This is a genomic window from Glaciimonas immobilis, assembly GCF_011947285.1.
In the GTDB taxonomy this organism is placed as follows: Bacteria; Pseudomonadota; Gammaproteobacteria; order Burkholderiales; family Burkholderiaceae_D; genus Glaciimonas; species Glaciimonas immobilis.
The window spans coordinates 1-57,502 of the sequence record NZ_JAAOZT010000018.1; the positions used below are offsets into that span (position 1 = coordinate 1).

55 protein-coding genes, 3 tRNA genes and 2 pseudogenes (1 of these 60 cut by a window edge) are annotated in these 57,502 nt (G+C 52.5%); 31 read left to right on the forward strand and 29 right to left on the reverse strand.

The genetic code is table 11. The annotated features are described in order from the left end of the window. The 5 genes and pseudogenes from HAV38_RS21730 to HAV38_RS20840 form a co-directional block, all read right to left on the reverse strand. Positions 1–75, reverse strand: a pseudogene (locus HAV38_RS21730) (GTP-binding protein); the annotation flags it as partial. Positions 76–218: 143 nt separating this feature from the next. After that, positions 219–293, reverse strand: a tRNA-Thr gene (locus HAV38_RS20825). 113 nt (positions 294–406) lie between these two features. Beyond that, positions 407–480: transfer RNA gene (locus tag HAV38_RS20830), tRNA-Gly, on the reverse strand. Positions 481–550: 70 nt separating this feature from the next. After that, positions 551–636, reverse strand: a tRNA-Tyr gene (locus HAV38_RS20835). Between the two features lie 190 nt (positions 637–826). After that, positions 827–1,978 (reverse strand): type 1 glutamine amidotransferase, encoded by a 1,152-nt coding sequence (locus tag HAV38_RS20840; protein WP_168057330.1) that lies wholly within the window; start codon positions 1,976–1,978, stop codon positions 827–829. 550 nt (positions 1,979–2,528) lie between these two features. Here HAV38_RS20840 and kefC point away from each other — a divergent pair. Both kefC and HAV38_RS20850 read left to right on the forward strand, forming a co-directional pair. Beyond that, positions 2,529–4,427 (forward strand): glutathione-regulated potassium-efflux system protein KefC, encoded by a 1,899-nt coding sequence (gene kefC / locus HAV38_RS20845; protein ID WP_168057331.1) that lies wholly within the window; start codon positions 2,529–2,531, stop codon positions 4,425–4,427. Positions 4,428–4,571: 144 nt separating this feature from the next. After that, on the forward strand, positions 4,572–4,940 hold the full coding sequence (locus tag HAV38_RS20850; protein ID WP_168057332.1) for an ArsC/Spx/MgsR family protein: 369 nt from the start codon (positions 4,572–4,574) through the stop codon (positions 4,938–4,940). Between the two features lie 80 nt (positions 4,941–5,020). On the opposite strand, the gene HAV38_RS20855 is transcribed toward HAV38_RS20850, so the two are convergent. Together HAV38_RS20855 and HAV38_RS20860 are read right to left on the reverse strand one after the other, a co-directional pair. After that, positions 5,021–5,215 (reverse strand): DUF2905 domain-containing protein, encoded by a 195-nt coding sequence (locus tag HAV38_RS20855; RefSeq protein WP_168057333.1) that lies wholly within the window; start codon positions 5,213–5,215, stop codon positions 5,021–5,023. Positions 5,216–5,259: 44 nt separating this feature from the next. Further along, on the reverse strand, positions 5,260–6,474 hold the full coding sequence (locus tag HAV38_RS20860) for a class I SAM-dependent methyltransferase (RefSeq protein WP_184013483.1): 1,215 nt from the start codon (positions 6,472–6,474) through the stop codon (positions 5,260–5,262). Positions 6,475–6,723: 249 nt separating this feature from the next. On the opposite strand from HAV38_RS20860, the gene HAV38_RS20865 reads away from it, so the two are divergent. The 5 genes from HAV38_RS20865 (at position 6,724) to glmU (ending at position 11,374) form a co-directional block, all read left to right on the forward strand. Then, the gene (locus tag HAV38_RS20865; RefSeq protein ID WP_168057334.1) at positions 6,724–7,614 is read left to right on the forward strand and encodes an SDR family oxidoreductase; all 891 of its coding nucleotides are present in this window, start codon (positions 6,724–6,726) and stop codon (positions 7,612–7,614) included. A 31-nt stretch (positions 7,615–7,645) separates the two neighbouring features. Then, a complete protein-coding gene (locus tag HAV38_RS20870) occupies positions 7,646–8,062 on the forward strand; it encodes a dihydroneopterin aldolase (RefSeq protein ID WP_168057335.1) in 417 nt (138 codons plus the stop codon). Beyond that, positions 8,059–9,054: a tRNA 2-thiocytidine(32) synthetase TtcA gene (gene ttcA / locus HAV38_RS20875; RefSeq protein WP_245182499.1), complete on the forward strand. Its 996-nt coding sequence runs from the start codon at positions 8,059–8,061 to the stop codon at positions 9,052–9,054. Before HAV38_RS20870 ends, ttcA begins: the two co-directional genes overlap by 4 nt. A 375-nt stretch (positions 9,055–9,429) precedes the next feature. Next, a complete protein-coding gene (locus tag HAV38_RS20880; RefSeq protein ID WP_168057336.1) occupies positions 9,430–9,762 on the forward strand; it encodes a YegP family protein in 333 nt (110 codons plus the stop codon). A 253-nt stretch (positions 9,763–10,015) separates the two neighbouring features. After that, a complete protein-coding gene (gene glmU, locus HAV38_RS20885; protein WP_168057337.1) occupies positions 10,016–11,374 on the forward strand; it encodes a bifunctional UDP-N-acetylglucosamine diphosphorylase/glucosamine-1-phosphate N-acetyltransferase GlmU in 1,359 nt (452 codons plus the stop codon). Between the two features lie 233 nt (positions 11,375–11,607). Here the strand turns inward: glmU and HAV38_RS20890 are convergent, their stop codons facing one another. Beyond that, positions 11,608–12,072 (reverse strand): Lrp/AsnC family transcriptional regulator, encoded by a 465-nt coding sequence (locus tag HAV38_RS20890; protein WP_168057338.1) that lies wholly within the window; start codon positions 12,070–12,072, stop codon positions 11,608–11,610. A gap of 162 nt (positions 12,073–12,234) precedes the next feature. On the opposite strand from HAV38_RS20890, the gene glmS reads away from it, so the two are divergent. From glmS to HAV38_RS20975, 17 genes are all read left to right on the forward strand, one after another. Next, a complete protein-coding gene (gene glmS / locus HAV38_RS20895) occupies positions 12,235–14,052 on the forward strand; it encodes a glutamine--fructose-6-phosphate transaminase (isomerizing) (protein WP_168057339.1) in 1,818 nt (605 codons plus the stop codon). Between the two features lie 342 nt (positions 14,053–14,394). After that, a complete protein-coding gene (locus HAV38_RS20900; RefSeq protein ID WP_168057340.1) occupies positions 14,395–14,775 on the forward strand; it encodes a hypothetical protein in 381 nt (126 codons plus the stop codon). Positions 14,776–15,041: 266 nt separating this feature from the next. Beyond that, positions 15,042–15,185, forward strand: a complete 144-nt coding sequence (locus tag HAV38_RS20905; RefSeq protein WP_168057341.1) for a hypothetical protein — start codon at positions 15,042–15,044, stop codon at positions 15,183–15,185. A gap of 291 nt (positions 15,186–15,476) precedes the next feature. Further along, the gene (locus tag HAV38_RS20910) at positions 15,477–15,872 is read left to right on the forward strand and encodes a hypothetical protein (RefSeq protein WP_168057342.1); all 396 of its coding nucleotides are present in this window, start codon (positions 15,477–15,479) and stop codon (positions 15,870–15,872) included. Between the two features lie 9 nt (positions 15,873–15,881). Next, complete coding sequence (locus HAV38_RS20915; RefSeq protein ID WP_168057343.1) at positions 15,882–17,291, forward strand: TolC family protein; 1,410 nt, start codon at positions 15,882–15,884, stop codon at positions 17,289–17,291. A 26-nt stretch (positions 17,292–17,317) separates the two neighbouring features. Next, positions 17,318–18,709: a multicopper oxidase family protein gene (locus HAV38_RS20920; RefSeq protein WP_168057344.1), complete on the forward strand. Its 1,392-nt coding sequence runs from the start codon at positions 17,318–17,320 to the stop codon at positions 18,707–18,709. A 60-nt stretch (positions 18,710–18,769) separates the two neighbouring features. Continuing rightward, the gene (locus HAV38_RS20925; RefSeq protein ID WP_168057345.1) at positions 18,770–19,252 is read left to right on the forward strand and encodes a cupredoxin domain-containing protein; all 483 of its coding nucleotides are present in this window, start codon (positions 18,770–18,772) and stop codon (positions 19,250–19,252) included. Between the two features lie 32 nt (positions 19,253–19,284). Further along, on the forward strand, positions 19,285–19,641 hold the full coding sequence (locus HAV38_RS20930; RefSeq protein ID WP_168057346.1) for a copper-binding protein: 357 nt from the start codon (positions 19,285–19,287) through the stop codon (positions 19,639–19,641). A gap of 89 nt (positions 19,642–19,730) precedes the next feature. After that, entirely contained in the window at positions 19,731–20,732 is a 1,002-nt protein-coding gene (locus HAV38_RS20935) for a chromate resistance protein ChrB domain-containing protein (protein ID WP_168057347.1), read from the forward strand. 37 nt (positions 20,733–20,769) lie between these two features. Next, entirely contained in the window at positions 20,770–21,900 is a 1,131-nt protein-coding gene (locus HAV38_RS20940) for a chromate transporter (protein ID WP_168057388.1), read from the forward strand. Between the two features lie 186 nt (positions 21,901–22,086). Further along, the gene (locus tag HAV38_RS20945) at positions 22,087–22,422 is read left to right on the forward strand and encodes an ArsR/SmtB family transcription factor (RefSeq protein ID WP_168057348.1); all 336 of its coding nucleotides are present in this window, start codon (positions 22,087–22,089) and stop codon (positions 22,420–22,422) included. Positions 22,423–22,512: 90 nt separating this feature from the next. Beyond that, positions 22,513–23,580 (forward strand): ACR3 family arsenite efflux transporter, encoded by a 1,068-nt coding sequence (gene arsB, locus HAV38_RS20950; RefSeq protein ID WP_168057349.1) that lies wholly within the window; start codon positions 22,513–22,515, stop codon positions 23,578–23,580. Between the two features lie 106 nt (positions 23,581–23,686). After that, positions 23,687–24,085, forward strand: a complete 399-nt coding sequence (locus HAV38_RS20955) for a hypothetical protein (protein WP_168057350.1) — start codon at positions 23,687–23,689, stop codon at positions 24,083–24,085. Between the two features lie 75 nt (positions 24,086–24,160). Beyond that, positions 24,161–25,486 (forward strand): TolC family protein, encoded by a 1,326-nt coding sequence (locus HAV38_RS20960; RefSeq protein WP_245182500.1) that lies wholly within the window; start codon positions 24,161–24,163, stop codon positions 25,484–25,486. After that, positions 25,483–27,048: an efflux RND transporter periplasmic adaptor subunit gene (locus HAV38_RS20965; RefSeq protein WP_168057351.1), complete on the forward strand. Its 1,566-nt coding sequence runs from the start codon at positions 25,483–25,485 to the stop codon at positions 27,046–27,048. Before HAV38_RS20960 ends, HAV38_RS20965 begins: the two co-directional genes overlap by 4 nt. Next, the gene (locus HAV38_RS20970) at positions 27,045–30,236 is read left to right on the forward strand and encodes an efflux RND transporter permease subunit (RefSeq protein WP_168057352.1); all 3,192 of its coding nucleotides are present in this window, start codon (positions 27,045–27,047) and stop codon (positions 30,234–30,236) included. The genes HAV38_RS20965 and HAV38_RS20970 overlap by 4 nt, the downstream gene beginning before the upstream one ends. Before the next feature lie 115 nt (positions 30,237–30,351). After that, positions 30,352–30,726 carry a copper-binding protein gene (locus HAV38_RS20975; RefSeq protein WP_168057353.1) on the forward strand — a complete coding sequence of 125 codons (375 nt, stop codon included), beginning with the start codon at positions 30,352–30,354 and terminating at the stop codon, positions 30,724–30,726. Positions 30,727–31,051: 325 nt separating this feature from the next. On the opposite strand, the gene HAV38_RS20980 is transcribed toward HAV38_RS20975, so the two are convergent. The 4 genes from HAV38_RS20980 to HAV38_RS20995 are packed head-to-tail and all read right to left on the reverse strand — an operon-like array spanning position 31,052 to position 34,553. Then, the gene (locus HAV38_RS20980; protein ID WP_168057354.1) at positions 31,052–31,843 is read right to left on the reverse strand and encodes an SDR family NAD(P)-dependent oxidoreductase; all 792 of its coding nucleotides are present in this window, start codon (positions 31,841–31,843) and stop codon (positions 31,052–31,054) included. Between the two features lie 7 nt (positions 31,844–31,850). Beyond that, positions 31,851–32,636 (reverse strand): NAD(P)-dependent oxidoreductase, encoded by a 786-nt coding sequence (locus tag HAV38_RS20985; protein WP_245182501.1) that lies wholly within the window; start codon positions 32,634–32,636, stop codon positions 31,851–31,853. A gap of 10 nt (positions 32,637–32,646) precedes the next feature. Beyond that, positions 32,647–33,645 carry a transketolase family protein gene (locus HAV38_RS20990; RefSeq protein ID WP_168057355.1) on the reverse strand — a complete coding sequence of 333 codons (999 nt, stop codon included), beginning with the start codon at positions 33,643–33,645 and terminating at the stop codon, positions 32,647–32,649. After that, positions 33,642–34,553, reverse strand: coding sequence for a transketolase (locus HAV38_RS20995; RefSeq protein WP_168057356.1), 912 nt, complete (start codon positions 34,551–34,553; stop codon positions 33,642–33,644). Before HAV38_RS20995 ends, HAV38_RS20990 begins: the two co-directional genes overlap by 4 nt. A gap of 174 nt (positions 34,554–34,727) precedes the next feature. Between HAV38_RS20995 and HAV38_RS21000 the strand changes: the two genes are divergently transcribed. Then, a complete protein-coding gene (locus tag HAV38_RS21000) occupies positions 34,728–35,636 on the forward strand; it encodes a LysR substrate-binding domain-containing protein (RefSeq protein ID WP_168057357.1) in 909 nt (302 codons plus the stop codon). 150 nt (positions 35,637–35,786) lie between these two features. On the opposite strand, the gene HAV38_RS21005 is transcribed toward HAV38_RS21000, so the two are convergent. The 12 genes and pseudogenes from HAV38_RS21005 to HAV38_RS21060 all read right to left on the reverse strand — a co-directional run bounded on the left by HAV38_RS21005 (position 35,787) and on the right by HAV38_RS21060 (position 47,435). Continuing rightward, the gene (locus HAV38_RS21005) at positions 35,787–36,632 is read right to left on the reverse strand and encodes a hypothetical protein (RefSeq protein ID WP_168057358.1); all 846 of its coding nucleotides are present in this window, start codon (positions 36,630–36,632) and stop codon (positions 35,787–35,789) included. A gap of 491 nt (positions 36,633–37,123) precedes the next feature. Further along, positions 37,124–38,236 (reverse strand): Fic family protein, encoded by a 1,113-nt coding sequence (locus tag HAV38_RS21010; protein WP_168057359.1) that lies wholly within the window; start codon positions 38,234–38,236, stop codon positions 37,124–37,126. Positions 38,237–38,238: 2 nt separating this feature from the next. After that, positions 38,239–38,478, reverse strand: coding sequence for a hypothetical protein (locus tag HAV38_RS21015; protein ID WP_168057360.1), 240 nt, complete (start codon positions 38,476–38,478; stop codon positions 38,239–38,241). Positions 38,479–38,933: 455 nt separating this feature from the next. Beyond that, positions 38,934–40,514, reverse strand: a complete 1,581-nt coding sequence (locus tag HAV38_RS21020) for an isocitrate lyase (RefSeq protein WP_168057361.1) — start codon at positions 40,512–40,514, stop codon at positions 38,934–38,936. 636 nt (positions 40,515–41,150) lie between these two features. Further along, complete coding sequence (locus HAV38_RS21025; RefSeq protein WP_168057362.1) at positions 41,151–41,687, reverse strand: DUF2058 domain-containing protein; 537 nt, start codon at positions 41,685–41,687, stop codon at positions 41,151–41,153. A 128-nt stretch (positions 41,688–41,815) separates the two neighbouring features. Next, positions 41,816–42,943 (reverse strand): alkene reductase, encoded by a 1,128-nt coding sequence (locus tag HAV38_RS21030; RefSeq protein WP_168057363.1) that lies wholly within the window; start codon positions 42,941–42,943, stop codon positions 41,816–41,818. A 200-nt stretch (positions 42,944–43,143) separates the two neighbouring features. Continuing rightward, positions 43,144–43,245, reverse strand: a pseudogene (locus tag HAV38_RS21035) (DUF6537 domain-containing protein); the annotation flags it as partial. An 81-nt stretch (positions 43,246–43,326) separates the two neighbouring features. Beyond that, positions 43,327–43,467, reverse strand: coding sequence for an AbrB/MazE/SpoVT family DNA-binding domain-containing protein (locus tag HAV38_RS22375; protein WP_168057365.1), 141 nt, complete (start codon positions 43,465–43,467; stop codon positions 43,327–43,329). A 150-nt stretch (positions 43,468–43,617) separates the two neighbouring features. Next, positions 43,618–44,292, reverse strand: a complete 675-nt coding sequence (locus tag HAV38_RS21045) for an RES family NAD+ phosphorylase (RefSeq protein WP_168057366.1) — start codon at positions 44,290–44,292, stop codon at positions 43,618–43,620. Next, the gene (locus tag HAV38_RS21050; RefSeq protein ID WP_168057367.1) at positions 44,292–44,699 is read right to left on the reverse strand and encodes an MbcA/ParS/Xre antitoxin family protein; all 408 of its coding nucleotides are present in this window, start codon (positions 44,697–44,699) and stop codon (positions 44,292–44,294) included. The genes HAV38_RS21045 and HAV38_RS21050 overlap by 1 nt, the downstream gene beginning before the upstream one ends. Positions 44,700–44,839: 140 nt before the next feature. Then, positions 44,840–46,030: a nicotinate phosphoribosyltransferase gene (pncB, locus tag HAV38_RS21055; protein WP_168057368.1), complete on the reverse strand. Its 1,191-nt coding sequence runs from the start codon at positions 46,028–46,030 to the stop codon at positions 44,840–44,842. A gap of 118 nt (positions 46,031–46,148) precedes the next feature. Further along, on the reverse strand, positions 46,149–47,435 hold the full coding sequence (locus HAV38_RS21060; protein ID WP_168057369.1) for a D-amino acid dehydrogenase: 1,287 nt from the start codon (positions 47,433–47,435) through the stop codon (positions 46,149–46,151). Positions 47,436–47,748: 313 nt separating this feature from the next. On the opposite strand from HAV38_RS21060, the gene HAV38_RS21065 reads away from it, so the two are divergent. Continuing rightward, complete coding sequence (locus tag HAV38_RS21065; RefSeq protein ID WP_168057370.1) at positions 47,749–48,237, forward strand: Lrp/AsnC ligand binding domain-containing protein; 489 nt, start codon at positions 47,749–47,751, stop codon at positions 48,235–48,237. A gap of 134 nt (positions 48,238–48,371) precedes the next feature. Beyond that, positions 48,372–49,652, forward strand: a complete 1,281-nt coding sequence (locus HAV38_RS21070) for a voltage-gated chloride channel family protein (RefSeq protein WP_168057391.1) — start codon at positions 48,372–48,374, stop codon at positions 49,650–49,652. 115 nt (positions 49,653–49,767) lie between these two features. Here HAV38_RS21070 and HAV38_RS21075 read toward each other — a convergent pair whose 3' ends face one another. Further along, entirely contained in the window at positions 49,768–51,018 is a 1,251-nt protein-coding gene (locus HAV38_RS21075; protein WP_168057371.1) for an Hsp70 family protein, read from the reverse strand. A 321-nt stretch (positions 51,019–51,339) separates the two neighbouring features. On the opposite strand from HAV38_RS21075, the gene HAV38_RS21080 reads away from it, so the two are divergent. The 3 genes from HAV38_RS21080 (at position 51,340) to HAV38_RS21090 (ending at position 53,817) form a co-directional block, all read left to right on the forward strand. Beyond that, positions 51,340–52,191, forward strand: coding sequence for a PA4780 family RIO1-like protein kinase (locus HAV38_RS21080; protein WP_168057372.1), 852 nt, complete (start codon positions 51,340–51,342; stop codon positions 52,189–52,191). An 11-nt stretch (positions 52,192–52,202) separates the two neighbouring features. Further along, positions 52,203–52,799, forward strand: coding sequence for a 2OG-Fe(II) oxygenase (locus tag HAV38_RS21085; RefSeq protein ID WP_168057373.1), 597 nt, complete (start codon positions 52,203–52,205; stop codon positions 52,797–52,799). A 121-nt stretch (positions 52,800–52,920) separates the two neighbouring features. After that, the gene (locus tag HAV38_RS21090) at positions 52,921–53,817 is read left to right on the forward strand and encodes a TIGR01777 family oxidoreductase (RefSeq protein ID WP_168057374.1); all 897 of its coding nucleotides are present in this window, start codon (positions 52,921–52,923) and stop codon (positions 53,815–53,817) included. Positions 53,818–54,118: 301 nt separating this feature from the next. Here the strand turns inward: HAV38_RS21090 and HAV38_RS21095 are convergent, their stop codons facing one another. The 3 genes from HAV38_RS21095 to HAV38_RS21105 form a co-directional block, all read right to left on the reverse strand. Continuing rightward, the gene (locus HAV38_RS21095) at positions 54,119–54,544 is read right to left on the reverse strand and encodes a BLUF domain-containing protein (protein ID WP_168057375.1); all 426 of its coding nucleotides are present in this window, start codon (positions 54,542–54,544) and stop codon (positions 54,119–54,121) included. A 1-nt stretch (position 54,545) separates the two neighbouring features. Then, positions 54,546–55,265: a GTP cyclohydrolase I gene (folE, locus tag HAV38_RS21100; RefSeq protein WP_168057376.1), complete on the reverse strand. Its 720-nt coding sequence runs from the start codon at positions 55,263–55,265 to the stop codon at positions 54,546–54,548. A gap of 280 nt (positions 55,266–55,545) precedes the next feature. Next, positions 55,546–55,830: a hypothetical protein gene (locus tag HAV38_RS21105; protein WP_168057377.1), complete on the reverse strand. Its 285-nt coding sequence runs from the start codon at positions 55,828–55,830 to the stop codon at positions 55,546–55,548. Positions 55,831–56,196: 366 nt separating this feature from the next. On the opposite strand from HAV38_RS21105, the gene HAV38_RS21110 reads away from it, so the two are divergent. Further along, on the forward strand, positions 56,197–57,336 hold the full coding sequence (locus tag HAV38_RS21110) for a metallophosphoesterase (RefSeq protein WP_168057378.1): 1,140 nt from the start codon (positions 56,197–56,199) through the stop codon (positions 57,334–57,336). A gap of 52 nt (positions 57,337–57,388) precedes the next feature. Here HAV38_RS21110 and HAV38_RS21115 read toward each other — a convergent pair whose 3' ends face one another. Further along, on the reverse strand, positions 57,389–57,502 hold the 3' portion of the coding sequence (locus HAV38_RS21115; protein ID WP_168057379.1) for an aminoacyl-tRNA synthetase. Its footprint extends 249 nt past the window's final position; the window shows 114 of its 363 coding nt (coding positions 250–363); its start codon lies beyond the right edge, outside the window; it ends in the stop codon at positions 57,389–57,391.

Sequence of the window (57,502 nt, forward strand, 5' to 3'; positions counted from 1 at the left end):
TTTACCATGATCAACGTGACCAATCGTTCCGACGTTGACGTGCGGCTTGGTCCGTTCGAATTTGCTCTTTGCCATCTTGGAACTCCTAAAGACTTGATGAGAATGTTCAGGCAAGCGCCCGACTGCATTAAATTGAATACTACGATTGACTAGTCAAGAGAACACAGCGCTGACATCACACCGATTCGGGCACTGCAAACCTCAAACCTATTATTACCTGGTGCCCTTGACGTGGATCGAACACGTGGCCTCTCCCTTACCAAGGGAGTGCTCTACCACTGAGCTACAAGGGCTATGCTGCTCGTGGACCGACAATTCCAGGTCACGCTCAACTTTAAAATTTGTGTAACCTTAACTTGCAACTCATTACAAATTTTGTGCTTCTAAATTTCTGTACTACAAAGACTGGAGCGGGTGAAGGGAATCGAACCCTCGTCGTAAGCTTGGAAGGCTTCTGCTCTACCATTGAGCTACACCCGCGAGATCATTTCTTCAGCCACAACACTTTTTCTGACTCTGCACAACTTTACTATTTCAGTAGTTCCGAAACTGGTGGAGGGGGCTGGATTCGAACCAGCGTACTCGCAAGAGGGCAGATTTACAGTCTGCTGCCATTAACCACTCGACCACCCCTCCGCACGGAACCCAAAACTATAGTGAAACATCTTGAACTTGTCAACCACAATCGCTAATTTTCCATGAAATAGCTTCACAAATAATTAAACTGCCTTGTCGCCGATAGCCAAGCCCAACAGTATACTACGAAGATTTTCAAATAGACAAGCGTTAGCTTAAAAATTAGTGATATTTCGTAAGAAAGTGCAATTTAGAAACGTGTTTCTCGCGCTGCGCGTAAAAAACCATCCAAAATTGGGGTGCAGTCCAATAACTGGGGTCCCCCCGCACGATGAAACTCGGGATGCCATTGCAAACCCATCACAAATGGGGCCTTACGATAGCGAATGGCTTCGGTGATGTTGTCGACCCCTGACACCGCTTCCACCGTGAGGTCACGACCAAGATCCTTGACCGCCTGATGATGGATAGAATTAACCACCCATTCTTTATTTTTGTCGCTATCGGAAAATAAGGTCGCGAGGGAAGATCCGGCGGGGAAATGGATGGCGTGATGAAGCTGGTCATATTTATCGTTGACATGAGCGATTGAGCTCGGCACATCTGTCGCAATATCCTGATACAACGTTCCCCCTAAGGCGACGTTGATTAGTTGACATCCGCGGCAGATGCCTAATACGGGTTTTCCAGCCTCTATAAATTCATGTAGTAGCTCTAGTTCATACATGTCCCGCACCCGGTCGCCACCCCACTCCGGCCTGGTTGCCGCTTCTGCGTAGCTCTGCGGCGACACATCGGCACCACCTTGTAAAACCAGTCCATCCAGATGCTTGGCGTAATCACGCAATCTGATACTACTCGGATGCACGAGGCCATTGGTGTTGACAGTAGGTATCATAAAAACAAGTACATCGCGGGACATCACCCACTGCGCAATCGACTCTTCCAAATATTGGAGCGTCCTTCCGCGCAAGCCTTTGGCACCATCCTCAGGATGAAAAATACGCGCAGAAACACCGATCTTCAGCGTCCTTTGCATCATCCTGCGTCCGGCTTTATCGGATATTGCTTTGACCCGCGCCGCAATGAGACGCCAGGTTTGCGTCCAGGGCGCGTCTTCAGCGCGTGCGCCGAACTTTGCGCCGGGCTGACCAAGGCTCGTATAAACAGAGGGCTGATCGGGCGGTTTAGCGGCCTGCGGTGCCGGATCGGGAGAAGCCGATGCCGGTGCTGAATTAAATGCAGCACTTGCAAGCGGCGTTGATGACTCCGCCAGCGTTGGAGTTGAGGCCGGCGCTAGCTCGGGTTCGGCGGGCTGCACGGCTATAACATCAGGGGTGGCAGCAGAAATATCGGGACGCGGAGGACTAGGAACTGTTTCTGGTTTTTTTATATCGGTCATGATGTCGGAAATTTAAGGTGAGTATAAGTAGACTACCGCCATGATAAAACTATCCATAACAGTTAAAATTAGCTGATCCTCGTCGTGTCGCAATAGCGTCGCAATCGTCTTCGACCCGTATCGCACGCCGCGCCGTGCTCCCGTCGTGCCCCTGTTGCGAGCGGGTGTAACCTTGCCGTCATCACCAACGCTGAGCTGCGCAAATCGCCGCGCCGCTCTCCTGTCCCGTCTCTCCCATTGACCCGTATTCAATGAGAGCAATGATGGAAAATTTTTAGGAGAAGGTGTTAAGTTTGCTTTTTAAAGTTTGAGCCTCAATAACAGTTTAGTCCGGCGTTTTATACAGTATGCACGCATTAGCGTCGTTCGATCGGCAATACAGAAAATTAGCGCCGCGAAGGTACTCCAACATTCAATAGCACTGCAATATTTAGCAATTCCGGTCGTCAATGCTGCAGTGTCAAGGACTGAGTCCGGTAATACGTGGACCCAGGCGGCACAATGTTTGCGGCTCTATCAATATCCACAACATCACGAAGTACAGAACGCTATGGAAAAAAGTTTATTACTTAACGCATTAATTTACCTCGCGGCGGCGGTCGCAGCGGTGCCGATTGCCAAGCGTCTTGGCCTGGGCGCGGTACTTGGTTACCTTTTGGCGGGCATGGCTATCGGACCGTGGGGCTTGCGCCTGATTAATGGTGTTGAGGACATTCTGCACTTTTCCGAATTCGGGGTTGTCCTGCTTTTATTCCTGATCGGACTGGAACTCGAGCCGAAGCGCCTGTGGTCTTTGAGGCGGCCTATTTTTGGCTGGGGCGGCGCGCAGGTCGCCGTCGTAAGCCTGGCATTATTTGGGGCTGCGCTCGGTTTTGGCATCGACTGGAAAACCTCGATCATCGCCGCACTTGGCTTGTCCTTATCCTCCACTGCGATTACTCTGGCAACCTTGGGTGAACGCAAGTTGACGGCGACACCGGCCGGATCAGCCAGCTTTGCGATCCTGTTATTTCAGGATATCGCCGCGATTCCCATGATTGCGATTGTGCCTCTGCTAGGCGTGGCGGTAGTGCAAGGCAGCGATGCCGGCTGGCTCAATGCTGGCAAAACAGGTGCGGTCATCGCGGGATTAATTTTTGGCGGCCGTTTTTTGGTCCGTCCGCTGATCCGTATGATTGCCAAAACCGCCCTGCGCGAAATTTTTACGGCATTTGCGCTGCTGCTAGTAATTGCCACAGGTTTACTGATGGAGTGGGTCGGCATGTCGATGGCGCTGGGCGCCTTTTTGGCCGGTGTTCTGCTGGCCGATTCGGAGTATCGCCATGCACTAGAAGCCGATTTGGAACCGTTTAAGGGCTTGCTGCTCGGTCTGTTTTTTATCGCCGTCGGTATGTCGGTTGATTTCGGTATATTTCTGGCACATCCATGGTTGGTGCTTGGATTGGTAGGTGGTTTTTTGCTGATAAAAATTCTGGCTTTGTACGGCCTTTCCAAGCTTTTCAAAATAGCCAGAGCGCAGCAATTTTTGTTTGCAGTATTGTTGTCCCAAGGCGGAGAATTTGCTTTCGTCGTCTTTGGCGCAGCGGCCACGGCCAAGGTTTTTTCGCAGGAAGTGTCTTCCATTTTGATTGTCGTGGTCGCCCTTTCGATGGTCACGACGCCATTGTTACTCATTCTTTACGACAAATTTGTTGAACCCTATTTTACCTCCTTGCGCAAACGGCCCGATGACGTTATCGATGACCAGGAAAACCCCGTAATAATCGCAGGTTTCGGACGCTTCGGACAGATTGTCGGACGTCTTTTACACGCCAATAAAATCGCCCTCACGGTGCTGGATCATGATCCCGACCAGATCGATTTATTGCGCAAATTCGGCTTCAAGGTTTTTTATGGCGACGCCACACGCATCGACTTGTTACGCACTGCGGGTGTTGCTACAGCGCGCCTGTTGGTGGTCGCGATCGACGATATTGAAGGAAGCCTGAGATTGATCGCGGCAGTTCGAAGAGCCTATCCGCTGTTACCTATTGCAGCCCGTGCGCGCAACATCACGCATTACTATGATTTGATGGATCTGGGTATCACTGTCCTGGAGCGCGAGACTTTCGACTCGGCGTTGCAACTTGGTCGGCAGGCTTTGCATCAATTAGGCTTCAGCGCTCTGAACGCCGAGCAGGCGGCGGTCAAATTTCGCGCGCATAATTTACAAACGGTCTACGATATTTATCCACACCATAAAGATCAAAAGCAGACTGTATCAATGGCAAAACAGGCGCGTGCAGAACTTGAAGAAATGTTTACCCATGATCGGATGGACCGTGAGAATGAAATGACAAATGAGACAAAAAGCGAGATCGCAGGCGAGATCATAAACAACAATAAAAGCGAGCCTGCAAATACCGGCGAAGCAGTCAAGAATATCGTTACCAGCAGCGGCAGAGATTGAGCACAGAACCAGACTGCGCGCCACTGAACTACAGATTGTCCGATGCCCCCTGGTCGCGCCCAACTCGACATCCGGGGCCGGGACGGCTACACTCAACGCAGTCGCCGTTCTGCAATGAGCTTATAAAAAAGGGGTTTAATACTTATGATCACAATCTACCATCACTCGCGCTGCACTGTCTCGCGCGAGGCGCTTACCCTACTTGATCAGCTTTGCGCCCGCGAAAATTTGCTATTGGAGATTCTCGACTATCACCAGCTTTTACTCACGGCCCCAATACTCTCTGACTTACAAAAAAAACTGGGCTTGCCTATGCGTGAAATGATTCGCTATCATGATCCAAAATATATACGACTCAAGCTATCCAAGGCCGACGACGCTGGACTTTTTCAGGCTATTGTGAAACATCCAAGACTGCTGCAACGTCCAATTGTGATTTACCAAAATCGTGCCATTATCGCGTATCCGGCAGAGTTAATAGAACCCTGGTTTTACCAGTCGCGCACGCAATAACAACGCGCTGTAGAGTCATCCTCCACCCCCGGATCATGGCACTCTCAATGACCTCAACAATACATGAACGCCGCGAGGATTCAAAGGAAGCGGGCGAGCAAGAACACCACCGTCGAGATCAGGATGGTGGACGCGAAAGGCAATGAAAACGTTTTGCCGAATAGCCTGAACCTGACGTCTCCCGGCAAGCGGCCGATGCCCAGTTTTTCCAGCCAAGGCAATGCGCTCGAAAAAACAATCACAGCAAGAAAAATCACTAATACCCAACGTATCATTCTGGTCTTTCCATCGAAGTCGGCCCGGTACGCTTAAGTTTAAATTATAGTTTATGACAACGGTCGTTGCGTCCAAACCGCTCTGGCAACATACACCCTTTGCCTACCACTAACACCTTGAATAGTTCACCCATTTCTGCAGGCGATATTAATTTTTGTACTGCATTCGCCTTGGGCAAATATTCCAGAGGGTTTTCTGGCGAGGTTCGCAATAGCAGTTCGGCCAAACCCGCATCCAGCAAAAAAGCCGCCTGGCAGGTATAGCCAAGTACGTCCAGTCCGCCATCAATTGCGGCAACTGCCATCGCGGTGAAATCAATGTGCGCCGTCACATCCTGCAAACCTGGCCAGTAAAATGGATCTGGATGCGCATGATGCCGATAATGGCACATCAGCGTACCTTGATCGCGCTGACCCAGATAATATTCAGAAGCAGGAAATCCATAATCCAGAAATACCGCGGCGCCACCAGAGCCGGCACTCAGCATGGCCGCTACCGAGCGCATGAATCCCATCGCAACCGGATGCACTTCTGTCAAGTAGCCGACTGCAAGCGTTTCGGCGTCCGGGATTTGCCGGATCAGCGAAGGGTCTGCTGGCCGATCGACGTAGCTAAAGGGCCATTGATCGAACGGGTCCAACTGGTCGGAAGCACCCAACTCTCCGAATCCGTCGCTCGGTGCTCCGAGACCTACGCCGCGTTGCAGCCAGACTTGCTCCCCCCGTACCAGCAACTCCACGGGCATTGCATCCAGTACTTCATTGCCGATCACCACGCCCGAAAATGCGTCCGGCAAACGACTCAGCCACTGCACCTGCGGAAAGTTGTGAAGCTTTTGCTCTTGTCGCGCGCGTAATTCAGCTGATAGCTCGACAATGTAAAATACTTCAATTGCGTACCCGTTTCCCGCCAGTTCGGTAAGGATATCAAAGGCCAGTTGCCCGGTGCCAGCACCAAACTCCAACATTTGTGCAGCAAGCGGTGCCTCCGCTACAGACATGAGTTCTGTTGCTAATCGGGCGAGTGTTGCGCCAAAAAGCGGCGTAATCTCGGGCGCGGTTGTAAAATCACCGTCTTTACCGAGTTTTGCGGCACCGCCGGTGTAATAACCAAGATCAGGGGCGTAAAGAACTAACTCCATATAACGGGCGAATGAAATCCAGCCATCGTTATGTCGTATGTCGGCGCTGATAAGATGGTGCAGCAGGCGCGACGCGTGCTGCGCTTCGATAGAAGGTTGGGGTAGTTGCAGTTGCATGCCGATATTGTAAATCGAAAAGATGTCCTTGCCGCGAGAGAAGTAGGTCATTAATAACTTACTTTCCATGCAGTGCTTTATTATGCAGGACTTGCATTGACGCGTGATTGCGGCTTGCTAAGGTCAGGCCCTTTGGTCTGCCGTCACCCGCGCACGGAAGCCATCGCCACATAAACGGGTCGTCGCGACAAGTCACGAATTTTATCTACTATTACCGTGTGTTAGGCGCTTTTAGCGAGTTTTTTTAATATGAATCTTTCTACCGAATTTCAAGGCACACCTGCAACTTTTAACGAAGTCGTTGAAGTTGGTAGGGGCCCAAAGGTCGCAAAAGTAGCGCTAATTACCGATGCCGCAAGTGCAGTCGGGAGCGTCCTCACGCTTGCAATGGCGGCTGAAGGGTGGGATGTCGCTTTACAATACGACCAGGCCGCAGTGCCAGCTGGTGTGCTTGAACTTGTAAACGAGTGCATCGCTCTGGGTCGCCGCGCGGCCGCGGTTCACTGCAATATGACTGATGAAGCGAGTGTAAAGTTGCTGGTTCCGCGTGTGATTGATACATTTGGCAAATTAACCTGTATCGTCAACACCGCAACGCTAGCCATAGACGATTGTAGCGACGATTTTTCCGCGACGAATCTTGCTCGGCATATGCACACCAACGTCAGCTTGCCGATTTTGCTGGCCTATGCGTTGCACGCCGCAACGCCGGTTGGTGCCCAAGGCGTCGTTATCACCTTACTGGACCATAGGCCCGTCAGTCCGCAGGCCAAATTTTTATCCTATACATTGTCAAAAGCGGCGCTACAAAGCGCAACCCGGTCATTGGCACTGGCGTTGGCGCCGACGATACGTGTGGTCGGCATCGCACCGGTACTTGCGCTAACTCAGGCTAAGGCACCATCGGGGACTTCAGGTACCCCGGCAAGTGCGGATGATCCTACTCTGGACGCGGCCACTAGCGCGGAGGACTTTGCCGCCAGCGTATGCTTTATCGCCGACTGTTCAGCCGTCACTGGCGCGACGTTACAAATAGACAGCGGCAAATATTTACGCGCCCACGCGCCAGACCTTACCGTTGCGGTCGAGCTAACGCGCCATTTTCAGGACGCGAACAATCGTAAGCAAAGTCACAAGTAACATTAAACCTTCTTCTTTAGCGACTAAAACCATGCCATCCGCACTTATCCATCCTGAACTTAGCGACTGCCGCCGCCTCTTCCTGCGCAACTACGAGGTACAGATCAATATCGGCGTTTTTGAATTTGAGAAGAAGGGCGAGCAGCGGGCACTCATCAGCGTTGACCTATTCATCCCGTTGGTACTATCGACTCCTAATCATGACCAGTTGGAGGAAGTCGTCGACTATGACTTCATGCGCAACACCGTTGCTAAACGTATGGAACAAGGCCATATTCACCTTCAGGAAACATTATGCGATGACCTTGCCAGTGCGTTGTTGGCACATCCTAAAGTACGCGCAGTGCGTGTCATTACCGAAAAGCCGGACGCCTATGACGACTGCGATTCAGTCGGCGTCGAAGTATTCCGAATCAAACCGAAAGCGTCAATGTCGGAGCCAATATGAATTCCGTATTAAAAACTTTTTTCGATACAAACCTGCTTGACCTGACACCGCCGCCCCTGACACTCAACACAGTGAACGATGACCCAGCGTTGCCAAGTGCCAGACAGGTGGAGAAAATTGCCTATGAAAACAACAAGCTGCACAAACGCCTGTGTCGTCAGGTAGGCCAAGCCATCGGCGACTTCAACATGATTGAAGACGGAGACAAGATCATGGTGTGCTTATCCGGGGGCAAGGATAGCTATGCATTATTGGATATTCTGATCACGCTGCGGCAACGCGCTCCGATCAACTTCGACATCATTGCGGTTAATCTGGATCAGAAACAACCCAATTTTCCAGCGCATATATTGCCGGAATACCTGACCAAACTCGGCGTCGCGTTCCATATCGAAAATCAGGATACTTATAGCATCGTTAAGCGCGTGATCCCCGAAGGTAAAACTACTTGCTCGCTATGCTCGCGCCTGCGCCGCGGCATTTTGTATCGGGTCGCTACTGAATTAGGTGCCACCAAGGTCGCGCTAGGCCATCATCGAGATGACATTATGGAAACTTTTTTTCTGAATATGTTCTTTGGCGGCAAGCTAAAAAGCATGCCCGCCAAATTGCAATCCGATGACGGCAAGCAAATAGTCATCCGACCCCTCGCTTACGTGAAAGAAGCTGACCTCAGTCGCTATGCTGAAGTAAAACAATTTCCAATCATTCCTTGCGACCTTTGCGGTAGCCAGGAAAACCTGCAGCGCAAGCAGATCAAAGGCATGCTGCGTGATTGGGAGAAGAAGCACCCCGGCCGCGTCGACAATATATTTTCATCGCTGTCCACTGTAGCGCCGTCGCATTTGATGGATCGCAATCTGTTTGATTTCGCCGGATTGCAAGCGACCGGGATCGCCGACCCCAATGGCGATATCGCCTTTGACGACGAACCATGTGCGGTGCCGACCAATACCGTCTCGGCAATTATCCCCCTACAAGCGACCTCATAGCGCAAAACGCCGCCGACGGCTAGCGTAGGCATCCATCGTGTCAGGGATAAGCTGCCATGTCCTGCTATTTTCAACACCGGGCAACCTATCCCATCGTTCGGGACAATCCACCGCATATTCGGTGGCTTGAATATTTTCAATAAATTACCGTATCGAACGATATAATTAAATAGAATTTACGCAAAACCGTCCTCACAACGCGCTGGCCCACTCTGCCGACAAAGACAGGTTAGGTTCGGCCTTGCCGCAAAAGGAAAGCAAAACACTGCTGGGGCGATTTGCGTAAGTTTTAAAGTCTCCGCTGACGATTGACCCGTAACAGAAAACCTGTTTCGGGTGCTCATGTCGCTCTATTGATAACTGGAGAAGAAATATATGCCCGCTTCGTATACCCTCAAAAGGGATGGCGATGGACAGTTTTATTTTGTGTTGTACGCCGCTAACGGCGAGGTCGTCTTAACCAGCGAAACCTACGCAGCCAAAGCATCCGCAGAAAATGGCATCGCCTCAGTCCGCACCAACAGCTCACACGACGATCGTTACAGCCGCAACCAAGCCGCCAATGGCAAGTTTTACTTCAACCTCAAAGCCGCGAACCATCAGGTCATCGGTCACAGTTTAATGTTTAGCACCACCGTCGCTCGCGATGTCGCTATCGCTACCGTGAAAAAAAACGGCCCGACTAATTCTGTGGTCAATGAGACCTAATGCGAAAGGTAGAGTGAGGCAGGAGGCGAGACGTCAGGCGAAACGTGTTAATAAAGCGTTAAGCCAGACGTCAGCCGAAAGATCAAACAAGCGCTTCCCCTGATCGCACCACCACAGATCGCAGGTAAAGGGGCCACGATACGCGCTCCCACATGGGTGCAAGTCGTATAATTGCTTATAAAATAACTTTCTAAAATGATCCTGCCCCGTCGTGCTAGAATTTTGTACCTCTTTACTACCCAACAAATCGTCTATGAACGTTGTCATCCTCGCTGCCGGCATGGGCAAACGTATGCAATCGGCGCTGCCGAAAGTTTTACACCCACTCGCAGGAAAATCACTATTAGGTCACGTCGTTGATACCGCTCGGGGCTTGTCGCCGACGAGGTTATGCATTATTTATGGTCATGGCGGCGATGTCGTACTAAGCCAGTTTACTGCCGCCGATTGCGTGTTTGCCAGGCAAGAACCGCAACTTGGGACCGGACATGCGGTCATGCAAGCGGTCCCGCAACTCGACGACGCGGTGCCTACGCTTATTTTATATGGCGATGTGCCGTTGACATCAGGGCAGTCGCTGCAACGTCTGGTCACCGTGGCCGGAGCAGATAAACTCGCCATTCTGACGGTGCAACTTGACGATCCCACCGGATATGGTCGTATCGTCCGTCAAAATGGCGTCATCGTCCGCATCGTTGAGCAAAAAGACGCCACGCCGTCTGAGCGCGCAATCACTGAATGCAATACCGGCATCATGGTCGCCCCGACCGCGCTCCTGAAGCAATGGCTGGCCGGTTTATCGAACAATAATGCGCAAGGCGAATACTATCTGACCGACATCGTCGCAAGCGCTGTCGCCGACGGCATTCCGGTCGTTTCGGCCCAACCCGATGCAGTTTGGGAGACTTTGGGCGTCAACAGCAAAGTGCAACTAGCCGAACTGGAACGCATCCATCAGCGCGGTGTCGCCAATCGCCTGCTGGAACAAGGCGTGACATTATTTGATCCGGCACGCCTTGACGTGCGCGGCACGCTGACCTGTGGACGCGATGTCACGATTGATGTCGGTTGCGTTTTTGAGGGCAATGTCACGCTGGAAGATGGTGTCACCATAGGGGCCAACTGTGTCATCAAAAACGCGCACATTGGCCGTGCAGCCACTATTAAACCGTTCTGTCACATCGAAGACGCAACGGTCGGTGCCACGTCCCAAATCGGGCCGTACGCGCGGCTGCGACCCGGCACAACGCTAGGCGAAGATGTGCATATTGGCAATTTTGTCGAAGTCAAAAACAGTCAGGTTGCAGCGCATAGCAAGGCCAATCACCTCGCCTATATCGGCGACGCGACCATCGGCTTGCGCGTCAACATTGGCGCTGGCACGATCACCTGCAATTACGACGGCGTCAATAAATCTCGTACCGTGATTGAAGACGACGCATTTATCGGCAGCGACAGCCAGTTGATAGCACCGGTCACCGTCGGTAAAGGTGCGACACTGGGTGCCGGGACCACACTGAGCAAGGACGCGCCAGCAGGGAAATTGACTGTATCGCGGAGTAAGCAAGTAACGATTGATGGCTGGGTACGTCCGGTCAAAGTTCTGAAGTAGACGTACACCTAAAACTCAGGCGGATGGCAATGATAGAGGTTTAAGGGCATGAGCAATATGTTTGCCGCATGTCCGCAAACCTTACTAATCTGTCACCGGCCTGGCTCATAAAATGAAGATTTAGCGTAGCAACGCGTAACACAGGGGCGATCTTAAATTGCTCAACGATCAACGATCAACGATCAACCCGAAATTATCACGACGATTAAGCCGCGCAAACCCGCATCAAAGCATCAAACCGCAATGTTCGTCTCAAATTTACTCCGCAAAATAGAGAAGTACGTTTTCACGTTACGTACGTTTTTCTGCGCCGCAAATAGCCTATGCGCCAGGGCATGATATGCCGCCATATCGGCGACCTGCACCACCAGCACAAAATCCGGTCCCGGCGACACGCGATAACATTGCAACACCGATGCCTCATTCGCCACCAACGCTTCAAACACCAATTGATGCTCATCGCCCTGATGATCCAACGTGACCTCTACCAGCGCGGTTAAGCCAGCGCCCACTTTTTCTGGCGCGACGATCGCCACCTGCCGCATAATCACGCCGTCGTCGGTTAACCGTTTGACCCGCCGCAGACATGTCGCCGCAGAAGCATGCACAAGCGCCGCCAGTTGTTGGTTTGTATATGAAGCGTCTGCTTGCAACGCATTCAGAATCCGTCGATCCAGCCCATCAAGAGTAGGGTCCATTGCTCACTTTGAAATAAAATATCAATAAATATATAAATATGAATTTATATTGCATCAAAATTATATTATGAAATAATATATCAAAAACTATGCGATTGAGATGATTTATTTCACATCCTCCAGCCTAGAATAACTTCATTCAACTTTTCCCCGGAGGCTTCCATGTGCGGTATCGTCGGCGCTGTTGCGCAAAATAATGTCATTCCGATCTTAATTGAAGGCCTAAAGCGCCTCGAATACCGCGGCTATGACTCTTGCGGCATCGCCGTCCATCTGGACAGAAAATTGCAGCGTTCGCGCAGCACCTCCCGCGTGGCCGATCTGGAAAAGCAATTAGCCACATCCGGTCTGACAGGTTTTACCGGCATCGCCCACACTCGTTGGGCCACGCATGGCGCACCCGTCACGCACAACGCCCATCCCCATTTTTCCCGCGACCGAATTGCACTGGTCCACAATGGGATCATCGAAAACCACGACGACCTGCGCGCTGAATTGCAAGCACTCGGTTACGTTTTCGAAAGCCAGACCGACACCGAAGTCATCGCCCATCTGGTCGATCACATGTACACCGGCGACTTGTTCGAGACCGTTCAGCAAGCCATCAAGCGTCTCACTGGCGCTTACGCCATCGCCGTATTTAGCGCCGATGAGCCGCATCGCGTGGTCGCGGCGCGTCAAGGCTCACCGCTGATCGTTGGCCTCGGCGATGGACAAAACTTTGTCGCGTCCGACGCGATGGCGATCGCTGGCACCACCGATCAGATTATTTATCTTGAAGAAGGTGACGTTGTTGATCTGCAACTGCAAAGGGTCTGGATCGTCGATGTCAACGGCAGGTCGGTTGAACGCGAAGTCAAAACCGTCCAAGCCTACAGCAGCGCAGTCGAACTGGGCCCCTATCAGCACTACATGCAAAAAGAAATTTTCGAGCAACCGCGCGCCATCGCCGACACCCTGGAAGGCGTCGTCAACATCATGCCGGAGCTGTTCGGCGATAAAGCCTTTAGCGTTTTTCAGCAAATTGACTCGGTACTGATCCTGGCATGCGGCACTAGTTACTACGCGGGCCTGACCGCCAAATACTGGCTGGAATCGGTCGCCAAAATCCCTGCCAATGTTGAAATTGCCAGCGAATATCGCTATCGCGACAGCGTACCAAACCCCAACACATTGGTCGTCACCATTACCCAAAGCGGCGAAACCGCCGACACGCTGGCTGCGGTTAAACACGCGCGCTCACTCGGCATGTTGCACACGCTAACCATCTGCAACGCCGCCACCAGCGCCATGGTACGTGAATGCGCGCTGGCCTACATCACCCGGGCTGGCGTCGAAGTCGGCGTCGCCTCGACCAAAGCCTTCACCACGCAACTGGTTGGCCTGTTCCTGCTCACGCTTGCAATAGCGCAATCCAAAAATCGCCTCAGCGAAGAACAAGAACAAGCGCACCTGAAAGCACTCCGCCATTTGCCTGCAGCATTGCAAAGCGTATTAGCACTTGAACCGCACATCGTGGCTTGGGCCGAAGCCTTCGCCCGCAAAGAAAACGCGCTATTCCTTGGCCGCGGCATGCACTATCCCATCGCGCTGGAAGGCGCATTAAAACTCAAGGAAATTACCTACATCCACGCTGAAGCCTACGCCGCCGGAGAACTCAAACACGGCCCGCTAGCGCTAGTTACAGAAGAAATGCCGGTCGTCACCATTGCCCCCAACGACACCCTGATCGAAAAACTTAAATCTAACATGCAGGAAGTCCGCGCCCGCGGCGGCCAGCTATACGTTTTCGCCGACGCTGACTCCCACATTAGCCCTAGCGAAGGTGTGCATGTGATCAGATTGCCGGAGAATTATGGTTTGCTGTCGCCGATTTTGCATGTGGTGCCGTTACAGTTGCTGGCATATCATACGGCGCTGGCGCGGGGGACGGATGTTGATAAGCCGCGCAACCTGGCAAAATCCGTCACTGTTGAGTGAAAAAATGGTCTTTTCAAAACCCTCGGGAAACGGATAAATAAGGTGGTATTCAGCCCTCATAAAAGGGCTGACATGGCAAACGTACCGATACTGAACGGCAAAAAACGGCAGTAGTTACGAGGAAATAGAATGAATCACACTCGCTGCCCGCCCCGCAAACACCAAGACTCCAAAAAATTAGGGCGCGCGGCCAGCAAAAATTAAAATTCGCCCTTGAATGCGGCAACAAAACTCCTATGTTGTTTTTAATATCATTAAAATGTAAAACGCCATGCACGTGTCACCAAAAATTGGTCGAGCACGGGCTTCGGTAGGAAACTTTCTGATAAAAAAGGAGGGTATATGCATGGCTTGCGCTGGAAGCTTGACGGGGATGGCAAGGCCGCAACACTTTTTTTGCCGACAGACCCGCCGACGGCAATGCGATTGACCACAGCACAAATCGATGAAATGGTAGGCGTTCTCGGCATTTTCCGGGCGACCATGGAGCCGTCCCATACGTTGGAGTGGCCGTCCGGGAAAAAAGTCGTCATGGAGCCTTTTCCTCGCTGGTTTGCTGAGCGAGATGCGTTAATTGGCGGCACGTTACTGCATCTGCGAGATCCGCGCTTCGGATGGCTCCATTATGTATTTCCTCCAGAGGCCGCACGCGAACTTGGCCAGCATCTCATAGCGCAAGCGGACGCTCCACCCCAAGGGCCAGCCGAGTCAGGCGCGGAGTAGCATCCACGCAAGCGCGGAACGGGGTATTCAATAGCTTGGTTCCCTTATGGCTTAAGGCAAAACCGGCATTGTTAGTCCGATAGTTCTGATTTATAATTATTTAATGCACCGAACTTTCAAGATCGCATTATTCTGGCTTTTGATCTTTGCTCTGCCTCTCCAGGGCTTTGCAGCGTCGGGCATGCTTGCCTGCGGGGAAGCACATCACCACGTGATGTCGACGGTTTTACAGCATGACGGGCAGGATTCGGATGTAGCACAAGATCATGCTGATCAAACCAGGCAATTTTCTTCCAGCAGTTTTCAACCAGACACCGCTGGAAAATCGCAAAGCTCTTCAGATCGATCAGGAGATGGCAGTCACCATCATGCTGCCGCCAAATGCAGTGCGTGTACAAGTTGCTGTCTGAGCACCGCTATCAGTTTCCCTGCTGGGCTGGATCCGATTGCTCCTCTCCAAACAGGCCTGGAGTTCAATGGCCAGTCAGAAAGTCGATTCACCGCACACGTTCCCGAAGGCCTCGAACGGCCTCCCCACTCCCTCGATAGTTAAGTAGCACACTGCATAGCGGAACTGCGTGCTCCGGCTGGTTGTCGCCTGACATCTTTCCTTCGCGACCCAGCCTTACGTCAGGCATGCAGGTGCTGGCGTATTTGGCGCGCAATTGCACGCGATTCTATTTCTATCATCGAGGACGATCATGATTTTCACCCTCTCTGCGAGGCGCGCGATGTTTGCCGCTATCGCGTTAATTCCGCTCGTCGTGAGCGCACAGACCGTAACGGACGATCCGAAAAATCCGGACGCTGTGGTTTCTGCCCCGCCGTATCACTCGGTTTTTTCAGATTACAAAAGCTATCAGGATCCGGATATACAGTCCTGGAAAAAGGCTAACGCTGACGTCCGCCAGTCCGATTCAATGAAGGCTTCCGGCATGGGAGGCATGCACGGGATGTCGGACAAAAGCATGGGTGATATGAAAGCAAACAGTCCCGCACCCGCAGCAAAAAAAACGGCATCGCCGTCCGCTCAAATGCCACCCTCTATGCCCTCTATGCCCTCCATGCCAGCGCACGACGGCATGCCATCCCGCTAAGGAGCGATCATGCCATTATCTTTTGTTTCTTTTCGCCCGCTTTTCCTGACAGCCTCAGTATTATTCCTGGGGGGCTGCGCTTCGCTGTCGCAGGATGGCGGCTTTTCGTCGGTACAGTCGATGACGAAGGAGCGCATCGGTCAGGAAGTCAAATGGGTCAAGTCTGACGCTGATGCGAACAGCGTTGCCACGACCATCCAACCGCTGCTTGCGCAACCGTTAAGCGTCGACGATGCGGTAAAGATCGCCTTGCTCAACAACAAAGGTTTGCAAGCGAGCTATAGCGAACTGGGTATTGCTGAAGCCAATTTAGTACAGGCCGGACGTCTCAAGAATCCTTCGTTCACGTTTGGTCGTCTGCGCCGCGGCGACGATATCGAAATCGATCGCTCGTTGATGTTGCCGGTGATGAGCTTATTGACGATGCCCATCGCCAGCAAGATTGAACGGCGCTACTTCGAGCAGGCACAGTTGCGTGCAGCGGCCGAAGCGTTAGCGGTTGCCGATGCAACCCGTCACGCCTATTTTTCTGCGGTCTCCGCGCAGGAAACGGTGAAATATATGACACAAGTCACTGCTTCCGCGGAAGGTGGGGCGCAACTGGCAAACAAAATGGCGGCGGTCGGCAACTGGAGCAAACTGGAGCAGGCGCGACAGCAGTCTTTTTATGCAGACGTGACCGTGCAATTAGCACGGGCCGAGCAGATGCAAGTTGCTGAACGGGAAAAGCTGACACGTTTGCTGGGTCTCTGGGGCAGCAATACCGGATTTCAACTACCGGACCGCCTGCCTGATTTACCCAAAGCGCCAGAAGCGATTGGCGATGTCGAAGTCCAGGCCATGCAAAATCGGCTCGACATCATGATGGCAAAGCGGGAATTATCTGGCCTCGCTGATTCGCTGGGACTGACCAAGGCGACGCGGTTCATCAATATTCTCGACGTCGGCCTGATGCATAACAACTATAACCAGAGCCCATCACGTGAGAACGGCTATTCGATTCAGCTTGAAATACCGCTGTTCGATTGGGGCGGTGCACGGGTGGCAAAATCCGAGGCGTTGTACATGCAAGCAGTCAATCGTGCCGCAGAGTTGGCAGTGAACGCGCGCTCAGAGGTGCGTGTAGCGTATGCCGACTATCGCAGCACCTACGATATTGCCCGCCATTATCGCGATGAAATCGTGCCCCTCAAGAAACGGATATCAGATGAACAAATGCTGCGTTACAACGGCATGCTGATCGGCGTATTTACCTTGTTGGCCGACGCCCGCGCGCAAGTCATCAGCGTCAATGGCGCTATCGAAGCGTTACGTGATTACTGGATCGCCGATTCGGCATTAAAAATGGCGCAGACCGGCCGGTCGTCTGCTGGCAGTGGTGCTAAGGCAAGCAATTCTGCCGCTATGTCCACAGATTAATCGACGAACAATTAAGGATACATATTATGGTCTCACGTAGAAATTTTATTAACGGTGCGGGTGCTGTCGCGATTGGTGCCGGTTTAGTCAGCCGGGTTGGCGCAGCGTCACTTCCTGAAGCCGTCACAATGGACGGGGCTGCCACACAACCCCCTTTGTCGCCCCCTAACGGCCGGCCCTATAATCCGGTCGTCACCCTCAACGGCTGGACCTTGCCGTGGCGCATGAAAAACGGCGTCAAGGAGTTTCATCTGGTGGCCGAACCGGTGGTACGCGAAATTGCGCCCGGCATGAAGGCTAATTTATGGGGCTATAACGGTCAGTCTCCGGGACCCACCATTGAGGTGGTCGAAGGGGACCGTGTGCGCATCTTTGTCACCAATAAATTACCAGAACATACCAGCGTACATTGGCACGGACAACGATTGCCGAATGGCATGGATGGCGTGACCGGCCTGACCCAACCCGGTATCCAACCGGGTAAAACGTTTGTGTATGAATTCATTGCAAAACGGCCCGGCACGTTTATGTATCACCCGCATGCAGATGAAATGACGCAAATGGCGATGGGCATGATGGGATTCTGGATCACGCATCCGAAAGATCCAGGTCAGCACCGGGTCGATCGCGATTTCTGCTTTTTGCTCAATGCGTACGACATCGACCCGGGCAGTTACACCCCGAAGACCAGCACGATGCTGGACTTCAATCTGTGGACATTCAACAGTCGCGCGTTTCCGGGCATTGATCCGATGGTGTGTAACCAGAATGACAGAGTGCGTATCCGTGTCGGCAACCTGACCATGACCAATCATCCGATCCATTTGCATGGGCATGAATTTGTGGTCACCGGCACCGATGGCGGCTGGACCCCGCCGGGATCGCGCTGGCCGGAAGTGACGGCAGACATCGCTGTCGGGCAAATGCGGGCCATTGAATTCGACGCCAATGAACTGGGTGACTGGGCTTTCCATTGCCACAAGGCACATCACACGATGAACGCGATGGGGCATGACGTACCAACGATGATCGGGGTCGACCAGCGCGATGTACTCAGCAAAATTAACAAGCTGGTACCTGACTACATGGTGATGGGGGACAAAGGCGGTTCAATGGGCGAGATGGAAATGCCATTGCCCGACAACACATTGCCGATGATGACCGGCACCGGTCCGTTTGGCGGCATTGAAATGGGCGGCATGTTTACGACGGTAAAAATTCGGCAGGGGATAGCGCGTAATGATTACAAGGACCCTGGTTGGTACAAGCACCCTGCTGGCACCTCGGCCTATGAATGGAAAGGCGACGATGCCGCGATGCCGGACGCCACGCAAGCACCCGATGCCAGGCGTATGGCCGCACAGCCAGGCGAAAAAATTCTGAAAGTCATTAAAGGAAGCGGACATCGCGGTCATTAACCATTTTTCCGTTTCTTCTATTTCAAGCACCACAACATCCACTTTTGACAGGATCATTCTATGAAATCCGTTTTAATTGCATCTGCTCTAGCTCTCTCATTATTGTCACTGAATGCTTTTGCCCATGGCGATGAAGGCCATGCTGCGTCGGGTGAAAAGGAAGGCCATGCCGCAACAATGGGGCTGCCGGGCGACGCTAACAAGGTATCAAAAACGATGGAAGTCGATATGAGCGACGCGATGCGATTCACGCCATCGACCATCTCGGTCAAACGCGGGGAAACTGTCAAGTTCGTTGTCAAGAATACCGGAACGATGAAACATGAAATGGTGTTGGGATCAATCAACGAGCTCAAGGAGCACGCGGCATTGATGATTAAATTTCCGGAAATGGAACACTCCGATCCAAATCAGATAGCGGTAGAGCCTGGTAAAGCCGGCGAACTGGTATGGAAGTTCAGTAAAGCTGGCACGTTTGATTTTGCCTGCTTACAACCAGGACATTTTGAAGCGGGCATGCGCGGCAAGATCGTCGTTCAATAATTTTTCTACATAAACACCGTAAAGGAATTCCGATGAAAACCCGTTCCATTCTATTTGCAACACTCGCCCTGACACTCGCGGTCTCCGTCACTATGCCGTTCGGCGCCATCGCCGCCGAGGAAATAGCCAAAGCCGACATGGCACAAATGAAATCCACGGACGCTGCGGCGATGTCGACCGGAGAAGTGAAGAAAATCGACAAGGACACAGGCAAGATCACGATCAAGCACGGTCCCCTGGACAACCTGGGGATGCCCGCCATGACGATGGTTTTTCGAGTGCAGGACGCTGCCATGCTCGATCAGGTGAAACCGGGAGACAAGATTCATTTTGTCGCGGAAAAAGCCAATGGCGCATTGACGGTCACCAAGATGCAAACCGACGGCTGATTAACAACGGTCCTATCTCACCACAACGATCAGTAAGTAGAGATTACAACATTTAATGTAGCGATCATTACTCCTGCTACAATAAGGTCATGATGACATCTGATCAAACATGGCTACTGCTGGTCGTCAGCCTGCCGACCAATAGCGCGACAGCGCGAATGCGGATATGGCGAGCGTTAAAAGCCCTTGGCTGCGGTGCCTTGCGCGACGGCGCCTACTTGCTGCCCAATCGGGACGCGTCAAGACGGCAGCTCGGCGACCTTGCTGATGAAACCGTACGTGAAGGAGGCAGTGCCTGGCTCTTAACAGTGCAGGCGCAGTCAGACGGTGACAGCGAAGCCTACCGCGCACTCTTCGACCTGACTAACGAGTACGCCGCGTTCGCCGCAGCGCTCTTGGCCGCACGCAGGACGCTGGCCAGACTGACGCCGCCGGAGATCAACCGCGCGCTGCGTAAGCTGCGGCGAGATTACGAAGCCTTGGTCGCCATCGATTATTTTCCCGCTGAAGCTTCCGCGCAGGGGGAGGCGGCCTGGATGGATTTCGTTAACGTAGCGCAAACGCTGGTGTCGCCCGGTGAGCCGCAGTCAGTCGACCTTGAGGTGCCGCGCCGCGCGCCGTTGGATTATCAGGGCCGCACATGGGCCACCCGGCGTCGCCTATGGGTCGACCGCGTCGCCAGCGCCTGGCTGATTCGCCGCTTTATCGACCGCGAAGCACGCTTCCTGTGGCTGGAGACGCCGACCGATTGTCCACCGGAGGCGCTGGGCTTCGATTTCGACCATGCGGCCTTCACCCACATCGGGGATCGCGTCACCTTTGAGGTACTGCTCGCCAGCTTCGGCCTGGAGCGGGAGCAAGGCCTGGTTCGACTCGGCGCGATGGTGCATGCGCTCGACGTCGGCGGCGGCTTTGTCGCCGAGGCGAGCGGTTTCGAAGCGATGCTGGCGGGTGCCCGACAGCGCTGTCCCGACGACGATCAATTGCTGGCCGAAATGAGCGTCGTGCTGGATTCGCTGCTCGCGCATTTTTCAAACGAGCCATCAGGCATAGTCGACAAACCAGCAGGAGACAAAATTGAACCAGAATGAACCGGACGCACCAACGGCCAGTTACACCCTTTGGCAAATGATCTTGTACATGCTACGCCTTGGCAGTCTGGGCTTTGGTGGCCCGATTGCCCTCGTCGGCTATATGCACCGCGACCTCGTGGAGGACCGCAAGTGGATATCTGCGGCGGATTACAAGGAAGGCCTGGCGCTGGCCCAATTGGCGCCCGGTCCTTTGGCAGCCCAGCTCGGTATCTATATGGGCTATGTCCATTATCACGTCGTCGGCGCGACGCTCGCGGGCCTGGCTTTTGTGATGCCTTCTTTTTTGATGGTGCTCGCGCTCGGCTGGGCCTATGTGCGGTTCGGAGGGCTGCCGTGGATGCAGGCGGTGTTTTACGGTGTTGGTGCTGCCGTCATCGGCATCATCGCGATGAGCGCGAAAAAACTGACCGCGAAAAGTATCGGCAAGGACAAGCTCCTATGGGCGATCTATCTGCTCTTGGCAGGGGTGACGGTCGTGACAGAATCTGAGGTGGCCTGGCTGTTCATCGCCGCTGGTGTGCTGGTCTGGCTGTTGCGTGCGCCGCCCAAGTGGTTTTCCAAGGGAGGCTTGTATGCGATCGGCCTGCCGCATCTGGCGGCAGCGCCGGCCGTTTTTGGGACGCTCGACATGTCGCTACTGACGCAAATCGGTATTTTCTTCACCAAGGCCGGCGCGTTTGTCTTCGGCTCCGGGCTGGCGATCGTCCCCTTTCTGTATGGCGGGGTGGTGACAGAGCACCACTGGCTTACGGATAAGCAATTCGTCGACGCCGTCGCCGTCGCCATGATCACTCCCGGCCCGGTCGTCATCACTGTCGGATTTATCGGCTACCTGATCGCTGGCTTGCCGGGGGCGACAGTTGCTGCGCTGGGCACCTTTATTCCCTGCTACCTCTTCACGGTGATTCCTGCGCCCTACTTCAAGAAATACGGCAAGTTACCGGGCGTACTCGCTTTCGTTGACGGCATCACGGCTGCCGCGATTGGTGCCATCACAGGTTCGGTGATTGTGATCGCCCGGCGCTCAATCATTGACATCCCCACCGCCTTAATCGCGCTAGTAACCGTGGCCCTATTATGGAAGTTCAAGAAATTACAGGAACCGATTGTCATTGCGTCCGCCGCCATTATTGGACTGATTGTGTTTTCCCTTCGCACCCCTTAAACGAAAATTTTTTATTGCTCGCATTAGTGCTGTTCTGGTCGCAAATGGTCGTCGCGCACCGACATCGATAAGCGAATGTGCCGGGATCGGTCGGTTGCTGCGCGTCTTAAAATATTTGTAAGCCCTTGCATTACTATAATAATTCAATAATAATAGAACTATTAAATTGTTTATGTCAGGTGGTCTATGGAAACCAAAGAGATGATTTCAGCGCTGGGGGCCCTCGCGCAAGAATCACGATTGGCGGTGTTTCGTTTATTGGTTCAAATTGGCCCAGAAGGCATGGCTGCCAGCAAGCTTGGTGAGCAATTATCGATTCCCCCGTCATCAATGTCCTTTCACCTTAAGGAACTCTTTCATTCGCAACTAGTGAGATCGCGTCAGGAAGGGCGCTTCGTCATCTATTCTGCCAATTTCGAAACGATGAATGGCCTTATTGCATTCCTTACGGAAAATTGTTGTAACGGCACTCCGTGCACGCCCTTCCACCCCCCGCTGATATCAATGCTCAGTGAGTCTTAGCGTGAAACGTTCGTCATATTGCGGCGACCAAAGTTTGATTTATATAAACGTCTGCAACTTTCCTCCGCTCTGTTGATATTCGAGAAAATTATGTCCGTGCAATGCGAAGTAACCGGTCGACGCACCGCAGGCGTCGCCATGAATTTTTTTGAGCGCTATCTCACCGTCTGGGTGGCGCTCTGCATCATAGTTGGCATTCTGTTGGGGCAAGGTTTCCCCAATGCGGTGCAGACCATTGGCGGGTTAGAAATCGCAAAAGTAAATCTGCCGGTCGGCGTTCTGATATGGGTGATGATTATTCCCATGTTGCTCAAGATCGATTTCTCTGCCTGGAATCAGGTTAAGGGGCATGTTCGCGGTATCGGCGTTACTTTATTTATTAACTGGGCAGTCAAGCCTTTTTCTATGGCGTTTCTTGCCTGGATTTTTATCCGCCATTGGTTTGCGCCGTATTTGCCCACTGAACAGCTGGATTCATACGTAGCGGGACTGATTTTGCTGGCAGCTGCGCCTTGCACAGCGATGGTATTTGTGTGGAGCCGTCTGACCGGCGGCGATCCTTATTTCACGCTCTCGCAAGTAGCGATAAACGACTTGATCATGGTGTTTGCATTTGCGCCACTAGTGGGGCTGTTGCTGGGTGTATCGAGCATTACTGTACCGTGGGCAACCTTGCTGACATCCGTGACGTTGTATATCATGGTCCCCGTGATCATTGCGCAAGTCTGGCGAAAACTGTTACTACGGCGAGGACAGAAAAGCTTGGGCAAGGTCCTGGAGCGTATTCAGCCCTGGTCGATCTCGGCGCTACTCCTTACGCTGATCCTGCTCTTCGCCTTCCAGGGAAATGCGATCATTGAACAACCATTGGTTATTGCTTTGCTGGCCATTCCGATTTTGATACAGGTATTTTTCAATTCTGCGCTGGCCTATTGGCTCAATCGCGTTGTCGGCGAAAAGCATTCTATTGCGTGTCCGTCCGCCTTGATCGGCGCGTCGAATTTTTTTGAACTGGCGGTTGCAGCAGCGATCAGCTTGTTCGGTTTTAAATCCGGTGCCGCACTCGCCACAGTAGTCGGAGTATTAATCGAAGTCCCAGCCATGCTAATCGTAGTCAGTATCGTCAATCGGACGCAAGGTTGGTACGAAAGACGCTAACCATGACGCGGGGACATATTGATGATGATTGTATCTCACCAAAATTATCGGTACTTGACAATAAATATTCTTGCGGTTTACGATATTCAGGTAAATACTTAAAACAATGAAATTTCCCCGTCTAATGCGCCTGATTGCTGCACTTATCGTGTTGATCAGTATGCTGTTCACGCAGCTTGCTGTGGCGGGATACGCATGTCCTGGATTCAACGCAGGAAAAGTCGATAAGCCAATGTTGCTGGAGTCCGAACTAGCGATGGTTGGCTGCGAAGGCATGGACACTGCGCAACCGGGTTTATGTCACGCGAGTGATCAATCGGGTAACCAATCGCTCGATAAGCCTCAATTGCCACATGTTCAGCCCTTTATGGCGGCAGCATTAACGCTGGTAGTCCACCATCTGACGTCCATATATAACCCCGTGAGCGCAGAGTCATCATCTCTGCTGCTGACGCGGACCACTGCCCCTCCTCTCTCCATTCGCAACTGCTGTTTCCGCATTTAAACTTTCAGATCACTTAGTACGTCATTGGCTTGCCGCGTGCATGCCTGATATTGTCTATCGCTATCTGGAGGTTGAATGTCGTCCCCACCGCTATCACTGCGTAAAGTTGTTCGTTTGTTTTCAAAAATTAGTTTCTCTGCACTGGCTGGATCGCTAATGCTTGTGGCTAGCGCCTATGCGGCTGAAGTGCCGCTGACGTTGGCTGAGGCGCAACGCCGGGCGGTCGAACGGTCGCGCCAACTCACGGCACAGGATTTTTCTGTCTCCGCGGCCCGCGATATGGCGGTTGCTGCCCACCAGTTACCGGATCCGATCTTAAAGTTTGGCATCGATAACCTCCCCGTCACCGGGCGAGATCGCGGCAGCCTCAATAACGATTTTATGACCATGCGTCGGGTCGGCGTGATGCAGGAAATCACGCGTTCCGATAAACGCCAATTGCGTTCTGACAGCTTCGAACTGGAAGCGCAAAAGACCCTTGCCGAAAAGGCCGTAACAACCGCTGCCATTGAGCGTGATACCGCGCTAGCGTGGCTAGACCGGTTTTACGCAGAAGCGATGGCAGCAGTGGTCGCCGAGCAGGGGGAACAAGCCAGACTGGAAATTCAGGCAGCCGAAGGGGCATACCGTGCTGGTCGGGGCAGTCAGGCTGACGTTTTAGCTGCGCGCAGCGCTTTGGCAACTTTTGATGATCGCGCCAGTGAAGCACAGCGCCGCGTGCGCACTGCGAATATCGCGCTGACGCGCTGGATCGGCGATATCAGTGGCGTCTCCCTAGCCAGCAAACCAAAGACCGATGCGATCCGCATGGATCCCGCGCGACTCGATAGCCAGCTCAATCACCATCCTCAAATCGCGGTGCTGAGCACACAGGTCGATCTCGCTGAAACGCAAGCCAGGCTGGCAAAGGCCAACGAAAAAGCCGACTGGACCGTTGAAGTTGCTTTTCAGCAACGTGGCGCAGCTTACTCCAATATGATCTCGGTTGGGGTATCAATCCCGCTGCAATGGAATCGCAAGAACCGTCAGGACAGGGAACTCTCCGCAAAACTTGCATTGGTCGATCAGGCCAAAGATGCGCGCGAGGATATGTTACGCGCGGACATAGCAGAGGCCCGCAACATGATTGAGGAATGGCAAAACGATCGCGAGCGCTCGGCCCGCTATGAACGTGAATTGATTCCTTTGGCCAACCAACGCACCGGCGCTGCGATCACTGCCTACCGCGGTGGCAAAGCGAGTCTGGTCGAGGTGCTGGCGGCGCGTCGTAATGATATCGACGTCCGCATTCAGGCATTACAGCTGGCAACCGATACCGACCGTTTGTGGGCACAACTCAATTTTCTATTCCCCATCGATGCTGTGATGACATCCAAAGAAATAAAAAAGGACACGCAATGAAGAATCGTAAAATCCTCCTCTGCGTTGTGATGGTTTTCCTCGGTGCAAGCGGCTACGCGCTTTACGCAATTGGTATCCATCAAGGACGCAAGCTGGCGACATCCATAGTTGGGGTCGGGGCTTCCCCGGTTGCAGCATCGGCACCTGCAGATGCTAAGAAAGTACTCTACTGGCACGACCCGATGGTGCCCGGGCAAAAATTCGACAAGCCCGGAAAATCACCATTCATGGACATGCAACTGGTGCCGGTTTATGCCGAAAATGGTAGTGATAATGGGAAAGTCACCATCAGCCCCCGCGTGCAACAAAATCTGGGCATCCGCACCGCGGAAGTCACCCGAGGCAATCTTACATCGGCGGTTGTGGCCGTGGGCAGCGTCGCCTACAACGAGCGCGATGTCGCACTGCTGCAGGCACGCAGCAACGGTTTTGTCGAACGGCTTTACGTGCGTGCGCCTCTTGATCCGGTCCGCAAGGGGCAGGCGCTGGCGCAGTTGTATGTACCGGAATGGGTAGCGGCGCAGGAAGAGTACCTGTCAGTCAAACGCATGCAGGGCAACGGCTTAGATGGCCTGCTGGAGGGTGCGCGTCAGCGCATGCGGTTAGTCGGCATGACCGACGACCAGATTCACCTGGTAGAAACGCGTGGCAAGGTGCAAGCGCGTCTGACCATTACTGCGCCTATTGGTGGCGTCTTGTCAGAGCTCGCGGTGCGCGAAGGGATGACCGTAATGACCGGTGCGCCAATGTTCAAAATCAATGGTCTCGGCACGATCTGGGTCAATGCGGACATCCCGGAGAGCATGTCCGCTCAGGTGCGTCCCGGGAATGCGGTGGAGGCCCGCACGCCCGCGCTGCAAGGCGTGATATTCAAAGGCAAAGTCAGTGCAATCCTGCCGGACGTGAACCCCGCCACCCGTACACTAAAGGCGCGTATTGAGCTGCCGAATCCCTCCGGTCAACTAGTGCCCGGCATGTTTGCGACGCTTAATTTTTCTCCTGCTGCGCGTAAGAACCTCATGTTGATACCTACTGAAGCAGTGATTCAGACTGGCACGCGTAGCGTCGTGATGGTGGCGCAAGGCGATGGTAAATTTCTGCCGGTTGAGGTTGAGATCGGCAGCGAAACCAACGGCCAGAGCGAAATCCGTAAAGGATTGGAAGTTGGCCAGAAGGTCGTGGTCTCCGGTCAGTTTCTGATTGATTCCGAAGCTAGCCTGACGGGAACCGAAACCCGGATGAGCAGTATGAACGCCGCAACTCCCGACAAACCAACCGCAGTAGAACCCGGCAAAGTTGCCGGACCGACACATCGCGGGGAAGGTAGGGTTGAAAGCATCAATAAAGAGGAAATCACGATCTCGCACGGGCCGATTCCGACGCTGCAATGGGGAGCGATGACGATGGGATTTAAATTACCGGCGGGTGGCTTGCCGCACAACATCGTGGTCGGCGACAGCGTCATTTTCGACATTCATCCGATCAAAGATGGCGCGTTCGAAATCGGTACGATCAGTCCCACTGCTGCCGCGAAAAATCAGTCAGTGGGAGCGAAGCAATGATCGCCAAACTGATCCGCTGGTCCATCGTGAACCGCTTTCTGGTATTACTGGCGACGCTGATGGTGACCGCATGGGGGATCTGGTCGCTGGCGCATACGCCGTTAGATGCGCTTCCTGATCTGTCAGACGTGCAAGTCATTATTCGGACCAGCTATCCCGGCCAGGCACCACAGATTGTTGAGAATCAGGTCACGTATCCACTGACCACCACCATGCTGTCAGTGCCGGGTGCCAAGACCGTCCGGGGGTATTCTTTTTTCGGCGACTCCTACGTCTATGTGTTGTTTGACGACGGCACCGATCCGTATTGGGCGCGCTCGCGTGTGCTGGAGTATCTGAGTCAGGTACAGTCGCGTTTGCCACCGCAAGCGAAGGCCGTGCTCGGACCGGATGCAACCGGTGTCGGCTGGATTTACGAATACGCATTGGTTGATCGTAGCGGAAAGACCGATCTGTCACAGTTGCGCTCGTTACAGGATTGGTTTCTGAAATACGAGTTAAAAACAGTGCCGAATGTCTCGGAAGTCGCCAGCATCGGCGGCATGGTAAAGCAATACCAGATAGTGCTCGATCCGGACAAGATGCGGGCCTACAACATCCCGCAAGCCAAGATCATCGACGCGGTGCAGAAAGCCAATCAGGAGACCGGCGGCTCGGTACTGGAGCTGGGTGAAGCCGAATACATGGTGCGCGCATCGGGCTATCTTAAATCACTGGACGATTTCCGCAAGATTCCATTGATGACGACAGATGCCGGCGTGTCAGTGCGACTGGGGGACGTGGCACGAATACAAATCGGGCCGGAAATGCGGCGCGGGATCGCTGAACTGAATGGTGAAGGCGAAGTCGCGGGCGGCGTGATCATCATGCGCTCGGGCAAGAATGCGCTCGATACCATCGCAGCGGTGAAGGCCAAACTGGCGATATTAAAAGCCAGTCTGCCACCCGGTGTTGAGATCGTCCCAACCTATGACCGGTCGAGCCTGATCAATCGTGCTGTGACCAATTTGAAAGACAAATTGATTGAGGAATTTATCGTCGTCGCTGTGGTCTGCGCTATCTTTTTGTTTCATTTGCGCTCGGCACTGGTGGCGATCATTACGCTGCCGATCGGCATCCTGATCGCCTTTATCGTTATGTATTATCAGGGCGTGAACGCCAACATTATGTCTTTAGGCGGTATCGCTATCGCAGTCGGTGCCATGGTAGATGCGGCGGTAGTGATGATCGAAAATGCCCACAAACATATTGAGGCGTGGAATCATGCCCATCCCGGTGAAAAACTACAGGGCAATGCCCACTGGCGGGTCATCGGCGACGCCGCCGCCGAAGTCGGCCCGGCGCTGTTTTTTTCGTTACTGATCATCGTACTCTCGTTTATTCCCGTGTTCACACTGGAAGCACAGGAGGGACGGCTATTTTCACCGTTAGCTTTTACCAAGACTTATGCGATGGCCGCCGCCGCCGGTCTGGCCGTAACGCTGATTCCTGTCCTGATGGGTTACCTGATTCGCGGGCGGATACCGGACGAGCAAAAAAATCCGCTGAATCGCTTGCTGATTGCGTTGTACCGCCCCTTGCTCGATATCGTATTGCGCTTTCCCAAACTGACCTTGCTGGGGGCCGCGCTGGTGGCGATCTTAACGATTTGGCCGATGACTCAGCTTGGGAGCGAGTTCATGCCGCCGCTAGACGAAGGTGATGTGCTGTACATGCCCTCGGCATTGCCCGGCCTGTCAGCGGGCAAAGTGTCGCAGTTATTGCAGCAGACCGACCGTCTTATTAAAACCGTGCCTGAAGTGCAAAGCGTGTTCGGCAAAGCTGGCAGAGCTGAAAGTGCCACCGATCCGGCACCGCTGGAAATGTTTGAAACCATGATTCAGTTCAAACCGCACGATCAGTGGCGGCCCGGCATGACAGCGGAGAAATTGATTCAGGAACTGGACCGCATCGTCAAGGTCCCCGGATTATCTAATATTTGGGTGCCACCAATTCGGAACCGGATCGACATGCTGGCGACGGGCATCAAAAGTCCGGTCGGGATTAAGGTCGCCGGCGCCAGTTTGCAAGAAATCGACCGTATAACCGGCGCAATCGAACGCGTCGTCAAGCACGTACCCGGCGTATCCTCCGCGCTGGCTGAGCGATTAAATGGCGGGCGGTATATCGATGTCAACATCAACCGCGATACCGCTGCGCGCTATGGTTTGAATATCGCTGATGTGCAAAGTGTCGTAGCAGCGGCGATTGGCGGCGACAATATTGGTGAAACCGTAGAGGGTTTGCAGCGCTTCCCGATCAACGTGCGTTATCCGCGCGAGGTGCGGGACTCTGTCGAAAAACTTCGCCAATTGCCAGTGCTGACGGATCGCGGCGCACAAATCCAGTTGGGCGATGTCGCCGCGATTCGCATCAACGATGGCCCGCCTATGCTAAAGAGTGAAAATGCACGCTTGTCGGGCTGGGTCTACGTCGATATTCGCGATCGCGACCTCAGCTCCACGGTACACGCTATGCAACAAGTGGTCGCCAAAGAGGTCGCCTTACCGGCTGGCTATTCTATCGCCTGGTCGGGACAGTTTGAGTATCTGGAGCGCGCTACCGCCAAGCTCAAGATCGTGGTGCCAGCCACATTGCTGATTATTTTCGTCTTGCTGTATCTGACCTTCCAGCGTTTCGATGAAGCAGCATTGATCATGGGAACGCTACCGTTTGCGCTGGCGGGCGGTATCTGGCTGTTATGGTTACTCGATTATCACCTGTCGGTCGCCGGTGGCGTTGGCTTCATCGCATTGGCCGGGGTGTCGGCCGAGTTCGGCGTGATCATGTTGCTTTATCTGAAGCATGCCTGGGAAGAACGGCTGGCCAACGGCAACGACACTGAAGCCGATCTGCTCGATGCGATACGTGAAGGGGCTGTATTGCGGGTCCGCCCGAAGGCGATGACGGTCGCTGTCATCATTGCCGGGCTAGTGCCGATCATGCTGGGTACCGGCACCGGATCGGAAGTCATGCAGCGCATCGCGGCGCCAATGGTGGGCGGCATGATTACGGCACCACTGCTATCAATGTTTGTGGTTCCTGCAGTTTATCTGCTCCTGCGGCGGCGTGAGTTACGTCGCGGTCGCATCGCCGCCAGCAGAGCTATCGCCAGCACGGCACATGTGGAGGATGCCAACGCAATCTAATGAAGCAAACCGAATAAAGCAAAGGCTCTATTAGACCTTTATAGCGGTCATCAAAATGCAGCACCTAAGTAATTAACACCCAATAATTTCTCTTCAATTAATCAAGGAAATAAACATGAAACCGATCGTAATTTTGACCCTGATTGTGGCTTTATCCGCCTCCACCCACGCCATGGCGCAGTCCAGTGACACCAAAAACATGGACATGAAAGGCATGAACATGCACAACATGCCGATGGACAAAATGTCCTCCGATTCCAGCACCAAAACAACTACCCACAAGGCAACGGGCACGGTAAAGGCCGTGGATATTAAAAATGGTAAGTTGACCCTTGTACACGGGCCGGTCAAAAGCTTAAACTGGCCCGCCATGACAATGACTTTCTCGGTGAAAGACAAGCTGCTCTTAGACAAACTTTCCGTAGACAAAAAAGTCACTATCGACTTTGTTAAACAGGACATGAATTATGTCGTCACTGCTGTCAATTGACATGACTGCATGGTCGGGTGCATCGGGTTGCTTGATGGACCCCGCACCCTGCCGATGTCGGTGAGGAAAGCGCATGCATAACCGTATTGCAGCAAAATACCCTCACCGCTGGAATACGGCCTGAAGCGGCCATCCAAATGGCTAAAGCCCGCTTTTCACGGGCTTTGTATCAGTCACTTTTCGTAAAGAAGTCAGATGCCGCATCAGGCAACATTGATCCGCTAAGCAGCACCGGCATCGACTTTTTATTCTAAGACCTAAATTTCTTCTACAACCTAAATTACTTGCCGTAGAGGCGATTAGGTCAGTCCGACGTTCATACTGCCTAAGCCTTCACCTTACCCCGACGCAACGTCGGCAAACCCACGCCCGCCGCGTCGAAGCCACCGTCAACTGCAATCACCTGACCGTTGACAAAACTGGCCGCGTCGCTGCAAAGGAATCCAACGACGTTGGCCATCTCTTCGGTGCTGCCATAACGACCCAGCGGGATGGTATCGTAGTAGTCCGAACGGATCGCCACACTGTGGACCAGCTTCGCCATCTCGGTTTCGACCGGGCCGGGTGCAATGGCATTGACACGCACGCCGACATTGCCAAGTTCGACCGCATACTGCTTGGTCATGTGAATAAGCGCAGCCTTGCTGGTGCCGTAGGCGATACGTAGCGTGCTGGCTCTCAGTCCGGAGATCGATGCGATGTTGACGATGGCGCCGCTGCCGTTGCTCGCCATCAGCGCGCCAAAGGCCTGCGAGCAAAGGAAGGCGCCATCCAGATTGGTCGCCATCACAGCGCGCCACTCCGCGAAGGAGGTCTCCAGCGTCGGCTTGAAGATGGCCACGCCAGCGTTGTTAACCAGCGCGTCAACGCGACCGAACCTTGCGATCACTTGCTCGGCGGCCCGGTCTACCTGCGCCGGATCGGACACGTCGCAATGGACCGCCAGCACATCATCGGGACGACCAATCTCCGATACTGTGCGGTCCAGAAGTGCGCTTTCTATGTCCAGCAGAACGACCTTGTAGTCATGGCGCAGAAACCATTCGCCGATAGCCAGTCCAATTCCTCGAGCACCGCCTGTGACAACGGCAACGCGAGATGTAGATTGAGTGCGCATATTTTCCTTAGTGAGTGTGATTTTGCAACAACGTGAATTGGCTTTCCCTTGGCTTTCCCGTTGTGCAGTGCAGCGTTGCACACAGCACAGCGGGTAGGTTAAGACTGTACAGCAATGACATCGACAGTGCCCGCACAACCGCCGCCGCGCCCGTGTTTTGTCTCTGAAACAGAATTTTTAATGCGGTGTTATGGGCTTTTTGCTGATCCAGCCCCAGCGACCGTGCCAGACCTAGGGCTTCGGCGGCGGCAGCAATGTGGACCGCGCACAGATGCTGATTTACCACCTTGATGCTCTGGCCGTCGCCGAGTCGCTCACCCGTCTGGCGTACGTTGCCCATTGCCTCCAAGACAGGCAAAGCCGCTTCAATATCTTCCCCGCTGCCGGAGGCAAAAATAACCAGATCGCCAGTCTTGGCGCGGGCCGTGCCACCGGTGACAGGTGCGTCCACAACGCGTGCACCTGCAGCGCGCAATATATTGCCCTGCTCACGCACACTATCTGGACCAACGGTAGACATCACGACCCAAAGCTGGCCGCTTGCGGCACTACCGACATCACTGACCAGTGCCGCCAGTTGTTGCGACGTCGCGACCATCACGATGACGATATCGCCCTTGGGTGCCAGAGCAAACCCGGACACCGCATCTACCCCGTTTTTCGTGGCGTTTGCGATGCCTGCCAGCGAGACATCCACACCCGTGACAGCGTGACCAGCCGCTTGAATCCGGAGTGCCATCGGCAGGCCAATTGCACCGACGCCTATAAAAGTGACATTCAAGGTTGCATTCATCCCGATGCTCCTAAGCTAGCCAGCGTTTGATCGTAGCGACGATCGAGGAGGTCGAGATACCGTATCGATCATGCAGCGTGGGAAGTGCACCGGCAGCGAGAAACTCGTCGGGCAGCGCGATCTGACGAAACGCGGGATGCACGCCCGCCCGCATCAACGTGGTGGCGACCGCTTCACCGAGTCCACCGACGATGCTGTGATTCTCTGCCACGACCACAAGGCGTCCCGGATGACTGCACTGCGCAATGATCGTCGCTTCGTCCAATGGTTTGATGGTCGGTACGTGCAGTACCGCAACCTCAGCGCTGCCGTCAGCCAGCGCATGCATGGCTTCCAGCGCGCGCATGGTCATGATGCCTGACGAGATGATCAGCACGTCCTTGCCGTCGCGCAAGAGTTTTGCCTTACCGAGTTCGAACTTGTAGTCGTATTCGTCCAATACCAGCGGCACTTTACCGCGCAGCAGACGCATGTAAACCGGTCCATCATGGGCAGCAATCGCTGCGACTGCCTGTTGCGTATCGAGCGCATCGCACGGATCGACGATGGTCAACCCTGGAATGCCGCGCATCATCGCGATATCTTCAGTGGCCTGATGGCTAGGGCCGTAACCGGTAGTCAAACCCGGCAGCGCCGCGCAAATCTTGACGTTGAGATGTTCTTCCGCGATGACTTGATGAATAAAATCGTAGGCACGACGCGTCGCGAATACGGCGTAGGTCGTGGCAAACGGCATCAAGCCTTCCTTCGCCATGCCGCCTGCCGCACCCATCAGCAGTTGTTCAGCCATGCCCATCTGAAAGAAGCGATTCGGGTGTTCGTTGGCAAAAATATGCAAGTCGGTGTACTTGGAAAGATCCGCAGTCATGCCAACGATGTTGGGCCGTCTGGCCGCTTCTGCGATCAGTGCGTGACCAAACGGCGCATTAACGGTGCGCTGTCCTTCCCCGGCAATCGACGCGATCATGGCCGAGGTCGTCAGGCGTGGCTTGGTGATAATGGCGCTCATGAACGGTCTCCTGTAGTGTATAGGTCGGGCGCCAGGTCAGTCCGAGAAGGCGGTTGTGAAGCATCCAGCATAGCAATAGCTTCTTTCCATTCACCCTCTTCCACCCGGATAAAGTGGCTCTTCTCACGTGTCTCTAAAAACGGCACGCCCTTGCCCATCAAGGTGTCGACCAGAATCACGCGTGGCACCGGGTCCTTCAGCGCGCGCGCGATATCGAACGCTGCAATGACCGCGTTGATGTCATTGCCGTTGATGCGTTGCACGTGCCAGCCAAATGCCAGCCACTTATCGGAGAGCGGTTCAAAGTTAAGAGTATCGTGCGAGCTGCCGTCTGCTTGCTGACGATTGATATCGACCAGTACGATCAGATTGCTCAGCTTATGGTGACTTGCGGACAACGCCCCTTCCCAGGTCGCGCCTTCGTCAAGCTCGCCGTCCGACATTGAGTTGTACACAAATGCAGGATTATTCTTGTGCCGCAGTCCAAGCGCCATGCCGACGGCAATCGTCAGCCCTTGACCAAGCGATCCACCGGACATTTCCATTCCGGGTGTATAAGACGCCATGCCAGACATCGGCAGGCGGCTATCGTCGAAGCCATAGGTCTCAAGTTCTTCTTCCTTGAGGACGCCCGCTTCCAGCAGTGCCGCGTACAACGCGATAGCGTAGTGCCCATGAGAAAGCAAAAAGCGATCGCGCCCTTCCCATTCCGGGTCATCGGGCCGAATATTCATGGCGTGGCAATACGCTACCGCCAGCACGTCGGCAAGCCCTAATGCCTGGCCGATATATCCCTGGCCCTGCACTTCGCCCATGCGCAATGCAAAGCGGCGAATGCGATAAGCATGACGGGCGAGCCTGATGTGAAGCGCTTCAGTCGTCGCAGGATTTTTATTGGTAAATGTCATCGTCTCCCTCCGGGGTCGTTTGAACGTTTAACGGTGTGCTGGCCGTGCCGCCGGAAAATCATAGGTGTGTATAATTCACTTGGCGTCGGACAAAACCTAGCCACGGCAGCGTATCATCAAGTGAACGTGGTGACAAAAGAAACGATTGCACTAATTGATGAATCATATTCACATATGAAATTAAATACCAAGTTGCCGCTACCTTTTTTGCGGATCTTCGAGGCGGCAGGACGAACAGCGTCCTTCGCGCATGCGGCCAAGGAGCTGGGCTTGTCGCCAAGCGCAGTCAGTCACTCTATTCGCAAGCTTGAGGATACGCTCAGCCTGAGACTATTCGACAGGAGCACGCGTGAGGTAAAACTCACACGAGAAGGTGCCATCCTTTTGGAACACGTTCAACGCGGAATGGAAGAAATGCGGCGCGGCCTGGCGTTGATTGCGCTCGACGAACCGAGTCCGCTGAGGCTGCATACGGCACCCAGTTTTGCGACACAATGGCTGCTACCCAGATTGTCAGGATTCGTGCGGGCGAATCCACATATCGATTTACAAATCTCGGCGAGCACCGATTACGCGCGCTTTGAAGAGGATAATTTCGATCTGGACATTGTGTATGGCGAGCCTAAGTCCTCGACTTACGAGAAAATTCCGCTGGCCGTAGAAAGGCTGATGCCGCTTTGTGCGCCGGAGGTTGCCGCCCGGATTCAACGGCCGGAGGATCTCTACGCGCAGACCTTGATTCAATGCGACGTTCAACTGCTGCAATGGAAGGGATGGTTTGAAGCCAATCATTTAACACCGCCGCATCACTACGGGTTGCACTTCGATCGCAGTTTGATGGCGATTGCAGCGGCGGTTGACGGGCTCGGGGTAGTGCTCGAATCAACTTTACTCGGGGAGCGAGAATTAAAACAGGGTACGTTGGTAACCCCGCTGATCGATTGCACGCAGGAGATGCGATACATCGGGCATTATCTGGTGTATCCGAAACGGCTTCATTACCATGCAGCTTTTGAGATATTCAAAGTCTGGTTGCTTGATCAGATGGGGATTGACGAAAATGGCGGCGCAGTTGAGGATTGAGAACATAAGGGGTGGATAACATCAGGGCTGGATGACAATTGGCGGGCGGCGAGTTCGACGGTAGGCGTGGGATCTTTTGATGATTGATGATTGATGATTGATGATTGATGATTGATGATTTCAATATGCTCAACTCCTCACGCGGATTTGTTAATCAATCGTGTAAATAGTTTCATTATCCTTCAACACCTTGGAACAATCCCGCATCACCATTGCTTTACGACGCAAATACTCGCAGCAGATTTGCATCGACATATCCGCCGCAACAGGTACGTTTAACGCCTCGCTAAAACGCTGAACAGCCTCCGCTGCATGCGCGAAATGATTGCTTTCGGTGCCGCCGATATGCACCGTTACCCATGCAACGGTGGGGCGGATGCGGGCAACCGGTATGCCGATATGGTGTTCAAACCAGTTTTGAAATAGCGGATAGATGAACTCCACTTCGCTGTGGGTATACAACTCGTGAATCAAGGTGGCTATCAGGCCTCTGAAATGATCGCGCTCACGCAGACGCTGACGATCGGTCCATGCCTTAAACTCCTGCGCTGATTGCAGACAGGAGGATTTGCGCAGCCATGCATCGTCTCCGCACACTGCGGTTGCCATGACGTAAAAGAGGTCGGCATGCAGCGCTCTTCCTGAAGCACCAAGGTCCTCATCAATGATTCTTTGCAGGCTTGAACAAACCTTGAAAAGCTGTCTGGCGATGTCCGGATCTTGCTGTCGTGCGGCCAGAAGCGTCATCCTGCATGCTAAACCGGATACGCTGGCAGCCGAATGATTGGTCTTTGACCAGCTCGCAAAAAACCTGCGCAACGCTTCATTATTGTAGCAACGCGACGTAAGTTGTTCGAATGTGTGCTCGATTGCCAGTAGCGATTCGCGCTCTTCTGCAAAGGCTTGCAAGAAGGCGGTGCGCAGCGCCCCTTGTTGCATGTCTTCCAATACGGGTAGCGCAATTTGATATAACTTGCTTTCGGTAGTGGCCCTCATTTCGGCTCCTCCAACCAAAATATCATTTAAAGATCTTACTTTATAGATCAAGTAATTCTTTTTAACCAATACTTTATTGCACCATTAAAATACATTTTTGCTTTTGTCTTATCGCTTAATCGATTTAAATATTTTTTATCACCCCCCCATGAAGGGTATTTTGGAAACGCAGCTAAAAAACTTAATAAAATTCTTCGGAGGTGGGGACTTCGAATCGCTTGACGCGCTCGCCCATGCAGATAATAAAAAAGGTTTAGGTGGCGCAAGTGATTTCTTTGAGAGCCTACGACGCTGCCTCAGGCCGGCACGATAAATTATTCCCAGCCGCGCAACGCCCATATTTGAGCCTGCGCCCTAGACGTCTACGTCGCTGACCTAACACAACTAGGTTTGTGGTAGGTAGACCTAACACAACTAGGTTTGTGTTAGGTCTACCCAACACAAATTACTTAGTAACAGTCACACCTAACGATACGCAAGATAAAAAATAATCAAAAGACTTCTCGCCCTTCAGCAATATTGAGCAACTTACTAAGAACATAAATATTCGGATTGCGCCCTGCCCCCTCCCGAAAGAGTTGAATCAAACCCAGATCGGTCAATGTTTTTAAACTCGCATTAGAGGTAAAGCGTGTGGGAATACCAGATCTGGCAGCGAAATCGGTGGAGTTAATAATTGGTTTAATAAAAAATGCATCCAACGCAGGTACGGCATATTGCGAGCGCGTCGCTTCAATAAAACGAGTTTTCAAATCGTTATATAACGCCAATATTTTTTGCGCCTTAGTCAGATTTGTATCTGCCTGCAAGATCACGCCTTTGGTGAAAAACTCAATCCATCCTTGCCAATCGCCCTGATCGGTAATCAACAATAATCTATCGTAATATTCCTCGCGATGTAGCTCAAGATATTCAGACAGATAAAACATAGGGCGCGACAATAATCCACGCTGAAACAACAACAAAGGTATTAACATCCGACCGATACGTCCATTGCCATCTTTAAAGGGATGCAATATCTCAAACTGGGCATGCACCACCGCAATTTGCAAGACAGGGTCATCTTCGGACGTAGAGATATAGTTCGCCCATGCATCAAGCGCTTGGGGCAAGACAATCGGGTTGGGCGGCACAAAACGGGCCTCTTCCATCGTGCAGCCGGGCCGACCTATCCAATTTTGATCGATGCGAAACTGACCTGGTGTTTTATCTTGACCACGAACACCTTGCATAAGGCTTTGGTGCAGCTCTTTGATAATCGAAAGCGATATTGGTCGATGCTCCATCGCCGACTCAGCGGAAAATAAAGCGCTACGATAATTTTTAACCTCTTCCATATCAGCTTGCCGCTCTGGTGGAATCTCTACCCCGCCATCTTGCTGCAAGACTTCTTCCAAGGTTGCTTGCGTGCCTTCTATGCGCGAAGACAATACTGCCTCATTTGTCGTAATAGGCGACAATAATACCGCTGCGTTCGGCAACGAACGAAGCAAGCCGTCATATCGCCCTAAAGCGGCATTCGCCCGACTCATCAAGGGCATCAACTTTTGCCAATTTAAATCACCGACGGGCAAAATTGGTGGGATCGCAGGTAGTCTGGCCATGGTTAAAGACTCTTCACATCGTCGATACCAAACTGCTTTAATACCTGAAACGCATTGGCCTTAGAGGAATCGTCAGCAAAACCTGCACCTCTAAATAATACGCGACAACCAGTAAGGGCCAGTTCGGACTGAAGTTTACCAATCACTTCCGCGACTATTTCAAACACGGATTTTTCAACAAATCTATGAGTGGCGACTGGGAGGTCCAGATCTGGGCCATACTTCAATAAAATATCGAACAAGAAATCCTCCTAAGGGTAACCGAGATAAACAAGACGGATGAATGGAATATTACCGGAACACGCCGGGACATTGCGAAACATAGCCATAACGTTTTGTAAAAACTTACAAAGTGTACTAAACCGTAAAGCCTGTACTGGATGCCAACTCGAAAAATTTTGCCGTGGACCACATCCTAAAAAGCCATACAGTCATTTTACCCAGAGCGAGCACCGCGTCAGCAACTCCGTTGTACGTTGGTAGTCGCCTTGGTCGGTTTAAATTTCTGGTTTCTATGACTCGAATCAGCCATCAGCTGTGAAGATATATCTTATGAAACCACAACCTTTGGGTTGAGGCTTTTCATTCTGGAGGCGTTGCCGTACTCCCGCCCGGTAGCGGTGCAGTTAACAAAGCAGAGTCATCCGCACATAAAAAAAGCTCGCCAAAGCGAGCTTTTTTAACCCCAGATCAGTGATTAAAACTGGTTCATCGTGTTGTCTTTACCGGATGCCTTCAGTGCAGCGTCGCCACTGAAGTAATCTTTGTGGTCATCGCCGAGGTCTGAGCCAGCCATGTTTTGGTGCTTGACGCAAGCGATACCCTGACGGATTTCTTTGCGCTGAACGCCAGCAACATAACCCAGCATACCTTGGTCACCGAAGTAGTCTTTAGCCAGATTGTCAGTAGACAACGCAGCAGTGTGATAAGTCGGCAGCGTGATCAGGTGATGGAAAATACCAGCTTCGCGTGCTGAATCAGCCTGGAATGTACGGATTTTTTCGTCTGCAGCGATTGCCAATTCAGTTTCATCGTATTCAACACTCATCAAACCAGCGCGATCGTACGAAGAAACATCTTTACCTTCGGCTTTCATCAGGTCGAATATTTGCTGACGGAAGTTCAGTGTCCAGTTGAATGATGGGCTGTTGTTGTACACCAGCTTAGCATTTGGAATCACTTTACGAATCTCACGCACCATACCGCCGATTTGCGCGATATGTGGTTTTTCAGTTTCGATCCACAGCAAGTCAGCACCGTTTTGCAGGGATGTGATCGAATCCAACACACAACGCTCTTCGCCTGTACCAGCGCGGAACTGGAACAAGTTGCTAGGCAGACGCTTAGGACGCACAAGCTTGCCGTCGCGCTTGATGATAACGTCGCCGTTTTTCATCTCGTCGGCCGACAGTTCTTCAACGTCCAGGAACGAGTTGTATTGATCGCCCAAATCGCCTGGCGCATTAGTTACCGCGATTTGTTTAGTCAAGCCAGCACCCAGTGAATCGGTACGCGCAACGATAATGCCGTCGTCAACACCCAACTCCAGGAACGCATAACGGACTGCACGGATTTTGGCTAAGAAATCTTCGTGTGGAACAGTAACTTTTCCGTCTTGATGACCGCACTGCTTTTCATCAGAAACCTGATTTTCGATCTGGATGCAGCATGCACCCGCTTCGATCATCTGCTTGGCCAACAGATACGTCGCTTCTGCATTACCGAAACCGGCATCGATATCGGCAATGATTGGGACTACGTGCGTGATGTGGTTGTCGATTTTGTCCTGGATCGCTTGCTTGGCAGCGCCTTCAGCACTGTCTAATTGACGAAACAAACCGCCCAACTCACGTGCATCAGCTTGACGCAAGAAAGTGTAAAGCTCTTTGATCAAAGCTGATACAACAGTCTTTTCGTGCATCGACTGGTCTGGCAACGGGCCGAACTCAGAACGCAACGCAGCAACCATCCAGCCTGACAGATACAAATAACGACGGTCGGTGCTGTTGAAGTGCTTCTTGATAGAAATCATCTTCTGTTGACCGATAAAACCGTGCCAGCAACCCAACGACTGCGTGTACTTAGAAGAGTCAGCGTCGTAGTTGTTCATGTCATCGCGCATGATCTTGGCCGTGTAACGGGCGATATCCAGACCCGTTTTGAATCTGTTTTGAATGCGCATACGTGCAGCGGACTCAGGGTTAATCGCGCTCCACGCACTACCTTCTTTGTCTTTCAGACCGGCAATGGCTTTGATGTCTTCTTGATATTGTGACATGTGAAATATCCTTAAATAATTAAGCAAGATTGAGAAAAACGTATTTGGTATTGCCGCATCCCACCATCTGTTGACTCTACGGTGAACAAAATGGAGAGTTGGAAAAAAACTGCATGGAACAATAATATCTGCTTTTTCATTTACGATCTATGTCTTATATAAGACATATGACTTAAATTATTCTATTTATTTTCAATGAGTTAGGGGCTATTTTTTGCTATGTGAAATATATTTCCAAAAAATGATATGGTTTTCGACATTTTCCCTCACTCCATATTTCATCATGTGAAATCAAATTTCTGTATCGTGAGAAAACGGCGAGTGCGGTAAGTAAATACTTGCCTCTTTCGGCGTCCGACAGGTGGCCTGTGGTTGGCGGCGTGAGTATTGAATTCATAGCGCGGTTTAGCTCACTTAAGCTATGAAATTTCATTATTCCAATATCAATGATGCCTACTTTACAAGCAGTAAGCCTGCCAAGATTTAGGCGGTAAAGCGCTTCATCGTGGTGCGCAGAGGTAACGATACCTCTATGGATTCACTAATAGAGCTTTTTGCGCAGGAGGCAAAGGACTCTGGTTCAGCGCCTGCCAGATGCGGGCGCTGAAGGGCTACAACGTGAAACTCAAGCCAGAATTACCACATCAAGTCATCAGGTATCTGGAAGGCTGCGTACGGATCGTCCGCATCGATCTCCAAGACAGTCTTGCTGACGCGCACCACGATCGCTGCATCGCGCTCCGCAATTTTGTCCGCGATAATTCTGGGAACCAATTCGGGGCCGCCGCCCAAGCAGATGATGACCAGACGCCCAGCCACTAAATGCGCTTGCACCGCGGCCGATACGTACATCCGTTCAATTTTGTTGTTATGGGTGAAGTTATACGCGAGCTCGCCGATACCTTTGTTCTGCCGATTTTGCTGCACCATTTGTGCAATTTGCGCCACGATCGCCTTTTGGGTGGCGGCAGCATCACGCACGGCATTGAGTTCGCGCGCGCGATCGGCATTCTTGCGTTGCGCCTCGAGTGCAGCCAGGCGCGTTTCATCCACACTTTCCGTGCCGGCACGGCGCTCGGCCTTTTTTTGCTTACTCTTGTCCTGATGGGCCAGTTTGACTTTGTTTTTGTCAACCAGGCCAGCTTTTAAAAATTGCTCTTGCAAAGAGGCCATATCTGCTGCTCCGTAAATGGGGTCCGCCGGTACGAGCAGCGATGCCCACCGGTGGAAAGTCGCTAGCATAGCAAAAAACTCGGCTCGGCAGACTCCCCCGGGAGTATGCTACCAGTCTGCAACGCGTTTTATGTAGCGAGACTGCCAGACAACGTTGGATAGTCGATATAGCCGTGACTGTCACCCCCGTACATCGTCGCCGGATCGGCTTCAGCCAGTACTGCCGAAGTCTGCATACGCTCAACCAGGTCTGGATTGGCAATGAACGGTCGACCAAATGCGATTAAATCGGCCTTCTTTGCATCCAACCGGTCCTCTGCCAAATCGGCGTCGTAACCGTTGTTTGCCATATACGCGCCGTTAAATAAATTACGCAGAATTTGCAGGTCGAAGCCACCTGAGACCTCGCGCTCGCCACCGGTATCGCCCTCTATGACGTGAAGATAGGCAAGGTTGAACGCGTTCAGTTTCTCCACCGCATGTGTGAAAAGAGCCTGCGGATTGCTATCCCAGATATCCCCAAATTTGCTCAGTGGTGAGATTCTTAATCCCACCCGATCGCCGCCCCACACCTCGGTCACTGCTGCTGTTACCTCGACCAGAAGGCGCGCCCGATTTTCGACACTGCCGCCATACGCATCCGTGCGTTGATTCGTTTTATCGCGCAGGAATTGATCCAGCAAATAACCATTTGCGGCGTGGATTTCTACGCCGTCGAAACCGGCGGCTAAAGCGTGCCTGGCCGCCTCGCGATAATCGTTGACGATGCCCGGCATTTCATCAAGGCGCAAGGCCCGTGGTGTCACCAGAGGGACGAAGCCTGCGTCTGTGTAGGCTTGGCCCTCAGGTAAAATCGCTGAAGGTGCTACCGGCAATTCGCCATTTGGCTGAATCGAGGGATGCGAAATACGGCCGACATGCCATAGTTGTAAAAAAATACGGCCGTTCTTGGCATGCACGGCATCGGTAATTTTTTTCCAGGCTGCTACCTGCGTAGCGTTGTATATACCTGGCGTGAAAACATAGCCTTTGCCTTGCGGCGAGATCTGCGTTGCTTCGGCGATGATCAAACCCGCACTGGCGCGTTGCGCGTAGTACAGGATCGCCATTTCGCTCGGCACGTCACCATCCGTGGCGCGGCTGCGTGTCAGCGGTGCCATGACGATGCGATTGCGGAGGTGATAAGGCCCGAGTTGGACGCTCTCGTAGAGGCGTGCGTTACTGTTTTCAGTTGTTGGATTTGTATTAGTTTGCATAATGATCCTAAAGAAAGCGGTTAAAGAGAGTGTGCAAGCGGATAAAAGCTAGCGATCAACACATTTATACAAATAACATGTTCATCATAAAACTTTATTATTCGCCAATAGAGCGGCTTCACGGCACACCGCCTACAGCACACTACTCTAACTGCTTTTTTCATTCTTCACTCGCGCGCCATCCTCGTGTGCGCTTGTGACGCCTTGAATTCCGGGGCTGCGTACAACCGCGCTACTTCATACTCATCCTTATAAGCCATCAAGCGAAATGCCTGGTCCGCGACCGCTGTGGCGAACTTCCGATCCATTGGTTGGCGCTGGTCCAGCAAGAAGTTTTAAGGGACGGCTCAAAGTGCGGCGTATCACATCACGCGGCTTTTTTTTCAATTTTCGAATAACAATTCTGTTGTTTTCAATCTCGATATGGATACTATATCGCCAATTTTCATCCCGACTTGCGCAAGGAATGGCTTCGGAATCAGAACGCCTTGTGAATTACCTATTTTGCGAATTGATGTTTTCATATATCTCCCGCTCAGTAACTACAGTGTAATATCATATTAAGAACCTTGGATTAAGGCCACGCGGCGGTTTGATCTGGTTGTAAAGCGACGAAGGATGCTCTGAATTTCATGCGCTCCCAGTCATCCCTAACTCTGAACACCAAGTCAACATCATTCAATACGTTCAGTCACGTAGTTAATTGCTTTTCCATCCCAGTGATATTCAAGATAGGCGGCGTGATAACAATCACGCAAAAGGGCCGTTTTGAAGGCCGCCACGCATGTACCATTTTCGCGGCGCACGCTGGGGTAACAAATACCGTTTGCTCCACTGTCTCGAATTTCCTTACCCATCGACTGTGAAGACGCATAATTGTGCAGCGAGAATAATTCGGGATGTGTATCTTTTGCTTCTGACAAATCGTTCACTAAACCCTGCACGCGCATTTGGTACAGTCGCATTTGCAGATAAATCGGTTCTTCGTTGGTGGCTTGCATAAAGATGGCTGAATGGTGTTTCGTTTCTGCTATGGCCGTTTCCTTCTCCTTCGCCGCATAAAACACCCCATAACTACCATCAGAAAATCGACTGCCATGCGGATTCAGATGCGTGAATGCCGCCATGATAGGTCCAGAACCGTTGCCGTAAAGCCGCTCACTTTCCGGAATCAGAGAAATTTCACCAATCTCGTTACGCAACCGAGAATTAGTCATCGCTTCGAGTTCATACAGCGCATCAAAATCAGAGGCATCAGCCACCCGGTCAAATAAATAGATCGACGGAAATCTGGTAGATATAATGCGAAATCCCGGCGACCACTCAAGCGCAATCGTTGGCCAGTCCATTAAGCCCAGCCATCGCGCGTTGCATCCAGATATTGGCGCACAACAAACAGATCGGCAACATTGCCTGACAACATGCGATCTAGCGCACTTTGGCCACCAAAAAGCGGCGCATTATTCGGTTTACTAATCCACGCATCCGCTGATGTGGTATCGGGCAGCAGAATTTGCAGGGACTTATAAATACCCAGCAGGTAAGAAATACGCTCCAGGGTATCCCGGCTAAGATGCGCTGTTTCCGGCGCTCTCTTCCACTTAAAGTAAGCGGCGCGGCTTGGACTGCCTAATAAGGTTATTTCTTGATCGTTCTTCAACTTCCAGTCGTGCGCAATATTAAAGAAGGCCTTTAATCCCGCAGAAGAAAGTTTTTTAGAGGTGGCTGCAGCCTGTTGCGTTGCGGTGATCATCATCACTCCGACGTATATAAATAGACTTATTATGATTATAGTCTATTTATAGACTGCTTACAAAATGATCAAACGCGTGCGGCGGTTAAGGAACGATTATGAGAAAATCGAGTGACCGCGCTATTAATGCGGTATCTCGATTTTTAAATGGTGGCATGATGAAATATCTGCCGCAAATACGCGAGAAAGGTTTCATCCGTGCATAAGGTCTTGCCAGGGGTGTCTGACAGTTTGGCGACCGGCTGACCATTGCAGGCGGTCAACTTCATTACGATGTTGAGCGGTGCCAGACCGGTATCGTTGGTCAGATTAGTGCCAATCCCAAATCCGGTCATGATCCGCCCAGCAAAGGTCCGATACAGGCTAAATGCCGTCGGCAAATCAAGCCCGTCAGAAAACACCAGGCGTTTGGTGTTAGCATCCAGCCGTAGTTTTACATAGTGGGCCAGTGCCTTCTCGCCCCACTCTACCGGATCACCGGAATCGTGCCGCAACCCGTCGAATAACTTGGCAAAATATAAGTCAAAATCGGCTAAAAACGCGTCCATGCCGACCACGTCCGTCAAGGCCGTTCCGAGATCGCCGCGATACTCCTGCACCCAGTCCTCAAGCGCGGCTTTTTGAAAATCGCGCAGTCGTACGCCAAATGATTGATAAGACTGCAGGTACTCATGCGCCATCGTCCCGATTGGAATCAGACCGACTTTTTTGGCCAGATAAACGTTGGAGGTGCCTTTGAAGTATTGCGGGACTTCGCGCGCTAAGGTACGAACGACCTCCTCATGCCATGCGCCGGAATAGCGGCGGCGCACCCCGAAATCGAAAAATTCAAAGGGATGTTTTTTGGCGGGCTGCTGGCCAAACTCGCGCAGCAAATCAATTTTGGCCGCAAGTCGTTTGCGCGCCTCCGTCAATGCTTGCGACTGATTCAAGCGCTGGAAGTAGAGCGCATTAACGATGTACAGGACATAGATTTCAAACCCCATCACGTGAACTTGCGGCCCGGTTGCCACGATGCGCAATGTGTCGCCGTCCGTATCAACTGTGATGAACTTCCGCTGGAAGCGAAAAACCGTCAGAAAGTCGACAAAGTCGCTTTTTATAAACCGAAGATTACGCAGATAATCCAGTTCATCTTCGGTGAAAGAAAGCGAACAAAGATGATCCAGCTCGCGCTCGACATCTGCTTTCAGTTCGGCCAGCGGGAAAGCTGGCGTATTACGGCAGACGAACGCATATTCGGTATGCGCGCCGGGATGACTGTGCAGCAACGCTTGCCACATCGTAAATTTATATAAATCGGTTTCTAGCAGGCTGCATACGATAGCTGTCATTTTTTGGTCTTGCTTGTAAACGCAATAAGTAGACCAATGTTACTTGATTACCCAAATCCTACGTTGCCGCATGACCAAAAAATAATGTAGCGGCGGCGGCGCCGAGTATCCCGATCATTCACGCAAATACCTCGGCCTCCGGCTGGCGACCATGGCGGTGATAACGACTGACATTCAGGTCATCCGCAGCAATCGCAGGACGCCTGCCCGAGATCACGTCCGCCAGCAACGCTGCCGATCCGCAAGACATGGTCCAGCCTAACGTGCCGTGACCGGTGTTGAGGAACAGGTTCCGAATCCGCGTTTTGCCGACTATCGGGGTGCCGTCCGGCGTCATTGGACGCAACCCTGCCCAAAAGCTGGCTTGCGCGGTATCACCGGCACCGGGGAATAAATCGTTGACGACCATCTCCAGCGTAGCGCGACGTTTAGGATTTAATGCTTTGTTGTAGCCCACGATTTCTGCCATGCCGCCAACACGGATGCGGTTGTCAAAACGCGTAATGGCAATTTTGTAGGTTTCATCCAGAACGGTCGATACCGGCGCGGCATCCACGTTAGAAATCGGTACGGTAATGGAATATCCTTTCAGCGGATAGACCGGTATGTCGACGATGGAGCGCAAGAAGTTGGTCGAGTAGGTTCCCAGTGCCACCACGTATCTGTCCGCTTGCAAATAATCGTGACCGCATTGGACGCCGGCGATTTCGCCATTGGAGAACGTCAGCGAGTCGATTTGCAGGTTGTAGCGAAATTGCACGCCGAGTTGCACCGCCATGCGCGCCAGATGCGTGGTAAACAATTGACAGTCGCCGGTCTCGTCGTTGGGCAAACGCAAGCCGCCGAATAACTTGTGTTTAACCGCTGCAAGGGCTGGCTCGACCCGGGCTATTTCTTCTACGCTTAACAGTTCAAACGGGACGCCGCTATCCTTCAGCACTTGCGTATCCTTGGCCGCGTCGGCCAGTTGTTGCTCGGTGCGAAATACCTGCAAGGTGCCTAACTGCCGCCCTTCGTAAGCGATGCCGGTATCGGCGCGCAACTCCTTGAAACAGTCGCGGCTATATTCGGCCAGGCGCACCATCCGCTCTTTATTGATCGCATAACTGGCGGCATTGCAGTTGCGCAGCATTTGCCACATCCAGCGCAACTGAAACAGCGTGCCATCGGGGGTGATCGACAGCGGCGCATGTTGTTGGACCATCCACTTCAATGCTTTCAATGGGATTCCCGGTGCGGCCCAGGGCGAGGCATACCCCGGTGAAATCTGGCCAGCATTGGCGAAGCTGGTTTCTTCTGCGGGACCGGGCAAACGGTCCACCACAGTGACTTCGTGCCCCGCTCGCGCTAAATAATATGCTGTCGTGACGCCGACCACTCCACTGCCCAGAACAAGGACCCGCATGTTAATTCTCCTAAATATGCACAACACGCGATTTTTACGGCCACAATCCATGGATATAAAAGCGTGTACAGATCAAATACTTGAGTCGTTGTTGATTTATAGTAGTTAACGCTATGCTATTTAAAATACGCCAGTTTTTGTTACCGTATAACTGGCAATATTCAGTAGATAATGCTCGTGCTGCTGTTGTGGCTATAGGGCGATGGCCGGGTAACGTTGTTTATCAGTGCGCATAATCGGTGCTGTATGAACTAGAAACCACCATTAAATCCGATAACGCTAAAAACTTAACCACAGATAATTTCTGCGCACGATGAGAACCCAAAAAGAATCCATTCGCTCCTTCGACAAGCTGGATCGCCATATCCTTCGCCTGCTTCAAGAGGATGGTCGGATGTCGATGAAAGAACTAGGCGAGCAAGTCGGCCTGTCGATTACGCCCTGTATCGAACGGGTTAAGCGAATGGAACGCGATGGCGTCATTGAAGGCTATTATGCGCGCATCAACCCCGCTGCCGTAGGTGCAAAACTACTAGTATTTGTTGAGATTACGCTTAACCATAAATCCGCGTCTGCCTTTGAACAATTTCGGCGTGAAGTGTTGCGTATACCTGAGGTGCAGGAATGTCATCTGGTTTCCGGCGATTTTGACTATCTGATCAAGGCTCGGATTCACGAGATGTCACAGTACCGCACGTTGTTGGGCGACATGTTGCTAAAATTACCGGGTGCGGTCCAGTCCAAGAGTTATGTCGTGATGGAAGAAATCAAGGAGACGCTGGCGCTTGCACTGGCCCCTTGATGCAGCGCTAAGAAGCTACGCGTCGCTTAAATTGATGCGGCCCAGCGTTGAATGACGCCTTGGTCGGATGTTGAAATGTTTGGTTTAACCACGGATTCACTTTGAAACTTACAAAAATTCCCGAACAATGTGCCATGGTGCTGTATCTAAGCCGCTGGCTGGCGTTGTCGGCGGTCATCGGCGTGTTGGCCGGTGCGGCTTCATCCGCGTTATTGGTGGCGCTGGACTGGGCCACCGCCACCCGCATGTCCCATCCGTGGTTGTTGTGGTTGTTGCCCATTGCCGGCCTTGCAGTGGGATTGGCGTACCATCATTTCGGTAAATCGGTCGAAGGCGGCAACAATCTGTTAATCGATGAGATCCATGATCCACAACGTATTGTGCCTCGCCGCATGGGACCGCTGATTTTAGTCGGCACTGTCATCACCCATCTGTTCGGCGGTTCCGCCGGTCGTGAAGGGACTGCCTTGCAAATGGGCGGCGTGCTGGCAGACGTAGTAACGCGTGTTTGCAAACTGAATAAAGAAGATCGCCGCATTTTGCTGATGGCCGGTATCAGTGCCGGTTTTGCATCCGTCTTCGGCACCCCCCTCGCCGGTGCGGTGTTTGGTCTGGAAGTGCTGGCAATCGGCCGCCTGCGCTATGACGCGATCTTTCCGTGCTTTATGGCCGCTATCGTGGCTGATCAATTGCCGGGTTTGTTGGGTGTACATCACACGCATTATGCCGTGCCTTTTGTCCCGCACATGAGCGTTCTGGTACTGGGTGCAACGATTGTTGCAGGGATCGCTTTCGGGCTGGCAGGGATGTTTTTTGCCACGGCAACCCATGGCTTGTCGCATCTGTTCAAGCGCTGGATCAGTTACGCGCCGATGCGGCCGTTCGTCGGCGGCGTCATCGTGGCGCTTGCTGCCACGTTACTGGCGACTGATAAATATCTGGGCCTTGGCATCCCCACCATTGTCGCGTCATTTACGCAACCGTTGCTTGCCTACGACTTTTTTGGCAAGTTCATGTTCACGATAGTGACGTTGGCGTCCGGCTTTAAGGGTGGCGAGGTTACGCCGCTGTTCTTTATCGGCGCCACATTAGGTAACGCGTTAGGTTACGTGCTGGCGTTGCCATTTCCGGTGTTAGCCGGGCTAGGCTTTGTGGCAGTATTTGCGGGCGCGGCGAACACGCCGATCGCTTCCACCATCATGGCGATAGAGTTATTTGGGCCGGAGATCGGGTCATTGGCCGCTGTGGCGTGCATCGTGAGTTATTTATTCTCCGGGAACACGGGGATTTATCGTGCCCAGTTAGTGGGCGACGGTAAATTTTTTGGCACTCCTGAAGGGACACCCCGAGGAATTTACGGCTTTCGGAAAACACCGCCGGAAAAGAAAGTAGTTGCGAAAGAAAGTAACAACTAGACAACAACCAAACAGAATTGGGCGGCGTCCAGCAATAGGGATAATGAAGTCATGCAATGATATGAGCAAGTTGCTTTACGTTAATTAAAAGAAAATTAACGTAAAGTAACCGCAGTTATGAAAATTTACGTACCGCGTCCAATGCAAGACCTGCACCAATACTGCCAAACAAATCCCCTTCAACCGCTTTGGCGGTGGGGACTACCGCCGCAATTTGTTGGCGAAGTAACCCAACACCACTTGAGCCACCGGTAAAAAACACCGTATCAATTGCATTGGCTTTGACGCCAGCATCCCGCAATAACTTGCCGACGGTTTCTTCTACCGAGGACACCAGATGCGAAATGCTGGTATTAAAGGCACCACGGCTCAACTGAATCGGCTCACTGGAAGATAATTTTTCCAATGTCAGTTCAACCGTCTCGGCATCCGAAAGCGCAATTTTGCCATCTTCCACCTTCATTGCCAGCCAATGGCCGGCACGTTGCTCAACCAGATCGAGCAGGCGATCAAACTTGTCGCGCTCACGTACTTCGCGTGCTACGTCCTTCAATTGCTCCGCCATCTTGCGGGTATAAATCAGGTTAATGGTGTGCCAGGTCGCCAGATTAAAATAATAACTCGATGGCACTTCACTATTATTGACCAGCCGACTGCCCAAACCCAACATCGGCATGACGCTCGATAAGCTCAGATATTTATCGAAGTCGGTGCCGCCAATATGGATACCGCCGGTCGCCAGAATGTCGTCGCGCCGATCCTGCTTTTTAGCGCGTGCGGGTGACAAACGTACCAACGAAAAGTCGGACGTTCCACCGCCGATATCGGCGATCAGGACCAGTTCTTCCCGGTCAATAGTTGACTCATAGTCGAACGCTGCGGCGATGGGCTCGTACTGAAACGCTATATGTTTAAATCCGGCAGCCCGGGCAACTTCTTCCAGCGTTGCTTGCGCGCGTTGATCGGCGGCCCGGTTATCGTCGACAAAGAACACAGGACGGCCCAACACCACGCTGTCAAACTCTTGCCCCGCCGAGCGCTGGGCACGGATTTTCAGTTCTTTAATGAACTGCTCCAGCAACGTGCGAAAAGGCAACGCACGTCCCCCGACTTCGGTCTGTCCGTCAATCAGGGCCGATCCCAGCAAACTTTTGAGCGAGCGCATCAGACGACCTTCATAACCGGTCAGATAACCGGCCAGCGCAGCGCGTCCAAAGCTGAATATTTCATCTTCGGCATTGTAAAACACCACCGAAGGCAAGGTGACCTTACCATCTTCCAGCTGCAGCAAGGCCGACTGTCCCGGTCGGCTCCAGCCGACGGTGGAATTTGACGTGCCGAAATCTACACCACAAGCGTTCGACATGTATTGTCCTAAAAGATAAAAACGGGCGTAATCATAGCGCAAAGCATGGTTTCGCGTATGTGGGCGCGCTCATTTTTAAATCAAGTGCGACAATAGAAGGGCAATTGTTGTTTTTTAGAAGGCATTTCAGGAAAGTTGTCACTAGTCTGACCTCCCCGGCTTGATCCAGTGACCATTGGAGCCTTCGATAACCTAACTCATTGTTTTAAAAGAAAACAAATAATGCTGGGGACTGATCCTGTAGTTGCCATTTCCCGATAATGCGTCATACTCCGTCTTTATCCCTTAGTGTGCAACGTTGATATATTCACTTATCTATCTATGAAAACCCCAAAAAGAATTGAACCGTTAGTAGAAGAGGGACTAGTAGACGAGGTGATTCGTCAACTAATGAGTGGTAAAGAAGCAACCGTTTACGTCGTCCGTTGCGGTGAAGAAATTCGCTGCGCCAAAGTTTACAAAGACGCTAATCAGCGCAGCTTCCGTCAGAACGCGTCCTATCAGGAAGGCCGTAAAGTTAAAAACAGCCGTCAGGCCCGTGCGATGGAAAAAGGGAGTCGTTACGGCCGCAAGATGCAGGAAGAAGTCTGGCAAAACGCCGAAGTTGATGCTTTATATCGCCTGGCAGCGGCCGGTGTGCGTGTGCCACAGCCGTTTATCTGCTTCGAAGGCGTGCTGCTGATGGAATTGGTCACCGACGCGGCAGGGAACGCAGCGGCGCGCCTCAATGACATCGCCATGACCGAACAGCAAGCACTGCAATTTCACGCGATGTTGCTGCGCGAGGTGGTGTTGATGTTGTGCGCCGGGGTGGTTCACGGCGATCTGTCCGAATACAATATTTTGGTTGACGCAAACGGTCCGGTAATTATCGATTTGCCGCAAGCCGTCGATGCAGCGAGCAACAGTGGCGCCGCCGAAATGCTGGAGCGCGATGTCGATAATCTGGCAACCTATTTTGGCCAGTTCGCTCCTAAACTTAACGGCACACAGTACGGTAAGGAGATCTGGGCGCTATATGTCGCCGGATTACTCCATCCCGACGTACCGTTGACAGGTAAAGTCGCCGCGCACAAAAAGCCGGTAGATGTTGGGTCTGTGGTCCGTGAAATTGCCCTCGCTCGCAAGGAAGAAGAAGAGCGCCGCAGGGCACAATACGAGGCGGAGCATTAACCGTCTCACCGATGACTGATGCGGCAGTCGCCACCCTGACTGACGACTTGGTCGCGCGTGGCTGGTCTTACACACCGGATTTTTTGCCCGCTGACTTGATAGCGGCTCTCTCTGCCGAATGCTATGCACGTGCCGAACGCGGAGCGCTGGCACCTGCCGCAGTTGGTCGTGGCGCTGGGCAGGCGGTCCGCGAGAATATTCGCGGTGATCAGATTCAATGGTTGGAGGGAGGGCAATCTCCCTTTACCGATGTGTATCTAAAAACGATGGGAAAACTCCGTCACGCATTGAATCAGGCGCTTTATCTCGGACTGGAAGAATTTGAAACCCACTTTGCCCTGTATCCGCCCGGTACTTTTTATCAGCAACACGTAGATCGTTTTAACGATGACGACCGGCGCGTTGTTTCAAGCGTGCTATATCTTAATCAGGACTGGCTACCGCAACATGGCGGTGCGCTACGTCTGCATCTAAAGGGCCAGCCGCCGCAGGACGTTTATCCACTTGCCGGTAGTCTCGTAATATTTCTGTCATCTGATATGTTGCATGAAGTACTTCCGGCGACACGGCCGCGTTTATCGCTCACTGGTTGGTTTAAGCGGCGCTAAGTTGGCCATCGCAGTCGCCAGGCGCTTCCGGTCACCCGATGAGTGACGATCACCATGAAGCGCACACTAAACGCTCACCTTAGGTTCATTCACAGCACAACATTGAAAGGAGCATCTCAGCATGCGGATTCTGATCACTGGAGGAACAGGGCTGATAGGACGGCACTTGTGCAAGGCGTTACTGCAGGCAGACCATGAAATAACCGTCCTCAGCCGCCATCCCGAATCGGTTAAACAAAAATGCGGCGCCGCAGTCCATGCTTTTGGTTCACTCGACGAATGGGGCAGCGACGCGGCTTTCGATGCCATCATCAATTTAGCGGGCGAACCGATTGTGGATGCGCGCTGGACGGAAAAACGCAAGGAATTATTGTGGCGCAGTCGGGTAACGTTGACCGAACAAGTCGTGCAACGCATCAACGCCCAGCGTCACAAGCCAGCGGTCCTGCTTAGCGGCTCGGCGGTTGGATACTACGGCGATTGCGGTGACGCGGCACTGGACGAATCAGCCCCGACTGCTGCAGATTTCGGTGCCAGATTATGCGCAGCGTGGGAACAAGCTGCACTACCGGCTGAAGCGCTGAATGTCAGAGTATGTTTGCTGCGCACCGGATTGGTGCTGGATCGCTCAGGTGGAATACTTGGAAAGATGTTGCTGCCATTCAAGCTAGGTTTAGGGGCGCGACTAGGCGATGGCACACAATGGATGAGCTGGATTCATATTGACGATTATGTCGCCATGGTTTTGGTATTGTTACACCACACCCACGCATCCGGCGCGTTCAACATGACCGCACCAGAACCTGTGACCAATCGCGCGTTCACAGATAAGCTCGCCCGCGCGCTACATCGTCCCACCCTGCTGATCGCTCCCGCGGCAGTCATGCGGATGGCGTTGAGCGAGCGCGCCTATTTACTGCTAGGTGGACAAAAAGCGATACCGATCCAGATGATGGCGTTGGGCTATCGCTTTTTACATGGAAAACTTGAAGACGCGTTAGCTGATCTGGTTGGATGATTTGTTGTCGCAGGCGCAGAATCCGTTCACCATCTGCAACGAGCGGGCGTCAGTTGGTGGTAAATGGCGCGCAGAAGCCGGAGTGGCCTGAAGGCCATGAGGATTTCGAGCACCATTTAACATCAAATCACGTCCGCGCAGTCAGATGTCGCAGGCGCAGAACCCGTTCACCATCTGCAACGAGCGGGCGTCAGTTGGTGGTAAATGGCGCGGAGAAGCCGGAGTGGCCTGGAGGCCATGAGGATTTCGAGCACCATTTAACATCAAATCACGTCTGCGCAGTCAGATGGTGAGCGGGTTCTCAGTCGCGTGTGGAAAAACATCCTGCCGCTGTTAACTCCTCAAGCAATGCCACGGTAGTTTTACCCGCAACCGCGTAGGGATTAAGAACCGGGGCCGCTGAATATTTCAGCAGTAATGACAAATTAATACGATCTAGTCTGATTTTACTCATGGTCCAGCCTGCGTATTGACGCCCTTGAATTTCGGCATAATCCAGCAATACTAGCTTGGTATGACGTGTATCGCGCTGCAAGCGGCCATACAAATCATTGATCTGTTCGCGGCCCCCTTCCAACGCCTGCACAAATATATTATCTCCGTAGCAGAGCACGCCCGTCACGCCATTGACGATATTATTTTTGCGGGACACCTCAAGAATTTTTTCGATTAATTCGTGATTGACCAGTTCAGCGGCAGTACTGGCATAAATCAAACGGACTAGCATGTCATCCTCGCTTGGTTATCAGCGCTAAAAACTCACGCCGCAAATTTGCGTCTCGCAAAAAAGAGCCGCGCATAACGCTGTTGATCATTTTGGCTTCGGTATCTTTAACACCGCGCCAACCCATACAAAAGTGATCGGCCTCCATTACGATGGCCAGGCCATCGGGTTTCAACTTTTCCATGAGCAATTGCGCAATTTGCGATACGGCCTCTTCCTGAATCTGGGGCCGACTCATGATCCATTCAATTAAGCGGGCGTACTTCGACAAGCCAATCAGATTGGAATGCTCATTGGGCATCACGCCGATCCAGACTTTGCCCATGATGGGACAGAAATGATGCGAGCACGCGCTGCGCACAGTGATCGGGCCGACGATCATTAGCTCATTTAACTGTTCTACATTAGGAAACTCAGTGACTGGTGGAGGCGCTTGATAGCGACCCCGAAATACTTCCTGAACGTACATTTTTGCAACACGCCGGGCCGTATCCTGCGTGTTGTGATCGCTTTCGATGTCGATTACCAGACTTTGCAATACGCCGGACATTTTACTTTGTACCTCGGCTTGCAACGCCTCCAGCTCGCCATCCTTGATGAACGAGGCAATATTATCGTTAGCATGAAATCGGACGCCAGCTTTCTCAATACGCGCACGGATGCGCGCTGAAATCGGCTGGTCGCTTGTTTCCAAAGCGGCTTCTGAGTAGTGATCAGTTGACATTATTTTTTTGAAGTTGTTCTTAGGGTAATGCTATGCGGACTCTCAGTCTACCCCAAATCGCGGAGACAGATTGACCAGGCCCTCGGTGAATACGTTAAGTCGATTTGAATGGTTGCGCGCTTTTTAGGCGCTTCTCAGGCGCAGCACGGACATTATCGTGTGCGCAGGAGTAAAGCCACAAAGAGTAACAGTAACGCAAGCACAAAGCTCCCGGCTATCACATTCTGCACGCCAGCAGCACCGTACGCGTGCCGCCGCAAGGGGGCGACACGCAGCGGGATTACTTCAGGCCAAGGCGAATCTTGGTCGCCGCAATGAGGGCAGTATCGTACGGATGCAAATTTTCCAGAAACATTAACTCGGTTTCCAGCGGTTCTTCCAGACACATGACCAACATGCTCGGTGCGTCGTCAAAAGTACCCAAAAACTCGTCACCCCAACGATTTAGCCGGTGCAAGCGTAAAACATCGCTGCCTAACGCTGCCAAAGGTGCCGCTACGCCGGCTGCTATGGCTTCCTGCTTCCAGTCATCCCAAAAAAAATTCGTTACTGGTTGTTCATTCATTATTTCATTCCAAAGAAGGTGTATGGCGCGGACCTTACTATTGATGGCGGTTTTTATCAATAGCCAATGTCAGCGCGGTTGAAGACAGACGCGCTTTTGGGAAAATTGCGTAGTGGCTGTTGCTGCCGTGCATTGTTACCCTGTTATCGATGCGCACAAATATAGACTTATAGATAATTAATAATTATTTGGCAATTTTCATAAGGTCCAAGTTGCCGTTCAAAACCTATTGAAACTTTCTTTACTGTACCAATATATAAGCTGTAGCGATTAGTTTCAACATCGATCTCACGCAATCAGGCCGTTGATGGTCGCTGATCTGCCAAAAAATCATTTCAATCATCACCCATTCCATTAAGGAAAAGTATGCGTTCGCGTTTCGCCGTCGCTTTGGTTTTTTGCATACTCGCTGCTTTGCATGGTCTCATTGGCTGGCGCATATTGCCCGCTTTACCGGTTTCGGCGCTACTGCAATGGCTCGGCGCGGGCTGGCTGTTGCTATCTTTTCTCTTAATCCCTGCCGGATTGCTGGCGCCGACCATCAAACGTCAGCCTCTGTCGGATCGCCTCGCATGGGTGGGATTGCTGGCGATGGGGATGTTCTCCTCTTTACTATTATTAACATTATTACGCGAGATCATTCTAGTGGTCGCGCCCTGGCTGGGCGCTCCCGCAGCTCAGGTTTCTTCGTTCACCGCTGCAGCGGTTCCGTTGCTGGCCATTGCTACTACCCTGATGGGTTTATTTAACGCAAGACGACTAGCGCAAGTGGTCCGCGTCGATGTGCCGATTAGTCAGCTTCCGGCTGGTTTGCACGGCTTCACAATTGCCCAGATTAGCGATATCCATGTTGGCCCGACGATCAAACGCGGTTATCTTGACGCCATCGTCAAGCGCGTCAACGGATTGGGTGCTGACGTCATCGCGATAACCGGCGATCTGGTGGACGGCAGCGTTAAACGGCTGGCACCGCATACGGCTCCGCTGGCGGACCTGCACGCGCATCATGGCGTATATTTTGTAACCGGCAACCATGAATATTATTCCAGCGCCGATGCCTGGATTGTGGAAGTAAGGCGACTGGGTTTGACAGTATTAATGAATCAGCACGTGATTCTTGCACATAAGGGAGAGTCGCTGTTATTGGCGGGGGTGACAGATTTTGGCGCACATCATTTCGATGAAACGCATCGCAGCGACCCGCACCTGGCAATAAAAGGAGCGGCAAGCGATGTTGGCGTTAAGTTATTGCTGGCCCATCAACCTCGCTCTGCCGTCGCGGCTGCGGAGGCCGGTTTTGATTTGCAATTATCGGGCCATACGCACGGCGGGCAATTCTTTCCGTGGAATTTATTTGTGCCTTTGCAGCAACCGTTTACGGCTGGCTTGAACAAACTACACAATCTGTGGGTATATACCAGCCGCGGCACCGGCTATTGGGGACCACCCAAACGCATTTGGGCACCGTCCGAAATAACGCTATTACGGTTGATATCGGTTAAATAATTTATTACATTGCAATGCAGCCACTACCCGGCGTCAGGTTAAGAAATAAGTGTTATTGAGAGTGATGGCATTTTGCATGCTCCAAAAGCACGATCACCGCCTTGACCACTGCAAACATGATGGCCCGATCCTTACAGGGATGATCTGAAAACGGTACATTCACCGA

Coding starts and splice junctions, on each gene's coding strand:
- HAV38_RS20930 (WP_168057346.1), top strand. CDS start 19,285: ATGAAAACCCGTTCCATTCTATTTGCAACACTCGCCCTGACACTCGCG.
- HAV38_RS20890 (WP_168057338.1), bottom strand. CDS start 12,072: ATGGACCCTACTCTTGATGGGCTGGATCGACGGATTCTGAATGCGTTG.
- HAV38_RS21075 (WP_168057371.1), bottom strand. CDS start 51,018: ATGTCGAACGCTTGTGGTGTAGATTTCGGCACGTCAAATTCCACCGTC.
- HAV38_RS21025 (WP_168057362.1), bottom strand. CDS start 41,687: ATGGCCTCTTTGCAAGAGCAATTTTTAAAAGCTGGCCTGGTTGACAAA.
- folE (WP_168057376.1), bottom strand. CDS start 55,265: ATGTCAACTGATCACTACTCAGAAGCCGCTTTGGAAACAAGCGACCAG.
- glmS (WP_168057339.1), top strand. CDS start 12,235: ATGTGCGGTATCGTCGGCGCTGTTGCGCAAAATAATGTCATTCCGATC.
- HAV38_RS20940 (WP_168057388.1), top strand. CDS start 20,770: ATGATCTTGTACATGCTACGCCTTGGCAGTCTGGGCTTTGGTGGCCCG.
- HAV38_RS21085 (WP_168057373.1), top strand. CDS start 52,203: ATGACTGATGCGGCAGTCGCCACCCTGACTGACGACTTGGTCGCGCGT.
- HAV38_RS20915 (WP_168057343.1), top strand. CDS start 15,882: ATGCCATTATCTTTTGTTTCTTTTCGCCCGCTTTTCCTGACAGCCTCA.
- HAV38_RS21090 (WP_168057374.1), top strand. CDS start 52,921: ATGCGGATTCTGATCACTGGAGGAACAGGGCTGATAGGACGGCACTTG.
- HAV38_RS22375 (WP_168057365.1), bottom strand. CDS start 43,467: ATGAAAACATCAATTCGCAAAATAGGTAATTCACAAGGCGTTCTGATT.
- HAV38_RS20965 (WP_168057351.1), top strand. CDS start 25,483: ATGAAGAATCGTAAAATCCTCCTCTGCGTTGTGATGGTTTTCCTCGGT.
- HAV38_RS20865 (WP_168057334.1), top strand. CDS start 6,724: ATGAATCTTTCTACCGAATTTCAAGGCACACCTGCAACTTTTAACGAA.
- HAV38_RS21065 (WP_168057370.1), top strand. CDS start 47,749: ATGAGAACCCAAAAAGAATCCATTCGCTCCTTCGACAAGCTGGATCGC.
- HAV38_RS20910 (WP_168057342.1), top strand. CDS start 15,477: ATGATTTTCACCCTCTCTGCGAGGCGCGCGATGTTTGCCGCTATCGCG.
- HAV38_RS20905 (WP_168057341.1), top strand. CDS start 15,042: ATGCTGATCAAACCAGGCAATTTTCTTCCAGCAGTTTTCAACCAGACA.
- HAV38_RS21020 (WP_168057361.1), bottom strand. CDS start 40,514: ATGTCACAATATCAAGAAGACATCAAAGCCATTGCCGGTCTGAAAGAC.
- HAV38_RS21060 (WP_168057369.1), bottom strand. CDS start 47,435: ATGCGGGTCCTTGTTCTGGGCAGTGGAGTGGTCGGCGTCACGACAGCA.
- HAV38_RS20900 (WP_168057340.1), top strand. CDS start 14,395: ATGCATGGCTTGCGCTGGAAGCTTGACGGGGATGGCAAGGCCGCAACA.
- HAV38_RS20850 (WP_168057332.1), top strand. CDS start 4,572: ATGATCACAATCTACCATCACTCGCGCTGCACTGTCTCGCGCGAGGCG.
- arsB (WP_168057349.1), top strand. CDS start 22,513: ATGTCCGTGCAATGCGAAGTAACCGGTCGACGCACCGCAGGCGTCGCC.
- HAV38_RS20880 (WP_168057336.1), top strand. CDS start 9,430: ATGCCCGCTTCGTATACCCTCAAAAGGGATGGCGATGGACAGTTTTAT.
- HAV38_RS21000 (WP_168057357.1), top strand. CDS start 34,728: ATGAAATTAAATACCAAGTTGCCGCTACCTTTTTTGCGGATCTTCGAG.
- HAV38_RS20975 (WP_168057353.1), top strand. CDS start 30,352: ATGAAACCGATCGTAATTTTGACCCTGATTGTGGCTTTATCCGCCTCC.
- HAV38_RS20925 (WP_168057345.1), top strand. CDS start 18,770: ATGAAATCCGTTTTAATTGCATCTGCTCTAGCTCTCTCATTATTGTCA.
- HAV38_RS20870 (WP_168057335.1), top strand. CDS start 7,646: ATGCCATCCGCACTTATCCATCCTGAACTTAGCGACTGCCGCCGCCTC.
- pncB (WP_168057368.1), bottom strand. CDS start 46,030: ATGACAGCTATCGTATGCAGCCTGCTAGAAACCGATTTATATAAATTT.
- HAV38_RS20955 (WP_168057350.1), top strand. CDS start 23,687: ATGAAATTTCCCCGTCTAATGCGCCTGATTGCTGCACTTATCGTGTTG.
- HAV38_RS20945 (WP_168057348.1), top strand. CDS start 22,087: ATGGAAACCAAAGAGATGATTTCAGCGCTGGGGGCCCTCGCGCAAGAA.
- HAV38_RS20935 (WP_168057347.1), top strand. CDS start 19,731: ATGATGACATCTGATCAAACATGGCTACTGCTGGTCGTCAGCCTGCCG.
- kefC (WP_168057331.1), top strand. CDS start 2,529: ATGGAAAAAAGTTTATTACTTAACGCATTAATTTACCTCGCGGCGGCG.
- HAV38_RS20970 (WP_168057352.1), top strand. CDS start 27,045: ATGATCGCCAAACTGATCCGCTGGTCCATCGTGAACCGCTTTCTGGTA.
- HAV38_RS21080 (WP_168057372.1), top strand. CDS start 51,340: ATGAAAACCCCAAAAAGAATTGAACCGTTAGTAGAAGAGGGACTAGTA.
- ttcA (WP_245182499.1), top strand. CDS start 8,059: ATGAATTCCGTATTAAAAACTTTTTTCGATACAAACCTGCTTGACCTG.
- HAV38_RS20920 (WP_168057344.1), top strand. CDS start 17,318: ATGGTCTCACGTAGAAATTTTATTAACGGTGCGGGTGCTGTCGCGATT.
- HAV38_RS20840 (WP_168057330.1), bottom strand. CDS start 1,978: ATGACCGATATAAAAAAACCAGAAACAGTTCCTAGTCCTCCGCGTCCC.
- HAV38_RS21010 (WP_168057359.1), bottom strand. CDS start 38,236: ATGGCCAGACTACCTGCGATCCCACCAATTTTGCCCGTCGGTGATTTA.
- HAV38_RS21030 (WP_168057363.1), bottom strand. CDS start 42,943: ATGCAAACTAATACAAATCCAACAACTGAAAACAGTAACGCACGCCTC.
- HAV38_RS20995 (WP_168057356.1), bottom strand. CDS start 34,553: ATGACATTTACCAATAAAAATCCTGCGACGACTGAAGCGCTTCACATC.
- HAV38_RS21005 (WP_168057358.1), bottom strand. CDS start 36,632: ATGAGGGCCACTACCGAAAGCAAGTTATATCAAATTGCGCTACCCGTA.
- HAV38_RS21105 (WP_168057377.1), bottom strand. CDS start 55,830: ATGAATGAACAACCAGTAACGAATTTTTTTTGGGATGACTGGAAGCAG.
- HAV38_RS20985 (WP_245182501.1), bottom strand. CDS start 32,636: ATGAATGCAACCTTGAATGTCACTTTTATAGGCGTCGGTGCAATTGGC.
- HAV38_RS20860 (WP_184013483.1), bottom strand. CDS start 6,474: ATGCAACTGCAACTACCCCAACCTTCTATCGAAGCGCAGCACGCGTCG.
- HAV38_RS20980 (WP_168057354.1), bottom strand. CDS start 31,843: ATGCGCACTCAATCTACATCTCGCGTTGCCGTTGTCACAGGCGGTGCT.
- HAV38_RS20960 (WP_245182500.1), top strand. CDS start 24,161: ATGTCGTCCCCACCGCTATCACTGCGTAAAGTTGTTCGTTTGTTTTCA.
- HAV38_RS21070 (WP_168057391.1), top strand. CDS start 48,372: ATGGTGCTGTATCTAAGCCGCTGGCTGGCGTTGTCGGCGGTCATCGGC.
- HAV38_RS20855 (WP_168057333.1), bottom strand. CDS start 5,215: ATGATACGTTGGGTATTAGTGATTTTTCTTGCTGTGATTGTTTTTTCG.
- glmU (WP_168057337.1), top strand. CDS start 10,016: ATGAACGTTGTCATCCTCGCTGCCGGCATGGGCAAACGTATGCAATCG.
- HAV38_RS21110 (WP_168057378.1), top strand. CDS start 56,197: ATGCGTTCGCGTTTCGCCGTCGCTTTGGTTTTTTGCATACTCGCTGCT.
- HAV38_RS21045 (WP_168057366.1), bottom strand. CDS start 44,292: ATGGACTGGCCAACGATTGCGCTTGAGTGGTCGCCGGGATTTCGCATT.
- HAV38_RS21050 (WP_168057367.1), bottom strand. CDS start 44,699: ATGATGATCACCGCAACGCAACAGGCTGCAGCCACCTCTAAAAAACTT.
- HAV38_RS21095 (WP_168057375.1), bottom strand. CDS start 54,544: ATGCTAGTCCGTTTGATTTATGCCAGTACTGCCGCTGAACTGGTCAAT.
- HAV38_RS20990 (WP_168057355.1), bottom strand. CDS start 33,645: ATGAGCGCCATTATCACCAAGCCACGCCTGACGACCTCGGCCATGATC.